This is a genomic window from Sphingomonas sp. AOB5 (assembly GCF_029433115.1).
In the GTDB taxonomy this organism is placed as follows: domain Bacteria; phylum Pseudomonadota; class Alphaproteobacteria; order Sphingomonadales; family Sphingomonadaceae; genus Sphingomonas.
Genome location: NZ_JARNTV010000025.1, coordinates 1 through 55,819, shown reverse-complemented (window position 1 = coordinate 55,819; position 55,819 = coordinate 1). Strand labels below are relative to the sequence as shown.

Annotated in this window: 52 protein-coding genes and 1 pseudogene; 23 read left to right on the top strand and 30 right to left on the bottom strand. The window is 64.4% G+C overall.

What is annotated here, in order from left to right; translation table 11 throughout:
* Positions 1–154: 154 nt before the first annotated feature.
* On the bottom strand, positions 155–1,561 hold the full coding sequence (locus P1X14_RS12520) for a glycosyl transferase family protein (protein WP_277315706.1): 1,407 nt from the start codon (positions 1,559–1,561) through the stop codon (positions 155–157).
* Positions 1,562–1,785: 224 nt separating this feature from the next.
* On the opposite strand from P1X14_RS12520, the gene P1X14_RS12515 reads away from it, so the two are divergent.
* Both P1X14_RS12515 and pbpC read left to right on the top strand, forming a co-directional pair.
* Complete coding sequence (locus P1X14_RS12515; protein ID WP_277315705.1) at positions 1,786–7,554, top strand: MG2 domain-containing protein; 5,769 nt, start codon at positions 1,786–1,788, stop codon at positions 7,552–7,554.
* 226 nt (positions 7,555–7,780) lie between these two features.
* Entirely contained in the window at positions 7,781–9,874 is a 2,094-nt protein-coding gene (gene pbpC / locus P1X14_RS12510; RefSeq protein WP_277315708.1) for a penicillin-binding protein 1C, read from the top strand.
* A 177-nt stretch (positions 9,875–10,051) separates the two neighbouring features.
* Here the strand turns inward: pbpC and P1X14_RS12505 are convergent, their stop codons facing one another.
* Both P1X14_RS12505 and bamE read right to left on the bottom strand, forming a co-directional pair.
* Positions 10,052–10,546, bottom strand: coding sequence for an RcnB family protein (locus tag P1X14_RS12505; protein WP_277315704.1), 495 nt, complete (start codon positions 10,544–10,546; stop codon positions 10,052–10,054).
* 120 nt (positions 10,547–10,666) lie between these two features.
* Complete coding sequence (bamE, locus tag P1X14_RS12500) at positions 10,667–11,143, bottom strand: outer membrane protein assembly factor BamE (RefSeq protein ID WP_277315703.1); 477 nt, start codon at positions 11,141–11,143, stop codon at positions 10,667–10,669.
* Between the two features lie 140 nt (positions 11,144–11,283).
* Here bamE and P1X14_RS12495 point away from each other — a divergent pair, with 140 nt between their 5' ends.
* Both P1X14_RS12495 and P1X14_RS12490 read left to right on the top strand, forming a co-directional pair.
* Entirely contained in the window at positions 11,284–11,796 is a 513-nt protein-coding gene (locus P1X14_RS12495) for a ubiquinol-cytochrome C chaperone family protein (RefSeq protein WP_277315702.1), read from the top strand.
* Positions 11,793–12,344, top strand: a complete 552-nt coding sequence (locus tag P1X14_RS12490; protein ID WP_277315701.1) for a DUF177 domain-containing protein — start codon at positions 11,793–11,795, stop codon at positions 12,342–12,344. Before P1X14_RS12495 ends, P1X14_RS12490 begins: the two co-directional genes overlap by 4 nt.
* Before the next feature lie 3 nt (positions 12,345–12,347).
* Here the strand turns inward: P1X14_RS12490 and P1X14_RS12485 are convergent, their stop codons facing one another.
* The gene (locus tag P1X14_RS12485) at positions 12,348–13,043 is read right to left on the bottom strand and encodes a TetR/AcrR family transcriptional regulator (RefSeq protein ID WP_277315700.1); all 696 of its coding nucleotides are present in this window, start codon (positions 13,041–13,043) and stop codon (positions 12,348–12,350) included.
* 115 nt (positions 13,044–13,158) lie between these two features.
* On the opposite strand from P1X14_RS12485, the gene P1X14_RS12480 reads away from it, so the two are divergent.
* The 3 genes from P1X14_RS12480 to P1X14_RS12470 all read left to right on the top strand — a co-directional run bounded on the left by P1X14_RS12480 (position 13,159) and on the right by P1X14_RS12470 (position 17,499).
* Positions 13,159–15,495 carry a TonB-dependent receptor gene (locus P1X14_RS12480; RefSeq protein WP_277315699.1) on the top strand — a complete coding sequence of 779 codons (2,337 nt, stop codon included), beginning with the start codon at positions 13,159–13,161 and terminating at the stop codon, positions 15,493–15,495.
* Between the two features lie 94 nt (positions 15,496–15,589).
* Positions 15,590–16,855 (top strand): MFS transporter, encoded by a 1,266-nt coding sequence (locus P1X14_RS12475; protein ID WP_277315698.1) that lies wholly within the window; start codon positions 15,590–15,592, stop codon positions 16,853–16,855.
* Positions 16,856–16,911: 56 nt separating this feature from the next.
* A complete protein-coding gene (locus P1X14_RS12470) occupies positions 16,912–17,499 on the top strand; it encodes a hypothetical protein (protein ID WP_277315697.1) in 588 nt (195 codons plus the stop codon).
* Here P1X14_RS12470 and P1X14_RS12465 read toward each other — a convergent pair.
* The 3 genes from P1X14_RS12465 to P1X14_RS12455 are packed head-to-tail and all read right to left on the bottom strand — an operon-like array spanning position 17,460 to position 21,255.
* On the bottom strand, positions 17,460–19,031 hold the full coding sequence (locus P1X14_RS12465) for a peptide chain release factor 3 (RefSeq protein WP_277315696.1): 1,572 nt from the start codon (positions 19,029–19,031) through the stop codon (positions 17,460–17,462). The two genes, P1X14_RS12470 and P1X14_RS12465, sit on opposite strands and share 40 nt — an antisense overlap.
* A 39-nt stretch (positions 19,032–19,070) precedes the next feature.
* The gene (locus P1X14_RS12460) at positions 19,071–20,453 is read right to left on the bottom strand and encodes a pyridoxal-dependent decarboxylase (RefSeq protein ID WP_277315695.1); all 1,383 of its coding nucleotides are present in this window, start codon (positions 20,451–20,453) and stop codon (positions 19,071–19,073) included.
* 55 nt (positions 20,454–20,508) lie between these two features.
* The gene (locus tag P1X14_RS12455) at positions 20,509–21,255 is read right to left on the bottom strand and encodes an SDR family NAD(P)-dependent oxidoreductase (protein ID WP_277315694.1); all 747 of its coding nucleotides are present in this window, start codon (positions 21,253–21,255) and stop codon (positions 20,509–20,511) included.
* Positions 21,256–21,449: 194 nt separating this feature from the next.
* Between P1X14_RS12455 and P1X14_RS12450 the strand changes: the two genes are divergently transcribed.
* Positions 21,450–21,797 (top strand): endonuclease domain-containing protein, encoded by a 348-nt coding sequence (locus P1X14_RS12450; protein WP_277315693.1) that lies wholly within the window; start codon positions 21,450–21,452, stop codon positions 21,795–21,797.
* Positions 21,798–21,800: 3 nt separating this feature from the next.
* On the opposite strand, the gene pheT is transcribed toward P1X14_RS12450, so the two are convergent.
* The 7 genes from pheT to hisN form a co-directional block, all read right to left on the bottom strand.
* Positions 21,801–24,224 (bottom strand): phenylalanine--tRNA ligase subunit beta, encoded by a 2,424-nt coding sequence (gene pheT, locus P1X14_RS12445; RefSeq protein ID WP_277315692.1) that lies wholly within the window; start codon positions 24,222–24,224, stop codon positions 21,801–21,803.
* On the bottom strand, positions 24,221–25,309 hold the full coding sequence (pheS, locus tag P1X14_RS12440; RefSeq protein WP_277315691.1) for a phenylalanine--tRNA ligase subunit alpha: 1,089 nt from the start codon (positions 25,307–25,309) through the stop codon (positions 24,221–24,223). The genes pheT and pheS overlap by 4 nt, the downstream gene beginning before the upstream one ends.
* Positions 25,310–25,368: 59 nt before the next feature.
* Entirely contained in the window at positions 25,369–25,992 is a 624-nt protein-coding gene (locus P1X14_RS12435; RefSeq protein ID WP_277315690.1) for a LysE family translocator, read from the bottom strand.
* Positions 25,993–26,076: 84 nt separating this feature from the next.
* Positions 26,077–26,442, bottom strand: a complete 366-nt coding sequence (gene rplT, locus P1X14_RS12430; RefSeq protein ID WP_277315689.1) for a 50S ribosomal protein L20 — start codon at positions 26,440–26,442, stop codon at positions 26,077–26,079.
* Between the two features lie 15 nt (positions 26,443–26,457).
* The gene (gene rpmI, locus P1X14_RS12425; protein ID WP_044334398.1) at positions 26,458–26,661 is read right to left on the bottom strand and encodes a 50S ribosomal protein L35; all 204 of its coding nucleotides are present in this window, start codon (positions 26,659–26,661) and stop codon (positions 26,458–26,460) included.
* An 89-nt stretch (positions 26,662–26,750) separates the two neighbouring features.
* Positions 26,751–27,155: a DUF2809 domain-containing protein gene (locus P1X14_RS12420; protein WP_277315688.1), complete on the bottom strand. Its 405-nt coding sequence runs from the start codon at positions 27,153–27,155 to the stop codon at positions 26,751–26,753.
* Complete coding sequence (gene hisN / locus P1X14_RS12415; RefSeq protein ID WP_277315687.1) at positions 27,140–27,922, bottom strand: histidinol-phosphatase; 783 nt, start codon at positions 27,920–27,922, stop codon at positions 27,140–27,142. Before hisN ends, P1X14_RS12420 begins: the two co-directional genes overlap by 16 nt.
* An 87-nt stretch (positions 27,923–28,009) precedes the next feature.
* Between hisN and P1X14_RS12410 the strand changes: the two genes are divergently transcribed.
* The 7 genes from P1X14_RS12410 to P1X14_RS12380 all read left to right on the top strand — a co-directional run bounded on the left by P1X14_RS12410 (position 28,010) and on the right by P1X14_RS12380 (position 35,919).
* Complete coding sequence (locus tag P1X14_RS12410) at positions 28,010–29,080, top strand: phospholipase A (protein ID WP_277315686.1); 1,071 nt, start codon at positions 28,010–28,012, stop codon at positions 29,078–29,080.
* Between the two features lie 116 nt (positions 29,081–29,196).
* Positions 29,197–29,745 (top strand): redoxin domain-containing protein, encoded by a 549-nt coding sequence (locus tag P1X14_RS12405; protein ID WP_277315685.1) that lies wholly within the window; start codon positions 29,197–29,199, stop codon positions 29,743–29,745.
* A 133-nt stretch (positions 29,746–29,878) separates the two neighbouring features.
* Positions 29,879–30,907 (top strand): sensor domain-containing diguanylate cyclase, encoded by a 1,029-nt coding sequence (locus tag P1X14_RS12400; RefSeq protein ID WP_277315684.1) that lies wholly within the window; start codon positions 29,879–29,881, stop codon positions 30,905–30,907.
* Positions 30,908–31,447: 540 nt separating this feature from the next.
* On the top strand, positions 31,448–32,299 hold the full coding sequence (locus P1X14_RS12395) for an SDR family oxidoreductase (protein WP_277315683.1): 852 nt from the start codon (positions 31,448–31,450) through the stop codon (positions 32,297–32,299).
* A 168-nt stretch (positions 32,300–32,467) separates the two neighbouring features.
* Entirely contained in the window at positions 32,468–33,823 is a 1,356-nt protein-coding gene (locus P1X14_RS12390; RefSeq protein ID WP_277315682.1) for a site-specific integrase, read from the top strand.
* Positions 33,824–34,200: 377 nt separating this feature from the next.
* Entirely contained in the window at positions 34,201–34,422 is a 222-nt protein-coding gene (locus P1X14_RS12385) for a hypothetical protein (RefSeq protein WP_277315681.1), read from the top strand.
* Between the two features lie 528 nt (positions 34,423–34,950).
* Positions 34,951–35,919 (top strand): hypothetical protein, encoded by a 969-nt coding sequence (locus P1X14_RS12380; protein WP_277315680.1) that lies wholly within the window; start codon positions 34,951–34,953, stop codon positions 35,917–35,919.
* Here the strand turns inward: P1X14_RS12380 and P1X14_RS12375 are convergent.
* Entirely contained in the window at positions 35,916–36,419 is a 504-nt protein-coding gene (locus P1X14_RS12375; protein ID WP_277315679.1) for a hypothetical protein, read from the bottom strand. The genes P1X14_RS12380 and P1X14_RS12375 overlap by 4 nt on opposite strands.
* Positions 36,420–36,751: 332 nt before the next feature.
* Positions 36,752–37,051 (bottom strand): hypothetical protein, encoded by a 300-nt coding sequence (locus P1X14_RS12370; RefSeq protein ID WP_277315678.1) that lies wholly within the window; start codon positions 37,049–37,051, stop codon positions 36,752–36,754.
* A gap of 177 nt (positions 37,052–37,228) precedes the next feature.
* Here P1X14_RS12370 and P1X14_RS12365 point away from each other — a divergent pair, with 177 nt between their 5' ends.
* From P1X14_RS12365 to P1X14_RS12355, 3 genes are all read left to right on the top strand, one after another.
* Positions 37,229–37,948: a Crp/Fnr family transcriptional regulator gene (locus tag P1X14_RS12365; protein WP_277315677.1), complete on the top strand. Its 720-nt coding sequence runs from the start codon at positions 37,229–37,231 to the stop codon at positions 37,946–37,948.
* A gap of 129 nt (positions 37,949–38,077) precedes the next feature.
* The gene (locus P1X14_RS12360; protein ID WP_277315676.1) at positions 38,078–38,248 is read left to right on the top strand and encodes a hypothetical protein; all 171 of its coding nucleotides are present in this window, start codon (positions 38,078–38,080) and stop codon (positions 38,246–38,248) included.
* Between the two features lie 62 nt (positions 38,249–38,310).
* The gene (locus tag P1X14_RS12355) at positions 38,311–38,508 is read left to right on the top strand and encodes a hypothetical protein (RefSeq protein WP_277315675.1); all 198 of its coding nucleotides are present in this window, start codon (positions 38,311–38,313) and stop codon (positions 38,506–38,508) included.
* Positions 38,509–38,568: 60 nt separating this feature from the next.
* Here the strand turns inward: P1X14_RS12355 and P1X14_RS12350 are convergent, their stop codons facing one another.
* Positions 38,569–39,075 (bottom strand): hemerythrin domain-containing protein, encoded by a 507-nt coding sequence (locus P1X14_RS12350; RefSeq protein ID WP_277315674.1) that lies wholly within the window; start codon positions 39,073–39,075, stop codon positions 38,569–38,571.
* A 221-nt stretch (positions 39,076–39,296) separates the two neighbouring features.
* On the opposite strand from P1X14_RS12350, the gene gntA reads away from it, so the two are divergent.
* The gene (gene gntA / locus P1X14_RS12345) at positions 39,297–40,001 is read left to right on the top strand and encodes a guanitoxin biosynthesis heme-dependent pre-guanitoxin N-hydroxylase GntA (RefSeq protein ID WP_277315673.1); all 705 of its coding nucleotides are present in this window, start codon (positions 39,297–39,299) and stop codon (positions 39,999–40,001) included.
* Complete coding sequence (locus P1X14_RS12340; protein WP_277315672.1) at positions 39,998–40,606, top strand: urea carboxylase-associated family protein; 609 nt, start codon at positions 39,998–40,000, stop codon at positions 40,604–40,606. Before gntA ends, P1X14_RS12340 begins: the two co-directional genes overlap by 4 nt.
* Positions 40,607–41,295: 689 nt before the next feature.
* Here the strand turns inward: P1X14_RS12340 and P1X14_RS12335 are convergent.
* From P1X14_RS12335 to P1X14_RS12295, 9 genes are all read right to left on the bottom strand, one after another.
* On the bottom strand, positions 41,296–41,808 hold the full coding sequence (locus P1X14_RS12335) for a hypothetical protein (RefSeq protein WP_277315671.1): 513 nt from the start codon (positions 41,806–41,808) through the stop codon (positions 41,296–41,298).
* Position 41,809: 1 nt separating this feature from the next.
* The gene (mobQ, locus tag P1X14_RS12330) at positions 41,810–42,766 is read right to left on the bottom strand and encodes a MobQ family relaxase (RefSeq protein WP_277315707.1); all 957 of its coding nucleotides are present in this window, start codon (positions 42,764–42,766) and stop codon (positions 41,810–41,812) included.
* A gap of 327 nt (positions 42,767–43,093) precedes the next feature.
* The gene (locus P1X14_RS12325; protein ID WP_277315670.1) at positions 43,094–43,633 is read right to left on the bottom strand and encodes a hypothetical protein; all 540 of its coding nucleotides are present in this window, start codon (positions 43,631–43,633) and stop codon (positions 43,094–43,096) included.
* Positions 43,630–45,222: a TraM recognition domain-containing protein gene (locus P1X14_RS12320; protein ID WP_277315669.1), complete on the bottom strand. Its 1,593-nt coding sequence runs from the start codon at positions 45,220–45,222 to the stop codon at positions 43,630–43,632. Before P1X14_RS12320 ends, P1X14_RS12325 begins: the two co-directional genes overlap by 4 nt.
* Positions 45,223–45,231: 9 nt before the next feature.
* Positions 45,232–45,441 carry a hypothetical protein gene (locus P1X14_RS12315; protein ID WP_277315668.1) on the bottom strand — a complete coding sequence of 70 codons (210 nt, stop codon included), beginning with the start codon at positions 45,439–45,441 and terminating at the stop codon, positions 45,232–45,234.
* Positions 45,434–45,649, bottom strand: a complete 216-nt coding sequence (locus P1X14_RS12310) for a hypothetical protein (RefSeq protein WP_277315667.1) — start codon at positions 45,647–45,649, stop codon at positions 45,434–45,436. Before P1X14_RS12310 ends, P1X14_RS12315 begins: the two co-directional genes overlap by 8 nt.
* A 99-nt stretch (positions 45,650–45,748) precedes the next feature.
* Positions 45,749–45,985: a hypothetical protein gene (locus tag P1X14_RS12305; RefSeq protein ID WP_277315666.1), complete on the bottom strand. Its 237-nt coding sequence runs from the start codon at positions 45,983–45,985 to the stop codon at positions 45,749–45,751.
* Between the two features lie 103 nt (positions 45,986–46,088).
* Positions 46,089–46,238: a hypothetical protein gene (locus P1X14_RS12300; RefSeq protein ID WP_277315665.1), complete on the bottom strand. Its 150-nt coding sequence runs from the start codon at positions 46,236–46,238 to the stop codon at positions 46,089–46,091.
* Positions 46,239–46,383: 145 nt separating this feature from the next.
* Complete coding sequence (locus tag P1X14_RS12295; RefSeq protein ID WP_277315664.1) at positions 46,384–46,692, bottom strand: hypothetical protein; 309 nt, start codon at positions 46,690–46,692, stop codon at positions 46,384–46,386.
* A 142-nt stretch (positions 46,693–46,834) separates the two neighbouring features.
* Here P1X14_RS12295 and P1X14_RS12290 point away from each other — a divergent pair, with 142 nt between their 5' ends.
* Together P1X14_RS12290 and P1X14_RS12285 are read left to right on the top strand one after the other, a co-directional pair.
* Entirely contained in the window at positions 46,835–51,010 is a 4,176-nt protein-coding gene (locus P1X14_RS12290) for an AAA family ATPase (RefSeq protein WP_277315663.1), read from the top strand.
* Between the two features lie 509 nt (positions 51,011–51,519).
* Positions 51,520–52,539: a DUF2971 domain-containing protein gene (locus tag P1X14_RS12285; RefSeq protein WP_277315662.1), complete on the top strand. Its 1,020-nt coding sequence runs from the start codon at positions 51,520–51,522 to the stop codon at positions 52,537–52,539.
* A 220-nt stretch (positions 52,540–52,759) separates the two neighbouring features.
* Here the strand turns inward: P1X14_RS12285 and P1X14_RS12280 are convergent, their stop codons facing one another.
* A complete protein-coding gene (locus P1X14_RS12280) occupies positions 52,760–53,374 on the bottom strand; it encodes a YbhB/YbcL family Raf kinase inhibitor-like protein (RefSeq protein WP_277315661.1) in 615 nt (204 codons plus the stop codon).
* A 4-nt stretch (positions 53,375–53,378) separates the two neighbouring features.
* Positions 53,379–54,050 (bottom strand): glutathione S-transferase family protein, encoded by a 672-nt coding sequence (locus P1X14_RS12275; protein WP_277315660.1) that lies wholly within the window; start codon positions 54,048–54,050, stop codon positions 53,379–53,381.
* A 93-nt stretch (positions 54,051–54,143) separates the two neighbouring features.
* Here P1X14_RS12275 and P1X14_RS12270 point away from each other — a divergent pair, with 93 nt between their 5' ends.
* Positions 54,144–54,536, top strand: coding sequence for a hypothetical protein (locus P1X14_RS12270; RefSeq protein ID WP_277315659.1), 393 nt, complete (start codon positions 54,144–54,146; stop codon positions 54,534–54,536).
* Positions 54,537–54,540: 4 nt separating this feature from the next.
* Here the strand turns inward: P1X14_RS12270 and P1X14_RS12265 are convergent, their stop codons facing one another.
* On the bottom strand, positions 54,541–55,491 hold the full coding sequence (locus P1X14_RS12265; RefSeq protein WP_277315658.1) for a zinc transporter ZntB: 951 nt from the start codon (positions 55,489–55,491) through the stop codon (positions 54,541–54,543).
* A pseudogene (locus tag P1X14_RS12260) lies at positions 55,488–55,819 on the bottom strand (siroheme synthase); the annotation flags it as partial. The pseudogene P1X14_RS12260 and the gene P1X14_RS12265, both read right to left, overlap by 4 nt.

Sequence of the window (55,819 nt, the reverse complement as noted above, 5' to 3'; positions counted from 1 at the left end):
GGCAGCGAGGGCAGGGTGCCCGGCGCGAAGCTGCGGATCGCCTCGGGCAGCGATCCGGTCTGGAGCCAGAGGAACGCGATCCGCCCGCCGATCCATGCGAGCAGGACCAGCGCGAGGAAACGCAGCGGCCGCCCGCGCCCGGTGGCCAGCGCCGTCATCCGGCTGCCAGCTCGGCATCTTCGGGGAAATCATGCTCGGTCTTGTCCCATTGCGGGACAGCGCCGGCCAGCATGGCCAGATAGCGCAGCATCGCCAGCCGCGCCGCGGCCAGCGCCACCATGTTGCCGACCATGAGCCGCAACGGCGACCAGCGTGCCTCGCGCCAGCCATAGGCGCGGGTCACGAACAGGGTGCGGATTGCCACCCGCCAGCCCAGCAGCGCGAAATTGAACCCCAGCAGCCAGCCGATCCATGCGGGATAGGCGGGCAGCGGCGATTGCATGGCGATATGCCCTGCCAGCGAGAGCGCCCATGTCGCCAGCGCCAGATAGGCCAGCGCCAGCACCGGAATCTCGAGGATCGCACGCCGGTCGCGCATCCGCATCCAGTGATCGCCGATCGCGCCTGCGCGGCTCCATCCGGTGCGGTCCCAGCCCGCCAGTGCGATTCCGGTCATCCATCGCGCCTTCTGCTTCGCGGCGGCATCGAACCGGTCAGGGAAATAGGCGCGAACCGCCACCGGCGGACCGCCCGGCGCTTCCGGCGTGCGCGTAAATACCGTCCGTCCGCCCATCGCGGCGATGGTCAGGCCCAGCTCATAATCCTCGGTCAGGCTTTCGGCATCGAACGGCGCCCCGCCGCGTACATCGGCGATCCGTCCGATCATCTCGCGACGGATCGCGCAGCCGGTCCCCGCAAAGGGCAGCCCGGCGCGCAGGGTCTGACGCACCGGCATTTGCTTGGCGTGTGCCTCGGCGAACTCGTCGCAATAGTGACCCGAGACCAATGGCGACCCCGCCTTGCGCAGCGGCATGACGGGCAGCTGGACCGCATCGTACCCGTTCAGCTCGTGCGCGAAGACCCGCAGCTCGAGCCGATGAACCATATCCTCGGCATCGTGGAGCGCGATCGCCATCACCCGCTCGCCGTCGCGGGCCTCGTCGCGCAGCAGCGCGCGCCACAGGGCGTTCAGGCAATCGGCCTTGGTGGTTGGGCCGGGATTCGGACCGATCACCAGCCGCACCCGCGAGTCGTGCTCGGCAATGGCCGCAACCGCATCGATCGTCGCGGGGTCGTTGGGATAAGTACCGACGAAGATACGATAATCGGGATAGTCGAACCGCGCGAGCGCTGTGCCCAGCATCGCTCCGATCACCCGCGATTCATCCCAGGCAGGCACGAAGATCGCGATCCGGCCGGGCGCTGTCGCCGGAGGCAGGACCGGTTCGGGGACAGGGCCGCGCCACCACAGCTGCAGCCGCCGCCAGCCATAGACCAGATCGACCATCAGGTCGTCGATCCCGCCGGCCAGGAACCAGATCGCCGCGAACAGCGTCGCCTCGCGCGCAATCGCGTCGATCCCGGCGATGATGCCGGCAGCAATGAACGTCGCTGCCCCCAACGCGACCCCTCCGATTCGGAGCGATGACTATCCGGGCCGTGGCGAGCGCGCTCAAGGACTTGGCGCGACTATTCAGTCCATTATGGCGGCTATCGTAGATGCCGACCGCCAAGCGCGCGGTCGCGATGCCCGCTCACGTCGCGCCGCGTTCGTCCAGCCAAATGTTCGCTGGACACGCCATGACGTCGCACTATCGTCGCGCCCGGCCTTAGGGGAAAGATGCCATGAAGCTCGGTGCTCGCTTTGCGTTGCTGGCTCTGGCGCTCGCGCCAATCGGTGCGGTCGCTGCATTCGGGGACAATAGTCCCCAGGTCGAAATGGCCACCCCCGGCATCGGCGACGGCGCGATCGAGCGCTTCACCGTGCGCTTCACCCATCCGATGGTGCCTCTGGGCGATCCCCGCGCGGCTTCGCCGTTCAAGGTCGAATGCCCGGTCGCGGGCGAGGGGCGCTGGGTCGATCAGCAGACCTTCGTCTATGAATTTGCCAATCCGCTGCCCGGCGGCGTGACCTGCAAATTCGCCTTCCGCGACAAGCTGAAGACCCTGTCCGGCTATGATCTGGTCGGCCAACGCGAATTCACCGTCGATTCGGGCGGCCCCATCGCCCGCGCCGTGCTGCCCAGCCGCTATTCGAGCGAGATCGAGGAAGACCAGGTCTTCATCGTCGCCGCGAACATGGGCGTGGATCGCGCCTCGGTCGCCACCGGCGCCTATTGCGCGGTCGACGGCATTGGCGAGAAGATCCCGGTCGAGGTGCTGGGCGGCGACGTGCCCGCCAAGCTGCTGACCGATCTCGGCACCGATCGCTGGGAAGTGCGCAGCTTCCTGACCGATGCCGGCCTGCCCCAGACGCTGCCCGCAAAGGCCGAGGATCGCGCCAAGGCGACCGAGAGCCTTGTCGCATTGCGCTGCAAGCGTGCCCTGCCCGCGGGCAAGGACATGGCGCTGATGTGGGGCAAGGACATCAAGAGCCCCACCGGCCGCGTCGCGGGCGCCGACCAGCGTTTCGACTTCACCGTGCGCAAGCCGTTCACGGCGCGCTTCGAATGTTCGCGGGTCAATCCGCAGGCCGGGTGCAGCCCGGTGCAGGAAGCATGGGTCCGCTTCTCCGCGCCGATCCCCAAGGCGCAGGCCGAGGCGATCCGCATCACCCTGCCCGACGGCAAGGAACTCACCCCGATCCTGAGCGACAGCGACAAGAACAAGGCGTTCGTCGGCGACGTGAAGTTCAAGGCGCCGCTGCCAGCCGATATGACCGCCAAGCTGGTGCTGCCCGCGGGCATCGCCGACGAAAGCGGCCGCAAGCTCAGCAATGGCGAGCGCTTCCCGCTCGAAGTGCGTTTCGACCAGCCGCCGCCGCTGGTGAAGTTTGCCGCGACCTTCGGCATTCTCGAGCTGAAGGAAGGCGGCACGCTTCCCGTCACCGTCCGCAATGTCGAGCCGCAGCTGGCCAGCAGCCGCCTGATGCTGTCGGGCCAGACGCTGAAGGTCGACAGCGACGGCGAAGTCGCCAAGTGGCTGCGCACCATCGACGATGCCGACGATTACAAGTCGGACGAAGTGAAGCGCGGCAAGGAAACCGTGCGGATCAACCAGACCGGCGCCAAGTCGATCCTGGCGGGCGTCGCGGGCGCCTCCAATTATCAGTTCGGCCTGCCCAGCGCGGGCAAGGAATTCGAAGTCGTCGGCATCAATCTGGGCAAGCCCGGATTCTATGTCGTCGAGATCGCCAGCCCGCGGCTGGGCGAGGCGCTGCTCGGCCGCAAGGCGACGCGCTATGTCGCTGCCGGCGCGCTGGTCACCAACATGACGGTCCATTTCAAATGGGGCCGCGAAGGCTCGCTGGTCTGGGTGACCGCGCTCGATAGCGGCGCGGGCGTGGGCGAAGCGAATGTCCAGATCACCGACAGCTGCACCGGTCAGCTGCTGGCAAAGGGCACCACCGATGCCTCGGGCCGTCTCGGCGTGCCCGCGGGCCTGCCCGAGCCGGAAAGCTGGTCGAGCTGCGACGATGGCGGCGCGCATCCGCTGATGATCTCGGCGCGCAAGGGCGACGATTTCAGCTTCAACCTGTCGAGCTGGGGCGAGGGCATCCGCCCGAGCGATTTCGACCTGCCCTATGGCTGGGATCCGGCCGGCGACATCTTCCACACCGTATTCGACCGCTCGCTCGTCCGTCAGGGCGAGGCGATCCACATGAAGCACATCGTCCGCAAGCCGGTCGCCAAGGGCTTCGGCCCGGGCACCGCGCTCACCGGCACGCTGCGCCTGTCGCATCGCGGGTCGGACACCAAGTTCGAACTGCCGATCGCGATCGACGCCAACGGAAACGGCGAGACCGACTGGACCGCGCCGCAGGGCGCGCCGATGGGCGATTACGATCTGCAGGTGGTCTACAAGGACGCAGCAGGCACCGAGCAGACGATCTGGACCGACCAGTCGTTCAAGATCGACGAATATCGCCTGCCGACGATGCGCGCGAGCGTGACCGGGCCCAAGGACGCGCTGGTCCGCCCGACCACCGTGCCGCTCGATCTGTTCGCGGGCTACCTCTCGGGTGGCGGGGCGTCGAACCTGCCGGTCGAGCTGCGCGTCGGCTATTTCCCCGGCTTCCGCACCCCTGCGGGCTATGAAGGCTACAGCTTTGGCGGCCAGCCGCTGACCGAGGGGGTCAAGCCGATCGACGGCAATGACGAGGAATATGAGTCCGGCCCGGCGCTGCCGCCGACCCAGACGCTGCCCTCGACGCTGAACGGCGAAGGATCGGCGCGCACCAGCGTCGATGTGCCGCAGACGCTGACCGACACCACCTCGATGGTGGTCGAGATGGATTATCAGGATGCCAATGGCGAGATCCTGACCGCCTCGCGCCGCATCCCGATCTACACCTCGGCGGTGCAGCTGGGCGTGAAGACCGATGGCTGGCTGATGAAGCAGGACGATCTGCGCCTGCGCTTCGTCGCGCTCGATACCTCGGGCAAGCCGATTGCGGGGCAGGCGATCTCGGTCGAGCTGTTCAGCCGCGAGATACTGACCGCGCGGCGCCGCCTGATCGGCGGCTTCTATGCCTATGACAATCAGATGCGCACCACGCGCATCGCCGCGACCTGCTCGGCGACCACCGATGCGCAGGGGCTTGCCACCTGTCAGGTCAATCCCGGCGTGTCGGGCGAAATCTATGCCGTCGCCAGCGCCAAGGACGCCAACGGAAACGTCGCACGCGCGGTCCAGTCGGTGTGGCTGGCAGGCGAGGACGAATGGTGGTTCGGCGGCGACAATGGCGACCGCATGGACGTCATCCCCGAGAAGCAGGAATATAAGGCAGGCGAGACTGCCAAATTCCAGGTGCGCATGCCGTTCCGCGAAGCGACCGCGCTCGTCACGGTCGAGCGCGAAGGCGTGCTCAGCAGCTTCGTTGTCGGCCTGACCGGCACCGATCCGGTGATCGAAGTGCCGATGCCGGGCGATTATGCGCCCGACGTCTATGTCTCGGTCATGGCCGTGCGCGGCCGTGTCGACGGCTGGCAGGCATGGCGCGCCGATACCGCGCGCGACTGGGGCACCAACATCTTCTCCAAGGATGGCGGCAAGCCGACCGCGACGGTCGATCTCGCCAAGCCGAGCTACCGCGTCGGCATCGCCCGGGTGAAGGTGGGCTGGGATTCGCATCGCCTCGGCGTCGCGGTGAAGGCCGACAAGGAGAAGTACGCCGCGCGCGACACCGCGACCGTCGAGGTCGAGGTGAAGACGCCCGACGGCAAGCCCGCCGCACAGGCCGATGTCGCCTTCGCCGCGGTGGACGAAGCGCTGCTGATCCTCTCGCCCAACGAAAGCTGGGACGTGCTGACCGCGATGATGGGTAGCCGCCCGCTCTCGGTGCTGACCTCGACCGCGCAGATGCAGGTCGTCGGCAAGCGGCATTACGGCAAGAAGGCGGTCGAGGCTGGCGGTGGCGGCGGCGGCGATCTCTCGGGGCTGAACCGCGAAAATTTCCAGCCGGTGCTGCTGTGGAAGGGCAAGGTCGATCTCGACGCCAATGGCCGCGCCAAGGTCCAGGTGCCGCTGTCCGACGCGCTGACCAGCTTCCGCCTGGTCGCAATCGCCACCAACGGCACCGCCCAGTTCGGCACCGGCGAAGCGGTGATCCGATCGGCGCAGGATCTCAGCATCTTCTCCGGCATCCCGCCGCTGGTGCGCACCGGCGACCGCTACAGCTCGGTCTTCACCCTGCGCAACGGCTCGGACAAGCCGATGAAGGTCACCGCCACGGTGAAGCTCGATCCGGCAGTTGCCACCGGCAATCCGCTGACGGTCGATATCCCCGCGGGCGGCGCCGTGCCGGTCGCGTGGAACCTCACCGCGCCTGCCAATGAGGGCAATCTCAACTGGACCGTCGAAGCGAAGAGTGCCGACGGAAAGGCAGTCGACAAGGTTTCGGTGACGCAGCAGGTGGTGCCTGCCGTGCCGGTCGAAACCTGGGCGGCGACGCTGGCGCGGGTCGGCAGCGGCACCAGCTTCAACATCGCGCCGCCTGCAGGGGCGCTGCCGGGCCGCGGCTCGGTCGATGTGCTGCTGGCCGATACGCTCGCCCCGCCGCTTACTGGCGTGCGCGATTACATGCTGCGCTATCCCTATAATTGCCTCGAGCAGCGCACCTCGCGTGCGATCGCGACGGGCGATTCGGGGGCGTGGAACCTGATCGCCGCCGAGCTGCCCGCCTATATCGATGGTGACGGGCTGGCGCGCTACTTCGTCAACGACAAGCTGGCGGGATCGGAAGCGCTGACCGCCTATCTCCTCTCGATCACCGCCGAAGCGGGCCTGCCGCTGCCGGATGGGCCGAAGGCGAAGATGATCGATGCGCTGAAGGCGGTGCTCGATGGCCGCCTGCGCCGCGAGGATTATGGCGATGTCCGGCTCCAGCGGGTCGCTGCCTTCGCGGCGCTCGCCCGCAATGGCGCCGCGACTCCGGCGATGCTCGGCCAGCTTGGCATCCCGGCGACGGAAATGCCGACCGCCACGCTCGCCGACTATATCTCGGCGCTGCAGCGCGTTCCGGGCCTTGCCAATGGCAACGCCCTGCGCGCCGAGGCCGAGAAGGTGCTGCGTACCCGCCTCGTCTATGAAGGCACGCGCGTCGATCTGTCAGACAAGGGCAACAGCCCATGGTGGCTGATGTCGTCGGACGACGAAGCGGCGCTCAAGGCCGTGCTGGTCACGCTCGGCCGCCCCGGCTGGGAGAATGACTCGGGCAAGATGATGGTCGGCGTGGCGATGCGCCAGACGCGCGGCCATTGGGACACGACCACGGCCAATGCCTGGGGCACGGTCGCGGCGCGGCGCTTCATGGCGCTCTATCCGGCCGAAGCGATCACCGGGATCACCACCGGCACGCTGGGCGGCCAGACGATCAGCCGCCCCTGGCCGCTGATGGAACCGCAGCGCAGCTTCAGCTTCGCGCTGCCCGCCGCCAGCACGCCGCTGGTGATGACCCAGTCGGGCGGCACCGGTCCCTGGGCTTTCGTCTCGGTCAAGGCGGCGGTGCCGCTCACCCAGACGCTGAACGCCGGGTACAAGATGACCAAGACCACCGAAGTGATCCAGGCGTTCAAGCCCGGCACACTTTCGCGCGGCGACGTGGTCAAGGTGACGATCACGGTCGAAGCCAGTGCCGAGCGCAACTGGGTGGTGGTCAGCGATCCGGTGCCAGCGGGTGCGACCGTCGTCAGCAATCTGGGCGGCCAGTCGGCGATGCTGGGCGATGCGGCCGGATCGGGCGAGGGAATCCAGCCCAGCTATATCGAGCGCGGGCGCGACAATTGGCGCGCCTATTTCGGCTGGGTCCCGCGCGGCAGCTTCACCGTCACCTATGTGATGCGCCTGAATGCCGCCGGTACCTTCAACCTGCCCGCGACCCGGGTCGAGGCGATGTATTCGCCCGCGATCCGCTCGCAGGTGCCCAACCAGCCGGTGACCGTGGCACAAAGGTGACGTGAGCGACGCGGAAGGTAGCCAGGGTTCGTCGCCGTCCCCGCGAAAGCGGGGACCCACCTTTGGCGATCTCCGCAATCGGATTGCCGACAGCTGGGGCCGGCTGCGGGGTCGCACCTCCGCCTTCGCCGGGAGCGCGATCCGGTGGCTGCGCGAACGGACCGCGCTGCTCGAGCAGGATTGGGACGAACGCGGCTGGCGCGGCATCCTCACCCCGCCGCGGATCGTGGCGAGCGTCGCGGCGCTGCTGGTCGGCGGCTATGCCACACTCGACTGGATCACCTTCCCGCCGCTGCTGCCCGATTATGCCCAGCAACGCGCGCGCTATACCCCGTCCGAAGCCTGGCTGTACGATCGCAATGGCGTGCTGCTCGACAGTTCGCGCATCGATTATCAGGTCCGCCGCCTTGGCTGGACGAAGCTGGGCGATATCTCGCCCGATGCACGCGAGACGATTCTCGCGGCCGAGGACCGGCGTTTCCGCGAGCATGGCGGGGTCGACTGGCTGTCGCTCGGCGGCTCGATCCGCGACCGGTTCGAGGGCAAGCGCTCGCGTGGCGCTTCCACTTTGTCGATGCAGGTCGCGGGCTTCCTCGCGCCCGATCTCGCCGCGCCGGGCCAGCGCGGCACCTGGGACAAATTGCGCCAGATGCGCGCTGCCTGGGCGCTGGAGGCGCGTTGGAACAAGGACGAGATCCTCGAAGCCTATCTCAACCTTGCCGGGTTCCGCGGCGAAGCGCAGGGGATCGGCGCGGCGGCGCTCGGCCTGTTCGGCAAGACCCCGGCGGCGCTGACCCGCGACGATGCGCTGTTGCTCGCAGCACTGCTGCCCGAACCGGGTGCGCCCGCGCCCAAGGTCGCCCAGCGCGCCTGTGCCTTGTCGAAGGAAAGGGACTGCAGCCGCTTCCTGCCCGCGGCCGTCGCGATGCTCGGCCCGGCGCGCAGCCTTGCGCTCGATCCGGGGCTTGCGCCGCATCTGGCGGACATGCTGCTGCGCAAGCCGGGTCTGAAGATCACCACCACGATCGATGCCCGCATCCAGCGTGCGGCGATCGAGGCATTGCGGCGGCAGCTGCAGGGCCTTGGCGGCACCCGCGCGCGCGATGGCGCGGTGGTGGTGGTCGATAATGCCAGTGGCGACGTGCTGGCGCTGGTCGGCGGCATCGGCGGCGCCTCGACTGCGCCCGCGGTCAATGGCGCGACCGCCTATCGTCAGGCCGGGTCGACGCTGAAGCCGTTCCTTTACGCGCAGGCGATCGAGAAGGGCTATCTGACCGCCGCGTCGATCCTCGACGATTCGCCGGTGCAGCTCGACACCGCTTCGGGCCTCTATGTGCCCCAGAATTACGACAAGGGCTTCAAGGGGCCGGTCTCGGCCCGCGTCGCCTTGGCCGGATCGCTCAACGTCCCCGCGGTGCGGACCCTGTTGTTGGTCGGGGTCGAGGCGTTTCGCGACCGGCTGTTCGACACCGGCTATGCGGGCCTTGTCGAGGATGGCCAATATTATGGCTTCAGCCTTGCGCTGGGATCGGCCGAAGTGACTTTGGTCGAGCAGGCCGCGGCCTATCGCAGCCTCGCGCTGGGCGGGCGCTGGACCCCGCTGCGGATGGTGAAGGGCGAGAAGATCGAGCGCCAGCGCCGCACGACCACGCCCGAGGCGGCATGGATCGTCGGCGATATCCTGTCCGATCCCAATGCCCGCGCCGCGACCTTCGGTCTCGATTCGGCGCTGCGCCTGCCTTTCTGGGCCGCGGTGAAGACCGGCACGTCCAAGGCGATGCGCGACAATTGGTGCGTCGGCTTCTCCGACCGTTTCACCGTCGCGGTTTGGGTCGGCAACATGGAAGGCGATCCGATGCGCGCCGTCTCGGGCACCAGCGGCGCGGCGCCGGTGTGGCGCGACGTGATGATCGCGCTGCATCAGGGCAATCCCGGCAAGGCACTGCCCCGCCCGGGCGATGTCGAGGAGCGTGCGATCCGCTTTGCCGGCGGACTGGAGCAGCCGCGCCGCGAATATTTCCTGAAAGGAACCGGGCTGACGCTGGTCGCCAGCGCCCCGCCCGAATCGCGCCGCCCGCGCATCGTCAATCCGGCCTCGGGCAGCGTCTATGCGATCGATCCCGATATTCCCGCCGACCGGCAGAAGCTGTCGATCGCGGTGTCGGGGGACGTGCTGGGCCACCGGCTGATCCTCGACAAGACCGATCTGGGGCTTGCCAGCGCTGGTCCGATGATCGCCGCGGGGCGGGGCCAGCACAGGCTGCGGCTTGTCGATTTGTCAGGCAAAGTCGTCGACCAGATCGTGTTTACGATCCGTTGAGCGGTTCAGCACCGAAACTGCTTCAAAAACGCTGAACCAAAACGACTCTCCCGCGTTTCGCGAATTGGTCCCTCCCCCCTTTCGGGACCCGCGTCTTGGCCAATCATCATGGTTGCCAGACGTGACGAGGCCCCGGAGCGGCTTCGCGCCGCTCCGGGGCCAGTTCGTCTTGTCCGCTTACCAGTAGAAGTTGCGGATCACCCGGATGACGCGGCCACGGCGGGTGTCGACCAGCAGCAGATCGTCATAGTGACGCACCCAGGCCTGGTTGTAGCCCGGCTGCGGCAGGCGATAGCGCCACGGATCCGAGATGCGATAGCGCGGGCCATAGAAGCTCACGCCGATGCTCACGCCCGGACGGAAGCTGTTGTAGCGGAACGGGGCCCGCCAGCTGCCGCGCGAATAGAGGCTGCGGTTCGAATTGCGCCAGCCGCGCCAGTCGTCATTGCCCCAGCGGCGGTTGCGATCGGCGCGATCGTCGCGGCGGTCGTCACGCCGGTCATCGCGATAGTCCCGGCGATCGTCGCGACGCTGGTCCCGATAATCGCGGCGGTCGTCGCGACGGTCATCGCGGTAATCGCGGCGCTGTTCGCGCGACTGGGCCTGAGCGGCCGGAATGACCACCGGCATCGTTATGGCTGCGAGAACCGCAGCACCGATAAACTTCTTCATTGTCCGTCCTCCTGACATTTCCCGACCGGAGGACGCCTGGACGTCCGCCGGTTGAGACTGTTCTAGAAGGGCGACACTGAACCGCGCGGGAACGCGCGCTTCATGCGCCAGACAGGAAGGTTACTGGCCCTGGCCGCCGCCCGGACCGCCAGCGCCCGGCGCGCCGACCGTGCCGATATTGCCGAACAGATCGTCGAAGAAGCTGCGGCTGCGGCCCAGCGTCGGGGTCTTCTTGCCGGTCGGATCGATGTTCGATGCCAGCTCGATGCCGGTACGATCGACCGAAGCGACATTGCCCGCCGAATCGAAGCGGATGCGCAGCGTCAGCTGTTCCTTCGCGGTCGGCGAGTTGAAGCCGTAATTGCGGCTGTCGCGCGAGATATAATACCACTCGCCTTCGTTGAACTGGCTGGTCAGCGTCGGACGGCCGAGCGTCTTGAGCACCGAATCGCGATTGTCGACGCCGGGCTGGATCGAATCGACCAGCTCCTTGTCGACGATATAGCCCTGATGCGTGCGCACCGGCGCGCAGGCGGACGTGCCCAGAAGCGCGAGGACCGCGGCCGAAGCCAGCACGCGGACGGGAAAGATCGACATCAACTTCTCCAGGCAATAACGCCGCATACGCGCGTTGCATCGCGTATCGAACGCCTCAATATGCGTGGAATTGCGGCCAAACAAGGTCGATGCGCGCCAGAACGGGGCGCGGCATGGCTGATTCAGGGAATGAAATCGGGATGAGCATCTTTCAGCGACTGTTCGGCAAGCCCGATCGCGGCACCGCGCCGCTGCTGTACGACGCCGTCGTCAAGCGGGCGCGCCAGCCGCACTGGTATGTCGAAGGCGCGGTGCCCGACACGGTCGACGGCCGGTTCGACATGATCGCGGCGGTCATGTCGTTCGTATTGCTCCGGCTCGAAGGCGAACCCGCGGCCACGCTGCCCAGCACCCAGCTCGCCGAAGTCTTCATCGAGGATATGGACGGCCAGCTTCGCGAGTGGGGCGTGGGCGACATCATCGTCGGCAAGCGCATCGGCAAGATGATGGGCATGATCGGCGGCCGGCTCGGCGCCTATCGCACTGCTCTGGAATCGGGCGATCTCAAGCCCGCACTGGTGCGCAACGTCTATCGCGGCAATGCGCCCGCCCCTGAAGCGCTGGCACATGTCGAGGCGAAGCTGATGGCGCTGCATCATTGCCTGGTATCGACGCCGGTCACGACCCTGCTCGACGGAGAGCTGCCCGAGTGACTGTGCCCGAATTCCACAGGCCGCACCGGCTGGACCAGATCGGCGCGGGCGAGAGCAGCCTGACCGTGACCGCCGATGCGGCCGAACGTGCCGCGCTGGCCGAACGGTTCGATCTGCAGGCGATCGATTCGCTTCAGGCAAGTTACAAGCTGCGCAGCGAAGCGGGCGGCGTGCGCGCGACCGGCCATCTCTCGGCCAAGGTCGTGCAAAGCTGCGTCGTAACCGGCGATCCTGTGCCCGCCGCGGTCGATGAGGATTTCGACATTCGCTTCCTGCCTGAAGGCAGCAGCAGCGACAGCGATGAAGTCGAGCTGTCCGAGGACGAATGCGACACGGTATTCTTCACCGGCGGCGCGATCGATCTGGGCGAGGCCGCGGCGGAAACGCTCGCGCTGGCGCTCGATCCCTTTCCGCGCAGCCCCGCGGCTGGCGAGACGCTCAAGACTGCGGGCGTGATCAGCGAGGATGAGGCCGAAGCGCTGAAGGCGAAGGAATCCAGCCCGTTCGGCGCGCTGGCGGGGCTGAAGGATCAATTGTCGAAGGACTGACGCTCACTCCTTCGCTGCGATTCCCCGTGCCAGCATCGATGCGACGGTATCGGCGATCGCCTCGGGATCGGCATCGTCGGCCCACACGCTGTAGCGCAGGCCCAGGAACACGTTCATCCCCATGATCGCCCAGGCATGGACCTCGGAAATATCGTCGCGCACCTCGCCGCGTTCGGCCGCGGCGCGAAGGCGCGCGGCGATACGATCGGCGGTGGTCGCATAGTGCATGCGGAAGCTTTCGGGATCGACGAATTCGGCTTCGTCGATGATCCGGTAGATTTCCTTGTGCGAGCGGGCGAACTTCATGAATTCGAGCAGGCCGGCGCGCTCGGCGTCGATCTGGCCGGATGCGGCGCGAATCGCCGGGCCGACATGTTCCTTCACCTGTTCGGACATGTCGCGCACCAGCGCGCGGAACACATCGTCCTTCGAATCGAAATAGGTGTAGAAGCTGCCCAGCGCGACGCCGGCGCGGCGCGTGATCCCCGCGATCGATCCTTCGTGGAAGCCCTTCTCGCCGAATTCCACCGCTGCCGCATCGAGGATGGCGCGCAGCGTCTTGCGGCCGCGCGCGGTGCGCGGCTCCTTGCCTGCGCTCGCTTCGCTGGTGCCGATGATCGCTTCGCCGGGCTGCGTGCCCGCGATCTCGTCCGCCCCAGGTGCCGGTGATGTGGCCGTGATGCCACGCCCTTCGGCCATTTTCGCTCTCCCCTCAATTTCCCAAGTTGAAACCTGGTTCATGTTTCAGTATGTCATCCGGCAACGACCTGCAACCCGTCCAGTAGAACGGGTCATAATTGGGGAGGACTACCTGATGTCACGCATGATTCCGTCCATTCGCACGATTCTCTACGCCGGCGCCGCCTTCACTGCGCTGTCCGCCGTTCCCGCCTATGCGCAGGACGCCGCCGACGAAACCACCGCCGCCGAAGATACCGGCGAGATCGTCGTCACCGCCCGCCGCCGCGAGGAATCGCTGCTCAACGTGCCGATCGCGGTCACCGCGTTCAGCAGCGAGCAGCTCGAAAAGAGCGGCGCGATGGACATCACCGATATCGGTACGACGACCCCGAACGTGACCGTCGAAGTTTCGCGCGGCACCAACTCGACCCTGTCGGCGTTCATCCGCGGCGTTGGCCAGCAGGATCCGGTCGCCGGCTTCGAAGCGGGCGTCGGCCTCTATCTCGACGACGTGTATCTGAACCGCCCGCAGGCCGCGGTGCTCGACATCTATGACGTCGAGCGCATCGAAGTGCTGCGCGGCCCGCAGGGCACGCTCTATGGCCGCAACACCATCGGCGGCGCGGTGAAATATGTCACCGCGCGCATCGGCAACGATCCGACGGTCAAGGTCCGCGGCACCTATGGCACCTACAACCAGGCCGATGTGGTCGTCAGTGCGTCGACCCCGGTCGGCGATACCGGCTTCAAGGTCGGCGGCGCCTTCGCCCGCCTGTCGCGCGGCGGCTTCGGCAAGAACCTGACCACCGGTCAGGACAATTATAACAAGGACATCTGGGCCGGCCGCGCCACGCTCGAGTTCGAACCGGCGACCACCGCCTATTTCCGCGTCACCGGCGATTATACCAAGGACAAGAGCAACACCCGCGGCGGCCACCGCCTGATCCCGGGCATCGCCAGCGGCACCCCGGTGCTCGCGGACGTCTATGACTCGCGTGGCGGCCTGCTGCTCCCGACCCAGGACGTTGTGAGCTGGGGCATCACCGGTCTCGCCGAGCTGAAGCCGACCGACTGGCTGACCTTCCGTTCGATCACCGGCTATCGCAAGGACGACAGCGCCTCGCCGATCGACTTCGACGCGCTCGCCGCGGTGCAGGTCGACGTGCCGGCCTATTACAACAACAAGCAGTTCAGCCAGGAAGCGCAGTTCCTGATCGATACCGGTGCCTTCTCGGGCCTGGCCGGCATCTATTATCTCGACGCCAAGTCGCGCACCGTGTTCGACGTGCGCCTGCCCGGCGGCGTGACCGCGCTGACCTTCGGCAACGTCTCGACCAACACTGTCGCGGTGTTCGGCGACTTCACCTACGACTTCGGCGACATGTTCAGCGTGTCGGCCGGCGGCCGCTACACCTGGGATACCCGTCGCGCCACGGTGATCCGCAACACCTATCTGGGTGGCGGCTCGCCCTATTTCGGCGGCACCGGCACGCTGTTCGCGCAGACCTCGAACTTCTCGGGCGTCGGCAGCTTCGAGGAATTCACCCCGCGCGCCTCGCTCAGCTTCAAGCCGAGCTCGGATCACCAGCTCTATGCAAGCTGGTCGAAGGGCTTCAAGGGCGGCGGCTTCGATCCGCGTGGCCAGTCGAGCGCGTGCCGCACGCCCGGCGGCGGCACCTGCAACGACCAGCAGGTCTATGACTTCATGTCGTTCGATCCGGAAAAGGTGACCACCTACGAAATCGGCTGGAAGGCATCGATGTTCGATCGCCGCCTCAGCTGGGCGCTGGCGGTGTTCAACTCGGATTATATCGATGTGCAGGTTCCGGGCTCGATCGGCACCACCACGATCATCGGCGGCGTGCCGACCCAGACCTTCATCGGCGTGACCACCAATGCCGGCAAGGCGCGCATCCGTGGCATCGAGTTCGAAGGCAATGCCGTGCTCGCCCGCGATCTGGGCGCCACCGGCGGCCGCCTGAACCTCAGCTGGTCGCTGGGTTATATGGACGCCAAGTATCTGCGCTTCATCGATGCCCGCGGCATCGACGTCGCCAGCAAGCGCAAGATCCAGAACACCCCGGACCTGACCGCCAGCGCGACTTTGGGCTATTCGGTCCCGGTCGGCGACGGCTCGATCTCGCTCAGCGGCACCTGGTCGTACCGCAGCGACTCGCAGCAGTTCGAACTGCGCACGCCGATGCTCGATCAGCCGGCCTATTCGCTGTTCGACGCCAACTTCGTGTGGGACATCAACGACAACTTCTCGATCGGCGTCCACGGCAAGAACCTGTTCGACAAGCGCTACATCGTCGCCGGCTACAACTTCCTCAGCCAGAACCCGGACACCGGCAATTTCAACCTGACCGGCACCGGCGCCTATATCCCGACGCTGGGCACCGAAGGCGTGCTGACCGCCTATTACGGCAATCCGCGCCAGGTGTTCGTGACCGGCACGATCAAGTTCTGATCCGGCAAGTTCTGACGCGGCTCCCACAAAACGCGTAACCTCCCTGGGCCGGGCGTCTCACGACTCCCGGCCCTTTTCCTGTCAAGGAAGCCCGATGGCCGATTCTACCGCTCCCGCTGCTGCCCCCGCCACGCCCGCCTATCGCGGCGTCGTGCTGGCGATGCTGCTGCTCGTCTACACCTTCAATTTCGTCGACCGGCAGATCCTCAGCATCCTGGCGCCCGGCATCATGGCCGAGCTCCAGCTGAGCAAGAGCCAGATGGGGTTGCTCGGCGGCATCGCCTTCGCTTCGGTCTATTCCACACTGGCCATCCCGCTTTCGATGCTGGCCGATCGCACCAGCCGTACCTGGGTGATCACCGGCAGCCTTGCGGTGTGGAGCGGCTTCACCGCGCTGTGCGGCATGGCGAACAGCTTCACCCAGCTTTTCCTCTACCGACTCGGCGTCGGCGTGGGCGAGGCAGGTGGTGTCGCGCCATCCTATGCGGTGATCGCCGACTATTTCCCCGCCGGATCGCGCGCCCGCGCGCTGGCGATCTACTCGCTCGGCATCCCGATCGGATCGGCGGCGGGCGTGATGCTGGGCGGGCATATCGCCAAGTCGATCGACTGGCGCACCGCGTTCATCGTCGTCGGTGTTCTGGGCGTGGCGATCGCTCCGCTGTTCCGCCTGATCGTCCGCGAAGCGCCGCGCGACCGCAATGCCGTGAAGGCGACGCCGTTCGGCGATGTCTTCTCGATCCTCGCGAAGAAGAAGAGCTTCTGGCTGCTCGCCTTCGGTGCGTCGGCCAGCTCGATGCTGGGCTATGGCCTCGCCTTCTGGTTGCCGACGCTGATGAAGGAGAGCTTCGGCCTCGATCCCGCGCAGACCGGCAATTTCTACGGCGCGATCCTGTTGCTCGGCGGTATCGCCGGCGTGCTGGCGGGCGGGTTCATCGGCGACCGGCTCGGTGTGCGCGACCGGGCGGCCTATGCGAAGCTGCCCGCGATTGCCTTCGTTCTGGCCGTGCCGTTGTTCGCGGGCGGCATCCTGTCGTCCACCGTCACCGCCGCTTTCCTGTTCTTCGTCGTGCCGCAGGCTTTGGCCTATATCTGGCTCGGCCCGGTGATCTCGGCGGTCCAGCATCTCGTGCCCGCGCATATGCGCGCGACCGCTTCGGCCAGCTTCCTGCTGATCAACAATCTGATCGGGCTGGGCGTCGGTATCTTCGTGCTGGGCGGACTGGCCGATATGCTCGAGCCGAGCTTCGGCACCGAATCGCTGCGCTATGCGATGCTGCTCAGCCTCGTCTGCTATCTGGTCGCGGCGCTGCTGATGTGGCTGGCGGCCAAGCCGCTGCGCGAGGAATGGGTGGACTGATGGACGCTGCCCCGCGGCTGTGACAGCATCCGGCCGGACATTCTTGGAGTCGGCCGGTGAGCGGGATCAGGGCAGGTGTGACGTCTCTGGCGGCGGTTGCCCTGCTGGCCGGGCCGAGCGACGGCCATGCGCCGCAGATCGAGGAGGCGGGCGCGCTGTGCCCCACCGTCCGCAGCGCGATCGACCTTGCGCGGATCGATCCCGATTTCGTCCGGATCCAGGCCCGCCCCGTGACCTTTCAGGACAATGAGGTGCCCGCCACGTTGCGTATCGATGGGTTCGATTGCGAGGTCTATGTGCCCGTGGTCGGCATCGAGGACGCGGACGTTGCGACGATGAACGGCATGGACGATGGCACCCGATATCCGCGCGCCATCTATGCCTGCAGCCGCTACGATCTGCCGGACGGCAAGGGCGGGGCCGAGGCCGAGCGGCTGGCGCTGCAGCTCTCGCAATGCCTCGATATCGTGCCCGAGCGATCGGCATATCCCGGCAGCAGCGCGTACAGCTTCACCCTGCCGGGTACGCCGGAGACCGGCGTGTTCGTGAGCGGCAACGGCCTGAAGAACGAAGGCGTGCTGGTGAACGTGATCCGTTATCTGGATCAGCGCTCGCGCGTGGCGGCGAACTTCACCTTGGAATAGCGGTCGGCGATATAGCCGACTTCCCAGGCCGATTTCGCCATGAACACCGGGTTGCCGTCGCGATCCTTGGCCATGGCGCCGCGGTTGATCTCGACGAATTCCTTCATCGCCGCCGGATCGTCCGACGAGATCCAGCGCGCGGTCTCGAACGGCGCCATCTCGAGGCCAGCCGCGACCTTGTACTCGGCATCGAGGCGGCTCAGCAGCACGTCGAGCTGGAGCTGCCCCACCACGCCGATCACCCAGTTCGATCCGATGTCGGGATAGAAGACCTGCGTCACCCCTTCCTCGGCCATATCGTCCAGCGCCTTGCGCAGCTGCTTGGTCTTGGTCGGGTCCTTCAGCACCACGCGGCGCAGGATTTCCGGCGCGAAATTGGGCAGACCGGTGAAGCGCACGTCCGCACGTTCGGAGAGCGTATCGCCCACGCGCAGCACGCCATGGTTGGGGATGCCGATGATGTCGCCGGGAAAGGCTTCGTCGGCCAGCTCGCGCTGCTGGGCGAAGAACAGGATCGGTGAATGGATCGCGATCGGCTTGCCATGGCCGGTCGGCGTCAGCTTCATGCCGCGCTTGAAGGTACCCGAGACGAGCCGCATGAACGCGATGCGGTCGCGGTGATTGGGATCCATGTTCGCCTGCACCTTGAACACGAAACCGGTGACCTGCGCCGCATCGGGCGAAACCGGTGCGGGTTCGGCGGGCAGGGCATGCGGCGGCGGGGCATGTTCGGCCAGGGCGTTGATCAGCGAATCCACGCCGAACTCCTTCAGCGCCGATCCGAAATAGACCGGCGTCAGGTCGCCGTTGCGATAGGCTTCGCCGTCGAACGGGACATAGCCGACCCCGGCCAGCTCGATCTCCTCGCGCAGCTTCGCGGCGTTCTCCGGCGAGACCAGCTCGTCGAGCTGCGGATCGTCGAGACCGCTGAGCTGCACCACCTTGCCCTGAAACTCGCGGCTGTCGCCCTCGGGCAGCAGCAGGCGATTGTTGGCGAGGTCGTAAATGCCCTGGAAGGTGCCGCCCATGCCGACCGGCCAGGTCATCGGCGTCACGTCGAGCGCGAGCAGGTTGGCGATCTCGTCGAGCGTCTCGAACACCTCGCGGCCTTCGCGATCCACCTTGTTGACGAAAGTGATGATCGGCACGTTGCGCAGGCGGCAGACCTCGAACAATTTCCGGGTTTGACTCTCGATACCCTTGGCGACGTCGATCACCATCACCGCCGAATCGACTGCGGTCAGCGTGCGATAGGTATCCTCGGAAAAGTCTTCATGGCCCGGTGTGTCGAGCAGGTTGAAGGTGATCCCGCCGCGCTCGAACGTCATCACCGAGCTGGTGACCGAGATGCCGCGCTGCTGCTCGATCTTCATCCAGTCCGAACGCGCGCGCCGCGCCTGTCCCCGCGCCTTCACTTCGCCGGCAAGATGAATCGCGCCGCCGAACAGCAACAGCTTTTCGGTCAGCGTGGTCTTGCCCGCGTCGGGGTGCGAGATGATGGCGAAGGTACGGCGATCGGAAACGGAAGGCATGGCGCGCGTCCCTAGCGGGTTACGCGGTGGGCGTCACCCTCAACCGCGAACCCGCCGCCACGCGTCGATCACCGCGTCCACCGTCACGTCCGCTTCGGCCATGGTCGTCGCGATCGAAGTGACCGACACGCGCATCACCCATTGCCCGCGCCATTGCGCCGATCCGATAAAGGCGACGGCATCGTCCTGCACCTGCCGCACGGTGGCCAGCGTCAGATCGTCGCTGTTGCCGAAGCGGACCATGAACTGGTTGAGTTCGACCGGCGCGACCAGTTCGATTCCGGCTTCGTCGGCCAGCCGCTCGCCCATGTGCCGCGCGATCTCGCTATGGCATTCGACCATATGTGCGATGCCTTCGCGGCCCAGCTGGCGGATCATCGCCCAGGTCGCGAAGCCACGCGCGCGTCGCGACAGCTCTGGCACATAGGCGGAAGGATCGCGTTCGGCGCCCTCGGCGGGCGGCAGATAGCTGGCCGAGATCGCCATCGCCCGCCGGTGCGCCTCGGCATCGCGGACGATGGCGAAGCCGCAATCATAGGGCGTCTGCAGCCATTTATGCCCGTCGGTCGCCCAGCTGTCCGCCGCTTCGACGCCCGCAGTCAGATGGGCTTTCTCCGGCGAAGCCTGCGCCCATAGCCCGAAAGCACCATCGACATGCAGCCACGCGCCTGCCTGCTTCGCGATGGGCGCGATTTCGGCAAAGCGGTCGCAGGCGCCCGTGTTGATCTGCCCCGCCTGCGCGATGGCGATCACCGGTCCGGTGCAGGCTTTCAAGACGCGCTCGAAATCGCCGGCGATCATCCGGCCCGAAGCATTGCTCTCGACGATCTTCACCCGTTTCGCACCAAGGCCGAGATATTTCAGGCCCGAATAGACCGTCGCATGCGCATCGGCGCCGATCACCACCTCGACCGGCGGCGCGCCGAACATGCCGTCGGCCTCCACGTCCCAGCCGGCCCGCGCCAGCATCTCGCTGCGCGCCGCGGCCAGGCAGACGAAATTGGCGACCGTCGCCCCGGTCACGAACCCGACCGAGCTGGCGGCGGGCAGGTGCAGCAGGTCGAGCAGCCAGTCGGCCGCGACCTTCTCCACCGCCGAAGCCGCGGGCGCCGCGATCAGGTTTCCGCCATTCTGCCCCCAGGCCGAAGTCAGCCAGTCCGCGGCAACGCCGGTCGGGTGTGAATTGCCGATCACCCAGCCGAAGAAACGCGGACCGGTCGAGGCGCGGATGCCGGGCGTGGCCTTGTCGATCAGCTCGGCGATGATCGCGTCGGGATCGCCGCCCGACTCGGGCACCGGACCCGCGAATGCCGTCAGCATCGCCGCATAATCGGCAACCGGCGTGGTCTGCGCGGACGCGATGTCGCGGCGATAAGCGATGGCGGCATCGGCCGCACGGCGCATGGCTGGATGGTCGCTCATGCCGCCATATTAGCCGGAGCGGTAACGAGACGCGCCCCGAAACTTGCGGCCGATCTCAGCCCTCGCGATGCACCAGGAAGGGCGAGAAGGCCTGATTGACCGGCATCAGCTCGATCGTGTTGATGTTCATGTGCGGCGGCAGCGTTGCGACCCACAGCATCGTCTCGGCAATATCCTCGCCGGTCATCGGCGTGACGCCGCCATAGAGCTTGTCCGACGCCGCCTGATCGCCCCCGGTGCGCACCACGGTGAACTCGGTCTCGACCATGCCCGGTTCGATCGAGGTGACGCGCACGCCGGTGCCGATCAGGTCGGACCGCAGGTTCAGGCTGAACTGGCGCACGAACGACTTGGTCGCGCCATAGGCGTTGCCGCCCGGATAGGGATAGCTGGCCGCCACCGAGGAGAGGTTGATGATCGCTCCCTTGCGCGCGATCAGGCCGGGCAGCAGCTTGTGGGTGACCGAGACCAAAGCCGTGATGTTGGTGTCGATCATCGTCTTCCACTGATCGAGCGAGGCCTCCTGCGCAGGCTTCAGGCCCAGCGCGAGACCGGCATTGTTGATCAGCAGATCGATGTCACGGAACGCCGCGGGCAGGGCGTCGAGCGCCGCATCGCGCGCGGCTTCGTCGCGCACGTCGAACACCGCGCCGTGGAACCGCTCGCCCAGCTCGGCCTTCAGCGCCTCGAGCCGCTCGGTCCGTCGTCCGGTGCCGATCACATGCCAGCCGGCTTCGACGAACGCGCGCGCTGCCGCTTCGCCGATCCCCGCGGTTGCGCCGGTGATGAGTGCCGTGGCCATGGGATCCATCCTTGTAGTTACAATCAGGCGGCTATGGTCAATCGATACGGCGGCTGCAATTGTCGCCGTATGGAATCAGCCGAATTCCTCCCCCGGAGGGGGAGGGGGACCGGCGAAGCCGGTGGAGGGGTAGTCGCCGTATGCTGCACGGCCCGAGATCGACGCAGATACTCGCCAAACGGCAACGGAGGGTCATGAGCCTGCCGGAAGTCCTGTTGTGGGAGGAGCTTCGCAAGCGCGGTGACGGCCTGCGGTTTCGACGTCAGCATCCAGCCGGGCGCTATATACTCGACTTCTATTGTCCTTCGGTCGGTCTTGCAGTTGAAGTCGATGGCGAAATCCATTCGCGTGGGAGCCAGCCGCACCATGATGCCGACCGCGACAAATGGCTAAAGACTCACGGCGTACGAGTTCTACGGATCAGCGCCGTGGATATCCTCCGCGACCTTGATGCCGTTGTTCGCCACATCGGCGATGTCGCTCGCGGAGATTACCCCTCCACCGCCTGCGGCGGTCCCCCTCCCCCTCCGGGGGAGGAGTAAGAGTTAGCCCCGCAACACCGCGCCCAGCTTCGCCGCGGCGGCAACCACCTTGTCAGCCACCGCCTTCAACTCCTCGTCGGTGAAGCTCTTCTCGCCGGGCTGGAGCGTGACTTCGATGGCCAGCGACTTCTGGCCCTCGGGCACGCCGGTGCCGGTGAAGATATCGAACAGCCGCGCATCGACGATCGCCACCTTGTCCGCACCCTTGGCCGCGCGCACCAGATCGCCCGCAGCCATGGCTTCAGGGACCAGGAACGCGAAGTCGCGGGTCACGGCCTGCAGCGCCGGCGGCGTGTAGGCCGCGCGCATGAAGCCGGTTCCGCCGCGCTTCGCGGGCAGGGCGTCGAGATAGAGTTCGACCGCGGCGACATCGCCGTCGAGGTCGAACGCCTTCAGCACGGTCGGATGGACCATGCCGAACGCCGCCAGCACGGTCTTCGGCCCCAGCCGCAGCGTGGCCGACTGGCCGGGGTGATACACGTCGCCGGCCTCGCCCATCACCTGCAGGTTCGCGGTCGGCGCCCCTGCGGCTTCGAGCAGCGCCAGCGCCTCGGCCTTGCCATCGAACGCGCCGAAGCCCTGTGCCTTGCCGCCCTGCCAGCCGCGCGGCGACTTCGCGCCTGCCAGCACCACGCTCAGCGTCAGCCGCTCGCGATCCGCCAGATAGCGGCGGCCCAGTTCGAACAGGCGGACGGCCGGAGCGCCGCGCTTCAGGTTGCGCTCGGCGGCTGCCAGCAGGCCGGGCAGCAGCGAGGGACGCATCACCTTCATGTCCTCGCTGATCGGGTTGGCGAGGGTCCATGCCCCGCCGCCAAAGGGTGCGGCTTCGCTTTCGGAGATGAAGCTCCATGTCACTGCTTCGTTCAGCCCGCGCGAGGCGGCGGTGCGGCGCAGCTTGCGCTCCAGCTTCTGTTCGGGCGTCGCGGTGGGGCGTGCCACGCCCGGCGCGCGATCCAGCGGAGTCGACGGCACCTTGTCGATGCCTTCGATGCGGATCACTTCCTCGACCAGATCGGCGGCGCCGCCCACGTCCGAACGCCAGGTCGGGATCGCGACGGTCCAATCGTCACGGACGGTGAAGCCCAAGCTTTCCAGGATCTCCTGCTGCCGTGCCGAATCGATGTCGAGGCCGCCCAGCGTGCCCGCCATCGCCGGATCATAGGCGATCACCCGCTTCTCCAGCCCCGGAATCTCGCCGGAATGCGTAATCTCGCTGCGCACGCCGCCGCAGATATCGGCGATCAGCTTGGTCGCGATGAACAGCCCGTCGTGCATCATCCACGGATCGAGTCCGCGCTCGAACCGGGTGCGCGCATCGCTGGTCAGCATCAGCTTCTGACCCGTACGGGCGATATTCTCGGGATCGAACCAGGCGCATTCGACCAGCACGTCGCTGGTCGTGTCGCTGGCACCCGAATGCTCGCCGCCCATGATGCCGCCGATATCATGGACCGATTCATCGTCGGCGATCACGGTCATGGTCGCATCGAGCGTGTAGGTCTTACCGTTCAGCGCCAGCACCTGCTCGCCGGGCTTCGCCTTGCGGGCGACCAAAGTGCCCTTCAGCGTCGCGCGATCATAGACGTGGAGCGGGCGGCCCAGATCGAACATGATGTAGTTGGTGATGTCGACCAAAGCCGAGATCGGCTTCTGCCCGATCGCCTTCAGCCGCTGCTGCATCCATTCGGGCGCAGGCTTGTTGGTCACGCCGCTGACCGCCTGACCCATGAACGCCGGGCATCCCTGAAGATCGTCGGTGCGCACGTCCGGCGCGGGACCGGCTGGCGCAGGCGCGCGCGGTGCTTCGTTCGCTGCCAGTGTCGGGCGGCTATGCGCCAGCGGATGGTTCTCGATATCCAGCTCGCGCAGCGTGCCGAGGCCTGCCGCGGCCAGATCGCGGGCGATGCCGCGCACGCCCATGCAATCCTGCCGGTTGGGCGTGACCGAGATGTCGATCACCGGATCGTTGAGGCCCGCATAGTCCGGGAAGACGGTGCCGACCGGCGCATCCTCGGGCAGCTCGATGATGCCGTCATGATCGTCGCCCAGCTCCAGCTCGCGCGACGAGCACATCATGCCGTTCGATTCGACGCCGCGAACGGCTGCCACCTTCAGCACCATGCCGTTCGCCGGAACGACGGCACCGGGCGTTCCCAGTACGCCGACCAGCCCCGCACGGGCGTTCGGCGCACCGCACACCACCTGCAGCACTTCGCTGCCGGTATCCACGGTCAGCACCTGCAGCTTGTCCGCCTGCGGGTGACGCTCGGCGGTCAGCACTTTCGCCACGCGAAACGCCGCCAGCTTCTCGCCGGGATTCTCTACGCCCTCGACTTCGAGACCTATACGGGTCAGCGCGTCCACCACTTCGTCGAGTGTGGCGGTGGTTTCCAGATGCTCCTTGAGCCAGCTCAGGGTGAACTTCATGCGCCGACTCCTCCGCTGAGTGTGGGCACATCCAGCGCCGAGAATCCGTAATGCTTCAGCCAGCGGATATCGCCGTCGAAAAAGGCGCGCAGGTCGTCCATCCCGTATTTCAGCATGGCGAGCCGATCGATGCCGCAGCCGAACGCGAAGCCCTGCCACTCGCCGGGATCATAGCCGCCGGCTTCCATCACGCTGCTGTGGACCATGCCGCTGCCCAGCACTTCCATCCAGCCTTCGGACCCGCCGATCACGCGCTTGCCGTTGACGATCGAGTAGCCGACATCGACCTCGGCACCCGGTTCGGTGAAGGGGAAATAGCTGGGGCGCAGGCGCAGAACGATATCGTCGCGCTCGAAAAAGGCCTTGAGGAAGGTCTCCAGCGTCCATTTCAGGTGGCCGAGGGTGATTCCCTTGTCGATGACGAGTCCCTCGACCTGATGGAACATCGGCGTGTGGGTCGCGTCCGAGTCCGAACGATAGGTGCGGCCCGGCGCGATGATGCGGATCGGCTGATTGCCGCCCGCGGCCTTCATCGCGCGGATCTGTACCGGGCTGGTGTGAGTACGCAGCAGCATCCGGTGCTCGGCGCCCTCTTCTTCCGGGAAGTAGAAGGTGTCGTGCATCGCCCGCGCCGGGTGGCTCTCGGGAATGTTGAGCGCGGTGAAATTGTGCCAGTCGTCCTCGATCTCCGGCCCCGTCGCGACCGCGAAGCCCAGATCGGCGAAGATCTCGGCCAGCTCGTCCATCACCTGGCTGACCGGATGGACACTGCCCGCGGGCACGCCGTCGACTGGCAGGGTCATGTCGAGCGTCTCGCTGGCCAGTTTCGCGTTCAGCGCGCCGGCTTCCAGCACCGCCTTGCGCGCCGCCAGCGCCTCGGTGACCGCTTCGCGCAGGCCATGGATGCGCGGGCCCTGAACCTGACGCTCCTCGGGCGACATGCCGCCCAGCGTCTTGAGCAGCCCGGTGATCGCGCCTGCCTTGCCCAGCGCATGGACACGCAGCGATTCGACGGCGTCGAGTCCGCCCGCGGCGTCGATCGAGCCGAGCAGGTCGGTGCGGAGCTGGTCGAGATCGGTGGTCATGGATTTCCGTTCACTGATGTGCGTTGGTGCCGAACCCCAGACGGGGCGTCAGGTCAAGCTTAGACCTTGCTGCCGAGCAGAGCCGCGCCGAAACCGAAGAACAGCGTGCCCGAGATGCGGTTGAACAGCCGCTTGCGGTTGGCCGGGGCCAGCCATCCGGCCAGCGATCGCCCGCCCAGCGCATAGACGCTGAACCAGAACAGCTCGATCACCATGAAGCTGCCGGTCAGGATCGCCAGCTGCGGCCCGAACGGGCGGCCGGTGTCGATGAACTGCGGCAGCAGCGCGGTGGCGAACAGGATCAGCTTGGGATTGGACAGGCCGGTGCCGAGCCCGGTGAGGTACAGCGCACGGACCGACCGGCGCAGGTGCGATTCGACCGCGCCGTCGCTCCCGCTCACCGGCGCGCGCCACGCCTTGATCCCCAGCCACACCAGATAGCCGACGCCGGCATAGCGCAGAACCTCGAACAGCATCGGGGATGCCTTGAGCAGGGTGCCGAGACCCGCGGCGGACGCGACCAGGCAGATCAGGTTCGCGGTCATCAGCCCGGCCATCGAAGCGGTGGCGCGCCGCGCGCCCTGCTGGATGCTCTGCACCATCACGTGCGGCATGTTCGGGCCGGGCGTGGCCGAGATCAGGAACACGGCGGTGACGTAGAGCCACCAGGTCTTCATCGCCATTGGAGTCGTCCGCGGTGTGAGGGAAAAGAAAAGGGCGCCGGTGTTGCCACCGACGCCCCTTTGTCTCGTGCGCTACAGGCCGCCTCAGGCGGCCTGGGGCAGAGCCGCCTTCGCCTGAGCGATGATGGCGGTAAACGCCTCGCTTTCGTTCATGGCGATGTCGGCAAGGACCTTCCGGTCCAGCTCGATGCCGGCCAGCTTCAGGCCATGCATGAACTGCGAATAGGTCAGGCCTTCGGCGCGAACGCCGGCGTTGATGCGCTGGATCCACAGACCACGGAAGGTCCGCTTCTTAACCTTGCGGTCGCGATACGCGTACTGGCCGGCCTTTTCGACGGCCTGCCGCGCGATGCGGATCGTGTTCTTGCGACGGCCGCGATAGCCCTTCGCCTGTTCGAGGATGTTCTTGTGCTTTGCGCGGGTGGTAACACCCCGTTTGACGCGTGCCATGTGTCCTGGCCCTCCTTACTTCAGGCCGTACGGCGCCCACTGGCGCACGTGGGCAACATCGGCATCGGCGAGCACAGAGGTGCCGCGATTCTGGCGGATATACTTCGCGTTGTGCGAAATCAGGCGGTGGCGCTTGCCGGCGACTCCATGCTTCACCTTGCCAGTGGCGGTGAACTTGAAGCGCTTCTTCACGCCGCTCTTCGTCTTGAGCTTGGGCATTTTGGTCTCCTTATAATCTCGAACAGACAGATTGCCGCGGCAGCCCTTGATGGCCGGGCAATCCCAGATGTTCGAGGAAAGCGGGGCGCTTAGCGGAAGCGCTGGTGCAATGCAACCTGAGTCGGGCGCAGTCTCTCGACGGTGATCACCGCCAGCGCACCAAGGGCATAGGCAAGGAAGTCCTGCCATTCGAACGCGCCGCCCAGCACCACGCTGGCGATTCGATTACCGCGCAGGCCCAGCAGATCGAGCAGGCCGATCAATTGCCCCAGCTCGACCAGCACTGCAATGCCCAGCGCAACCGCCACCGCGGGACCCACACCCAGCCGGGTCACCGCGCGCAGCCCGCAATAGACCAGGGCCTCCGCCAGCACGTCGCCGCCATAGGGCCGCACCCATGCGTCACGCACGAACAGGGCGATGCAGACCTCGACCGCGAACAGCAGCAACGTCGCGAGCGCATAGCCCGGGCGGAAGGTCAGTGCCCGCGGCATTCCAGCGCTTCGAGGATATCGTCGATTCGTGCCGGATCGCCGGCCGCCACCACTTCGCCGATGCTGCCAGCGTGCAGCGGATCGCCCGCCCAGTCGCACATCCGCCCGCCCGCGCCCTCGACCACCGGCACCAGAGCCGCGAAGTCGTGCAGCTTCAGCCCGTCCTCGACCACGATATCGAGCCAGCCGCTCGCCACCGCGCCATAATTATAGCAGTCGCCGCCCAGCACGGTGCTGCGCACCTGCGCGTCTAGATGCTCGAAGGCGTGGAGCTGTCCGTCGCCGAACAAAGCAGGCGAGGTGGTGGCGAGCAGCGCGTCGCCCAGTTCCCGGCAGCGGCGCGTGCTGGCGGGTGCGCCGTTGAAGGTGGTGCCCATGCCGACCACGCCCAGCCAGCGTTCCTTCAGGATCGGCTGGTCGATGATGCCCAGCACCGGCCAGCCATCCTCGATCAGCGCGATCAGCGTGCCGAAGATCGGGCGCCCGGCGATGAAGGCGCGCGTCCCGTCGATCGGATCGAGCACCCATTGCCGCCCGCTGGTCCCCTCGCGCACGCCATATTCCTCGCCCTGGATGCCATCCATCGGCCGTTCTGCGATGATCAGGCGGCGCATCGCGTCTTCGGCCTCGCGGTCGGCGAGCGTGACCGGGGACTGGTCGCCCTTGGTCTCCAGCCCATATTCGGCGCGGAAACGCGGGCGGATCGCGGCGCCCGCGGCGTCGGCGAGGCGCTGGGCAAGGGCGATATCGGTCTCGGATACGGGCATGGTCCGCACCTAGCGGGGTGGTGCCGGGTCCGCCAGCACCCAGTTTTTACTCGCAAACGTCACAATGCCCTGCCAATCCGGCCCGACATGCGCCTGAAGCTCGCTCTCCTCGCACTAGGATTCGTCGTCGCGACCCCCGCGGCGGCGCAATTGCGTGCGGTGCCCGAGCAGGTCGCCGACGAGCGCGAGGCGCTGAACGGGGTCGAGGTGTTCCTCGTCAACGAAGGGACCGAGCCGGTCGACGCCGAGGGTCCACGCGAGATCGAGCTGACCGCGACCGACGGCACCCGCCTCGTCCTGCAGCGCATGCCCGCGCCGAAGCGCAGTGTCGCGCCCGGCGGCTTCGTCAAGGCGCGCTATGTGCCGGTCGGCCTGGCCGGGGTCGCGATCCCGCCCAATCAGGCGCATCCGCCCGCCAGCATGCCGGGCCCGGGCGAGACCGTCGCCAGCAGCTCGACCGGATCCTCCTCGGCGTTCCTCGACCGGTTCGAGCCGCACGAGCCGATCTATGGCGTGGCGGGCCTCAACGATTCGGGCGCCAAGCTGCAGGTCAGCTTCGCCTTCCGCCCCTTTGCGGCGGATGCGCCGCTCAAGCTCGGCAATCTGCGCTTCGCCTATACCCAGACGATGTTCTGGGCGCTGGACGAGCCGTCGGGCCCGTTCCGCTCGACCGTCTACAGCCCCGAAGTCTATGCCGATATCCCGATGGGCGAGCACACCGTGTTCTCGCTCGGCTATCGCCACGACAGCAACGGGCGCGGCCTGCCCGGTTCGATCGACGTCAACCGGCTGTTCGTCCGTGCGCAGGGCACGATCGATCTGGGCAATGAGTGGCGGCTCGATATCGCGCCGATGGGCTGGCTTTATGTCGGCCGCGAAGGCGGGCCGAACAATCTGCGCGGGACCTGGGGGCACAGTGCGATCACCGCGGCGATCCAGCAGGAGAACGGCCTGAAGGTCTCCGCCACCGCGCGCGGCAGCTTCGAGACCGGGCGTTATTCGGGCGAGATGTCCGTCTCCTATCCGATCGGGCGGCTCACCGGGGGTGGCCTCGGCATCTATCTCTTCGGCCAGGGCTTTACCGGCTGGGGCGAGACGCTCGACGATATCGATGTGCGCGACACCCACTTCCGCATCGGCATCTCGCTGACGCGTTAGGTTGTTGGATGCGCCTATCGGCGCATGCGGTGCCAGCCCGCTCTGGTTTCGAACAACTCTTAGACTTCGCCGTCCGGCGCGCGTAAAACTCGGACAAACCCTCGGGAGAGACTCTGATGCGCCCCTATGCCTTCGCCGCGATCGCCCTGACCCTTTCCATTCCGGCTTCGGCTGCGCTGGCGCCCGGGGCGACCGCGCCGGTCTTCACCGCCAATGGCGCGATGGCGGGCAAGCCGTTCCAGGTGAAGCTGGCCGACGCCCTGAAAAAGGGGCCGGTGGTGCTCTATTTCTTCCCCGCGGCATTCACCGGCGGCTGCAACATCGAGGCACAGGCCTTCGCCAAGGCGATCCCCGATTTCAAGGCGGCCGGCGCTACGGTGATCGGCATGACCGGCGGCAATGTCGATCAGCTCTCCAAATTCTCGGCCGAGCATTGCGCGGGCCAGTTTCCGGTGGCGGTGGCCGATGCGAAGATCGTGAAGGATTATGACGTGGCGCTGCCCAATGCCTCGGGCCGCACCGCAGGCTGGACCACCCGCACCAGCTACGTCATCGCACCGAACGGCAAGGTCGTGTTCGCGCATAACGATATGAATCCAAACGATCATATCCGCCTGACGCTGGAGGAAGTGCGCAAGCTTCGCGCGAAGCGGATGCGCCGCTGACCGTGGACGAATCTGCCCTTTCCTGAAGGTAAATTCGCCGCTCACCGGATATTAGCAGTTGGCCCTTAACCCTGTTGGCCGACATTGAAACGGCGCCTGATCGCGCCGCTGATATCTGAGGGTGTGTGGGGCTATGGCCGCTGTGAGGGCCGTTCGGACTGCAGGTGAGGGCGATACGCCCCGGCGGCTGTTCGACCGAATCGGAAATTTCCTGTTCGACCAGCGGCTCGAAGTCGATCCGGCCAATTTCGCGTTCGCCTATCATCTGCTCAGCGATCCGGACGGGGCGCTTGCCCGCGCCGTAGAGTCGCTCACCGATGGCGGCGTGCGGCTGACCAAGCGCGACATCGAGACCTTGGGCTGCGACATCAAGCCCGTGTCGGGCGCCGCGGCCGCCAAGGAAAAGGCCGACGGCCTCGTCGCCAAGACCCAGATGCAGGTCGAAGGGTTCGAGGACATGGTCCACGCCATGCGCGCCGAGACCGAAGGCTTTGGCCGGGATCTGGCCGCCAGCGCGGAAGCGATCACCCGTTCGGCCGGCGACAATGCGATGGCGCTGGGCGAAGTCGCGCGGCTCACCGCCGAAATGCTCGAGCGCATCCGCACCGCCGAAAGCCGGCTGGAAAGTGCGACTCGCGAAGCCAGCGACCTGCGCACCAAGCTGGAGGAGGCGCGCGACAATGCCCGCCGCGATCCGCTGACCGATCTGCCGAATCGCCGCGCGTTCGAGGAAGCCTTTGCCGCCCAGTCGAACGCGGGCCAGCCGGTCTGCCTGGCGGTGTGCGACGTCGATCACTTCAAGTCGGTCAACGACCGGTTCGGCCATGCCGTGGGCGACCGCGTGCTGAAAGCCATCGCCGAGGCGCTGACCAAGTCCTGCGGCGCGCATCTGGTCGCCCGCTATGGCGGCGAGGAATTCGCGGTGCTGTTCACCGGCGTCGACGTCAACGAAGCGCGCGCCACGCTCGACGCGGCCCGCGCCAGCGTCTCGACCCGCAACTACCGGCTGCGTGAAAGCGATGCGCCGCTGGGCGAGATCACCTTCTCGGCCGGGATTTCGGCATCGCCGGGCGGCGAAATGTGCTCGTCGGTGTTCCAGCGCGCCGATCGCCTGCTTTATGCGGCGAAGGAATCGGGCCGAAATCGAGTTTTGGTGGGATAATTCACCGCATAGTGGTGAATTTCACAACGTGATTTCCATTAAATTCCCAACCCTGTATTTGTCCGTAGGGACGGGTTGTGGTTTTTCAATGACTTAGAAAATTGGCACGCTCCCTGCAATCCAGTCTGGCATCGGCAGCCGGATGGTCCGGCAAGCCGAATAACAGACCAGGGAGTTACCAATGACCGTCACCAACACCGCTCAGCAGACCGTTGCCGTTCTGGGTTCGCTGCTGCTCACCGCCGTCCTCGTGATCGCTTCCACCCCGCTGCTGCCGATCGCCTGATCCGCAGCACCGAAACAAGGAGACAGATCATGGTTCGTCAGATCGCCTTCGGCGTCATGTCCTTCGCGATGACCGCGTTCGTCATCGTCATCACCAGCGCGCACGGTTCGAGCCTCGTCGCTTGAACCGTCGCCCTGGGGCGAGAGTAAGTCGCCCCCAACAAGCAAGCGCGGCAACAAGCCGCCTCTGACAAGATGCGGAACCCATCGGGTTCCGCGGCGGTTACCGAACCAAGCCTTTTCAGGAGCTTGGCAATGGTCGACACCGCCGAAATGATCCACGAGGACGCGCTGCCGGGAGAGGAGCGCACCCTGGACCCCAAACCCGAATATGAGCCGCGCTACCCCGGTTCCGGCCGCCTCAAGGGCAAGGTCGCTTTGGTGACCGGTGCCGACAGCGGCATCGGCCGTGCCGTCGCTGCGCTCTATGCCCGCGAAGGCGCGGACATCGGCATCCTCTATCTGCTCGAGGACGCGGATGCCGAGGAGACCCGGCGCATCGTCGAAGCCGAGGGCCGCCGCGCGCTGCTGATCAAGGCCGATGTGGGCTCGAAGAAGATGTGCGATCGCGCAATCGAACAGTTGCTGTCCGAATTCGGACAGATCGACATCCTCGTGAACAATGCCGGCGAGCAGCATCCCGACAAGGATATCACTGACATCACCGAGGAGCAGCTGGTCCGCACCTTCCAGACCAACATCTTCGGCATGTTCTACCTGACCCAGGCCGCGCGGCCGCACCTGAAGACGGGGGCGGCGATCATCAACTGCACCTCGATCACCGCCTATGCCGGATCGAAGGAGCTGCTCGACTATAGCTCGACCAAGGGCGCCATCGTCGCCTTCACCCGCAGCCTCTCGGAAAATCTGGTGGGCGAGGGTATCCGCGTCAACGCAGTCGCCCCCGGCCCGATCTGGACCCCGCTCAACCCCTGCGGCGGCGCGTCGCCCGAGAAGCTGGAAACCTTCGGCGAAAACACCCCGATGGGCCGTCCCGGTCAGCCCAACGAAGTCGCGCCGAGCTTCCTGTTCCTGGCGTGCGAAGACGCCAGCTACATGAGCGGGCAGGTGTTGCACCCGAATGGCGGGACGGTTGTGAACGGATGATCCCAACCACCGTCACCCCGGCCTTGTGCCGGGGTCCAGGTATTATCTTAAATAGCTAGAAATAAACAAGAAATTTGTATATAATTGCCTACACAGAGACTGCGCAGATACGGCAAATCAAGCACTTACGCCGTCGATCTGCACAGAACCTGCACAGTGTGAGGCGATATGGCATCCCCCGACGGCAAAAAGGCATTCATTACCGATAAGGAAGAGTTGAAGCCGGGGCTCATCATTTTCCGTCGAACCGACGTGCAGCATCGTAACTGGTACTGCCGCGTCAAGCTTCCCAAGGCGGATCGCTACAAGACTGTGTCGCTCAAGACATCGGACGTGAACGTTGCTCGCGACAAGGCATTCGATCACGACGCCGATGTACGGTTTCGTCTCAAGCATGACGTGCCGGTATTCAACCGGCCATTCAGTCAGGTCGCAGACGAGTACATCGTGAAGCAGGAGCAGCGCGAGCGGGGCGGCGAGATAACGGCGGAACGGCTGCGCAAGGTCAAGTCCGTCATCAGCAACCATCTCAACAACTATGTCGGAACGACGCAGGTTCACCTGATCGGTCAGGATCGATGGGACGGCTATCCGTCGTGGCGGCGTGCCAACGCTACCAAGAGCCTGCGGGACTACGTGAGCGATGCGACGATCAGCTTCGAGATGGCGATTTTCGGCGGCATCATGAATTTCGCCGCTGACAAGCGTTACATCGGAGATGCGCAACGCTTCCGCAGTCGCCCGGCATTGAAGAAGATGCGGCGCGATGAGTTCACGCCCGAGGAATACAAGAAGCTCCACGAGTACGCGCGCGATGAGTGGATCGGTGCGCCGCAGGAGAATGGCAGCGCGGCGAAGCTATCGAGCATCTGGTATCGCACCGTCGCCTACAATTTCATTCTCATCATGTGCAACACGGGCATGCGGCCCACGGAGGCGAAGAACCTTCGTTGGCGCGACATCACGCCCGCGAAGGATCGCGACGGCCGCGAGATCGTCGTGCTGTTCGTTCAGGGCAAAGGCAAGTCGCGCAAGCTAGTGGCACCGGCGAGCGTCAGCAAATACCTTGATCGTATCCGCAAGCTTTCAAAGGCGACCAAGCCGGACGATCCGGTGTTCACCACCATCACCGGTAAGCTCAATAAGTCGCTCTACGATGAAACCATCACCCACCTTCTCAAGAAGGTCGGGCTGCTGGAAGGGTCCTCCGGGACGCCCCGCTCCATTTATTGTTTCCGCCATACCTATGCGACGTTCCGCCTCAGCGAAGGCGTCGATGTGTATTTTCTGGCCGAGCAGATGGGCACGTCGGTCAAGATGATCGAGGAGCATTATGGGCACGTGAACACGATCAAGCACGCGGATCGTGTGTTGCAAGGCATCGGCGGATGGAATCCGGTAGAGCCGGAGGATGAAGCGGCTGAAGCCAAAGCCTCCAAAGCCGCCGCTACGCGCGACAAGGCGGCGCAGCCTGCGCCACCTCGCCGCGGTCGTGCGAAAGGTAAGCGCCCAAGCCAGCGCTGACCCCGATCCCGCGCCCGGCCCGGGCTTCCCGGCGGGATCAAAAGCCGTTTGCTGATGCGCCGCTGGCGCTCCCCGATCAGCGAACGGCCAAGCAGGCATCGGAATGAGGCGCGCCCGGCTTGTAGCGCCCCTATGCCTGCGCCCTTCTGCTTCGTCTGTTCCTGCTCCGGTCCACCACCGGCCATCCCACTGCTTCTTATGGGCATGCATGGGGCGGGCCCGCCTCGGGTAAACCCGGCTCGCTTCCGCGCTGCGCTTGTGCAGCTGCGCCCCCTTCGGGCGCTGGCGCGGGGTGTGACCCGTGGCTCGATGGCCCGCCCCCGTTGCTCCCCATGAAGCCGCCGGATGGCCGGTGGCGAACACCGAAGGAGCAGAACATGGCTAAGCAGATCAATTTTCCCGGCACCAAGCCGACCCACCGCCTCTACCGCGTCGAAGGCGACGGCAAGAACGCCCGCTGGATTGAAATCGGGGCCGCTTGGCGACACGGCGACGAGATGGGCTTTTCGCTCCACTGCGGCGCGATGCCCCTGCATGGCCGCATCGTGATGCGCGCCATCACCGAGCGTGCCGCACGCCCGGCCCGCGAGGCCGCTTGAACCTCGCGCGCGGTGCGGCAGCCGCCGCACCGCGCCGGCGCCGTCAGCGCCGCCTCACTCGGAGCAAATCGCAAATTGCGCTGGTCAAGCTTGCGATCGCGTGGATGAGCAGGATGATCTCGGTGGTCGTCATGGGTTCCTCCCTGTTCTGCCTCGCACGGGATGCGCGATGGACGAGGAAGCACCGGCCAACCGAACAAGCCCGCCCGGCCAGGCCGCAGGATGCGCCGCGCTAGCGGGACGAAGCTGCACGTAGGAAGCGAGTAGCCTTGCCGGGCGGGCGCGGTTGGCCACAACGCCCGAGACCCTGAGCGCATGCCGGGAGAGGCTGGAGGGACCCGTGACCACCACCGAACCCGCCGGACACAACCGTTAGAAGAAAATTAACCATATCTTAGCAATTATGAAGGTATCCTGCAGGAAGGTTCACGCGCCGCACCAGGCAGGTACTCCATCGTCGCCCACATCGCAGTTTCTGAGACGGATCAGCCGCCTGCGGCTGATCCGCTGGCTAGCCAGCGCACCGAGTTGCTCGGCCAGCTCGTCGCCGCGCAATTTTCGCTGGAAGCCGTGATCGCCGAACTCGCGTCCGGCGGCGCGAGCGCGGCACTTGCCGATAGCCAGGCGCAGCTTATGGCGCTCAGCGCGTTGCAACGGCAGGTAGGCACAGCCCAGCCGATGGCACTTGCTGCGCTTTGGGCGGAAGTGTCGGCGGTCGTCGCCCAAACCAACGCCATTGCGCAGGAAGGCCGTTTGGCGGCCGCGCGCGCCGAGACCGAACGCGCCGAGGGTGCATCGCTCACCACGCTGGCCGCCGCTGCCCGCACGCAGGTTGCCGCCACGATGCAGGGCATGGCCGACTTCGATGGCGAGCTGGAATTTTCCTCGCCCGACGACGAGGAAGCCTATCGCAAACGCGAGGCCGAGCGCCGCGCCTATATCGAAGCCGAACTGGCGAAGGGCACACCGCAAGGCGACCTCAACGCGTCCGCTGGCGCCCTCGGCCAGATGGCGGATGCCAAGGCCCACGGCGCGGGCGACAGCCCCGAGTTCCGCCAGCGCTGGAACGAGCTGGTCACCACCACCGAGCGCCTGCGCGCCGAAGTGGTCCGCAACGGCGGCTCGACCACCGAGTTCGACGATCGCCTGCGCGCGGATCTGCGCCGCATCCTCAAGGCTAAAGGCCTCACGGATGCGCAGATCGACGCGCAGTTCGCTGCCCACCCCGATCCGCTTGAGGCGGCGAAGGCGTTCGTGGCGGGCGACGACGTGTCCACGCTCGGGCGCGCGGTCGAGGGAACGGCAAAGCGTCTCGTCACGCACTCGCCGGAGATCGTCGCTGATAGCGGCGCTTCTCCGGCAATCAGTGAGGAGGATGCCCTGGCAGAGTTTCGCGCGGCGGGCATCACGACCGCTGAACAGACGCCGGACGCGGAGTTCGCGCATGGCATTGCCGAGGCGCACGCCAAGCCTGCCAGCCGCAGCGTTTCGGTTTAAGGTACGCGGACCCGCTCGCCTTGCGCGGCGCGCACGCCGAATGCGTAGCCCGTTGCCCGGCAAAGCCCGATTTGCTCGCGTTGCGCGAGGCAGCGCTCCGCGACGGTGCGAAGCGCTGCAAAGCTCGGCATGCCAGCAGGGACCGGCCCGCCTTTGGCGTAGCCCACGACAAACCCGCTATCGAGCGCCACCGCCGGAGTAGGAGTGTCGCTTCGAGTGTCCCGGATGGGTTGCAGACGGCCCGCCAAACCCAGCCGGATCAGCACCGTAACGCAATGATCCGCCGCATCGGGCAAACTGTTTGCGCCGCCCTGGCGCAATCTGGGGAGCGCCTGCGCGCCACGCCCGCTGGCGCAGGCCGCACGATCCTCCGTAGCAGCGGATAGCGGCACGGTCGTCAGCAGATCGTCCAAGAACGCCTGCTTCTGAGCTTGGTAATCCTGCGCGAACGCGGCGGCTTGTCCAACGAACAACGCCGCGACCATGAGCAGCATTTTCATCAGCGCCGGCCACGATAGACGTACCGCCGTAATATTAATTCCGAAGCGACACGTCCCGCAGTGCGAGCCGCAGCGATCAGAATTATGCGTTCGAACTCCGCGCGACTTATATGATCGTGATGCTGATCGACCGCGACATCATGCGTGCCGTGATTGGTTTCCACACTGTAGAGATGAGACATAGCATTTGCCCTCGCTCAGCCGGGATCGACGAAGGCTAAAATGCCTCAGTGCAACAAAATGGGCAATTTTGTCGCAGTAGTGTTTATTTAAATTCAGATACTTAGAACGATGAACCGCACGCCAGTTCGTACCCAAGGTCTACATTGTGATCACGGCGCACCCGAATCCCGCGCGAGATCGATTTCGAGGCTGGCGCGAATTCCGCCGAGGATTACGAGCGTCTCCTCGATGTTTGTGGGCGCAACGCTCATGTCTGCCCTGATCTCTTCCTCTACCTCGATCGCCGCGCTTACGATCTCGACGGCGTCGCTGACGCTGATAACGGAACGTTCGATCAATCCGTGAATGAGGCTCTCCACCAATAGCATTGCAGCCTGCCCGCGCGCATCGGTTGTCGAAGGCGACTCAGGAAGCTCGACGCCATGTTCGGTTGGGGTCGGATCGACCATTGATGCAACTCCGGACCAGGCGAGAGCAGCATTCGTCTCTCAGCCGCCGGAGCCTGAATCGCGGGCCGACGATGGCAAGGTTTTACAGTAGGCACATCAAAAGAACATCATTCACATCAACTTCCGACTATAACTTTGGACAATGTCAAAACGAGCGGGCTCGTGGGAAGGTGGCGGATGGCAAACCGCTTCATCGAAAAACTCAAGCGGCTTGCGACGCTTAGCGACGATGATGTGGATGCGCTTGCGGTCGCCACCGCCACGCCGAAAACGGTCGCCGCGAGGCGGGATCTCATCCGCGAGGGTGACCGGCCCGGACCCGTGTTCGTGATCCTCGAAGGGTGGGCTTGCCGCTACAAGATCCTGCCAAATGGCACCCGACAAGTCTTGGCGTTCATGATGCCGGGAGACTGCTGCGATCTCCATATCGGTCTACTGGCCGAAATGGATCACAGCATCCAGACCGTCACCTCCGCGCTGGTTGCGACGATCGACCGGGTCGAGATGGATGCGATACTCGATCAACGCCGCGCGGTCGCCAAGGCGATGTACATGTCCCAGCTGATCGACGAGGGGACAATGCGCGCTTGGATCACCAGCATGGGGCGGCGGGCCAGCATCGAGCGCGTAGCGCATCTGATGTGTGAGCTCTATTTGCGGGCGCGTAACATCGGCCTCACGTCCGAGCCGCAATTCGCCTTGCCGCTATCGCAACTGCTGCTCGCCGACGCGCTGGGAATGACCCCTGTGCATCTCAATAGGGTGCTCAAAAATCTTCGCCTCAGCGGCGCAATGACTCTACAGCGCGGCAGCCTGCTTATCATCGATCCGGGCAAGCTCGTGCAGATCGCAGGGTTTGACGAGAATTATCTCCACCGGCGGCTACGCGCAGCCTAGTCCAGCGCGGGCGCCTCCGTCCGTAGCAGTAGGAAGACGAACCTTGGGAGAATCTTCAAAACACTGACCTAGGTTGCACAACTTGCAGAGTTGCGGGCCTAGAATTTCCCTTCGAGGAAGGGGCGTCGAATGAATATGCTTGCAGACCAAGCCTATTATGCCAGACGTGCGGCCAAGGCCCGCACGCTCGCGACGGCTGCGGCTGATCCCGGCGTGAAGAAAATCCACCTGCAGATGGCTGCGCGCTATGATGATTTGGCTGGCCAGAGCGCGCTGCACTTGGTGTCCCAAACCGTATAGCGCCGTCGTCGACCCAGACTTAGTTGGAGCCGGTGAATGCTGCGGCAATCAGGAGCAAGGACATGCCTGACGCTGTAGATTCGGTGTACTATGCGAAGCGTGCCGCCGCTGAATGGCAGGCTGCCGAGGATGCGAGAGACCCTGCATCGTCAGTGATTCACGCGAAGTTGGCACGCGAATACGAGGCGCGCGCCGCCGCCGCGATCACAGATGAGCAAATTCATCGAGCGACAGAGGCATCGGCGGCGCGCCACGATTAGAGGATGCTGCTGCCCGCGCTCTGCGACAAGCGCGGGCGGTATATTTATCGGTGTAATCCGTCAGGCGGGCTGCAGATTGACCGCCGTCGGCTTGGCTGGCGGCAGGCCGCCGGCGTCCTCCTGCGCCATCAACTCTTCCTTGCGGGCAAGCATGGCGTCGCGCATCGAGACCAGATCGACATCGGTCGCGCGGGCCTGCGCGAACATGCCTTCGGAGGGCATTTCCTCCTCGTGGACGTGGTGCTTGATCTCCTCGGAGAGCACCGTGACCTTGGCATCGTAGAAGCCGTCGCCGGGGTCGCCAGCCTCGATGTCGTTGATCAGCACCTTCGCGCCGTCATGCTCGACATAGGCTTCGTCGAGCAGATCGTCGTCGATCTTGCCGCGCAGGCCGGGATAGAAGATTTCCTCTTCGATGAGGGTGTGGACCTTGAGCTCGACACAGATCTGGTGGGCGATGCCCTTCTTTGTCGAAGCGCCCGCCTTCTCGAACTTCTCGAACAATGCTTCCACCTTCCGGTGGTCCGCCTTCAGCAGCGCGATTGCGTCCGTATATTCCTCGGCCATGTCGTCCTCCTCATGTCACGCTGCATAGACATGTGGCGCAAGCCGAGGTTCCAGACGCGAATCATTCTCAGACCTGAAATAGCTAGCATTTCTATGAATTTAGGAGGGAGCATGACGAGCAAGCCCGCGAGCTGCCGATCAGCGACAAATTTGTGGGCGCGCGGCCTTTTGTTCCGTAATTCGCGCCGGAACGACCAGCTATCACGACGCGTTCGACCGCCATGTTTCTGAAAACCAGCGCGCTTTTCCCATGGCAACCTCCGGCCCAGGAAGACTTAACCCGCCTTCTCTATGAGCATGTCGCCGAAGCGGCATTTCCATGCGTGGGGGCAAAGGCCGCGTTGGCGCGAGGGGCGCTCGAAGTCCTCGCGGCCCGCGACCTCACGAGCGCATGGGACGATGTCCGTATTCACGACCGGCTTCTAAATTTCGCCGACGAGTATCGCCGCGAACCTGCGCTGTTTCGCAGTCTCGCGGTCGTCTTCGAAGGCCCCGAAGTCCTGTCCGAAGGCCAGTTCGAGCGGCACCTCTGGACCCGCGTCCAGTCGCTGTCGGACAAGGATGTCTGGCGCGGCCAAGAATATGACGGCACCGTCAGCAACGATCCGACCAATCCGCATTTCTCGCTCTCGTACGGCGGTGAAGCCTTTTTCGTCGTCGGATTGCATCCCAACGCGAGCCGACCGGCGCGACGCTTTCCGCACCCCGTCATGGTCTTCAATCTTCACGCGCAGTTCGAGACGCTCCGCGCGCAAGGCAAATATGACGGGATGCGAGAAAAGATCATGGTGCGCGACGAGGCCCTCGCGGGCTCGCGCAACCCCATGCTCGCGCCGCACGGTACGTCCAGCGAAGCGCGCCAATATTCCGGGCGTGTCGTCGGGCCAGAATGGCAATGCCCGTTCCAGTATAAGGGTGGCAGATGAGTGAGGCGGAGATCATTCCCGCGCGCAGCGGCACCGCCTTCCGGCTAGCGAAGGGAGATGTGCTGATTGTCATCGATCCGCAAGGCGAACAAGTCGCCGATCTTCTCGCCTTCGATGCCGAAGATATTGACGAGGTCATTTCCTCCGGCCGCACGCTGGACTATGCAGAGACGATCTATCTCACGACCGGTCACAAGCTTTATTCCAATCGCTCCAGAGTGATGCTGGAGATCGTCGAAGACACGGTCGGACGGCACGACTTCCTGCTGACGCCGTGTTCAGTCGACACGTTCCTTCACTTCTATCCCGAGCTTCCCGTGCATCGCGGCTGCTTCGGCAACTTGGCGGCTGCGCTTGAGCGGTTCGGCGTGACGCCCGATCGTATCCCGACCGCATTCAATTGCTTCATGAACGTTCCGGTGGATGGGGAGACGGGCAAGCTGAAGGTCTTGCCGCCGATCAGCAAGGCAGGCGACCATATCGCGCTACGCGCCGAGCGCGACCTGATCATAGGATTGACCGCTTGCTCCGCACCCGATTCAAATGGCGGGACGTTCAAGCCAATCCATTATCGTATCGAACCTGCGGCGGAAGCACTTACCTGAGCCGCCGTTCTCCTCAGTCCCAAACCCATCACTGCACCGCTCCTGATCGAAAATTTATCCCTGCAACCCTATTGCCCATTTTGTTGCATAGGGGCCGACCGTGGAATTCACGCCACACCAAAACTGGCAAATCTTCGATGGCGCTGGACGGCGCAAGTATCTCAATGCCGCCGAGCGCGCCCGCTTGCTCGCAGCTGCGTTGCGCGCAAACCCGGCCGTTCGGTCACTCTGCATGGTCCTCGTGCACACTGGATGCCGGATTAGCGAAGCTCTGGCGCTGACGCCGGATCAGCATGACCTGCAAACGGGCACACTGACCATCAAGACCCTGAAACGTCGTCGAACGGTGTTTCGCGTCGTACCGATACCCCGAGAGCTGTCGGACCTGCTGATATGCCAGGCACACGCTCCGAGTGCCCCATTCTGGCCGATCCATCGCGTGACCGCTTGGCGGCAGATCAAAAGACTATTGGAGGAAAGCGACATTCGCGGGCCAATGGCTTGTTGCCGTGGCCTTCGCCACGGCTTCGGCATTCACGCGTTGGCAAGCAACGTGTCTATGAACCTAATTCAGCGCTGGATGGGCCACGCCACGCCGCGCACAACCGCCATCTACCTCGATGCGGTGGGTGCCGAGGAGCGCGGCTTTGCGGAACGCATGTGGAGAAGCGAGGGGAAAGTTGCGTCGGTCATGTGCCTCCCGGCGCAGCGACCGGTTCACCATCTGGCGTGCCCAACCGCCGAATGGTTGCGATACACGCGCCCGCAGGGCGCTCGGGCCAGACCGTGCGGTTGTATTCATGCAATGCGAGCACGAGTCCTTGCTGCAACGGTCTCAACAGTTCATCGAGGCCATCACCCTCCACCATAAATATCCGTGAACCGAAATCCAGCGACAGCATCCCGTCACCGACATACTCGATTGCTTGGAGGCTTGCGTAGGGCATCGCCCAGCCTTGCCAGAAACCGGAGCGGGGATCGTAGCGCCGGAGGTCGAGCATCATCGTAGAGCGCGAACGCCCGCGTTGCAGTAGCCAGGGCTTGTAGGTGGCAAGATCGTCGGCGTCCGCCTCGTCCTCTACCGGCGGCTCCGCCTGCTGTACGGCGGGTTTCGGTCCGGTTCCGCGCGGGCCTTCAAACATCGCCCGCCAGTTGCCCATGCTGCGCGGATCGGGTTCCCACGGTTTGTTATGGCTGCTCATATCAGCGCTCCCATTCCGGCGTTGGGGAACCGGGCGACGCGGGTTCCGGTCCATCGCGCGCAGGGGCCAGCGCGTCCGCCTGACGTTCGATCCAGTCGAAGTAGCGTCGCGCCGTGCGCATCGTCTCGGCCACCGAGACCTGGCCTTGCCCGAGCTTGGCCAGCGCGGCCTTGGCCCGTTCTTCGACGGCGCGGTAATGCCGCGCCACCTGGAACTGCCCGAAGCGCTCGCGCATGATCCCGTGCAGTTCCTTCAAATGGATCGCGAGGCCGAGATACGGCTCGGGCAGCCGCGAAAGACCGCGCTCGAGATACGAGCGCCGGTCGATCCGCTGGTCCGATCCGGCGCGTGCGAGCGCGTCGTTGGCGGTATGCTCCCACGCCTCGCGGATGCGGCCATAGAATGCGGCACTGTTCCAGCTCTGCGCGTTGGATTCGACCATGACCGGCCTGCCGTCCGGGTGGGTGCGGCCCGTCGGGTCCGGCACCCAGTCATGGCGCGATTTCTGCCCGAAGCCTTCTTCGGTCAGCTCGCGCATCGTCAGAAGGACATGGGCGTGCGGCTGGTCCTTGCCATCCGCTGCCTTGGGGCAATGAATCGCGAGGTCGGCGATCATGCCCCGATCGACAAACTCCCGTTTGACGAACGCACGCGCGAGCGAGATCCGGGTTGCCGGATCGAGCTCGCGCGGCAGCATGATACGGATCTCGCGCGCGACCTGGGCGTCCTTCCGACGCTCGCGCGCATCGACCATGTTCCACAGCGATTCCCGGCTGAGCTTGCGCGCCCAGCCAGGGGCATTGTCCGGCACGAGGATTTCCTTGTGCACCACGCCGCCTTTGCGGGTGTAATCATGGGTGATGTCCTGCCGCGCATCGTGCAGGCGCTCCGCCGCCCGATAGGCCGCCGCCGCCACCGGGCTTTGCCCGGCCGAGCGGCGTATCTGTTTCACGTTCATGCTAAACTGTGCCACTGCCCCCTCCGTGGTGGTTGCCGTGGCGTGCCAAGAATATTGTCCCCGGCCTCTGCGGGCCGGGTGAGGTCCAAAAGAAGAATTCCGCGGAATAGTTCACTGCTACGTTGCCCGCATAAGTTGCAGTCAACGTGAACCCCGGCGGGAGGCTTTTGGACCTCAATATCGTCACGAACGTGGTTAACGATCCCCTAATGCGCCGTTGAAACAGACTGTTTCCACAGGGCAATTTCGGAGTGGCGCAGGCGCTGATGCCGGGCACCCGGCAGGCCCATCGTGGGCGCAATTCAGGGTTGTGCTTCGGCCGGGACATCATCGACCCATGACCTGCCAGCAATGATCCGGCAGCGCGCGATAGGCATCGTTGAGGGTCGGCACCGGCATGAGCGGCCGGGCAGCGCAGAGCGTCACGACATCCGTTTTGGTCGCACGCTTCGTCGATGCCTGGGGCTGGCGTAGCTTATTCCCGAGCGCCCGGAGGGCGATCAGCAGCAAGGCGAACGCCACCAGCACGATGCCAAGGCGCGTCGACACTGAGTCCGGATTGGCGACGCCATAGGCCGTGAGCGCGACCATCCCCACGATACCCAGCGCCTTGCGCAGGTCCGCTTGCGGTCGCCGCACCGGCCGATCCGCCATGCCGTCCCACGCGCGTTTCCACGCAAGGTACGATGATCGCGCCTTCACCGCAGTGCCGGTCTTGGTCATGATCGCAAAGGCGAGCAGCCCCGGCAGCAGCAGGTTGGTGTCGCTCTGCCAGCATCCGGCGAGCATGCCGAAGCAACCGAGCGTCAGCGCTCCGGCCACCAGCGGGTGCCCGAGCAGCTTCGTCGTGGCGGTAGGCTCCCTCATTGCTGGAACTCCACCACCAGGAAGTTCTCGCCCGATGCGGCGAAACGCCTTCCGGCCTGGAACCACAATGCCGAGACCCGATTGCCGTGCGCCGGTCCGCCCGTCTTGAGTCCCCATGCGAAGAACCCGGCAGGCACCATGTCGTCGACGGTCTCGCTGTAGCCCCGGCTCGTGCCGTGATTGCTGCCGGTCCCCCGGTTGCGGCCCCAGTTATCGTTGCCGCCGTCGGACGAGCCATACCCGGTCGAGCCGTTGTAGGAGCCGCCTTGGGGCGAGCTTGAATAGCCGCTGCTCGAACTGCGATTATGGCCCCAGTTGGTGCCTTCGCCCATGTTCATGCCGATACTGGTGTTGGTGCCCTCGCTCTCGTTGAACGACGCCCGGCGATGCACCGCCTTGCCGATCTTGCGGCTCATCCATTCGTTAGTCTCGGCGCACGCCGACGAATGCAGCACCACGGTGCCGAACTGGCTGGCAAGATGATGGGCGCGATCATGCGGGTGATCCCCGCCGATCTTGGCGTACAGCGTCGGTAGGCTCTGCGTCGCCATCAGTACTGCCACGCGCGACGAGCGGCATTGCGCCATGAACTCGGCATCGTGGTGCAGGAAGTTCTGCGCTTCGTCGGCGACGATCGCCACCGGCCGCTCGCGCAGGTGCGGCGCCATGCCATTGCGTGCCAGCAGCACCCGCTGCGTCATGAACTTGAACAGCTTGGCCGCGATGGCCGCGTCCTCGCCGTCCGTCTGCACCGGAAAGTTCATGAGGATGATCGCGCCCGACAGCAGCAATTCAGGGCACAGTGTCGTCTCGCCGCAAAAGGCGTCCTTCAACCAGCCTCCTTCAAACCGAGACAGCGCGGTGGTGACGCTGATGCGGATATTCGAAGCAGTCTTTGGGTCCAGCCTAGCCGCATCTAGCCGCCAATAGTTCATGCAACGCTCCGCCGCCGCATCATCGAAGCCCGGCACCGGCACCGGCCCCGCCGCCAGCCGCTGGGCAGCGGCATGGAAGAAGCGGAAGAACGCCGCTTCGTGCTGCCATGCCGGATCTTGCATCTGCTCCGGCGAGCTAGGCGCACTGCGGATGAAGGCGAGTATATCCGTGATCCGCACGCTGCCGGTCGCGGCATAGATGACGGGTATCGTCGCCCGAAGCTGCTGCTGCACCGAGTCCGTCCAGAACTGCTCGCTGGCGCGCCCCGGCGACGGGCTGGAACTGCGGATCATCTCTAGCACTGCCATCAGCACGTCGATGACGTTGTTGATATTCCCGCTGCGTGCCAGCTCGTGCGCTAGGAAGTTGTAACCGCCGTTGCGGCCGTTCCAATCGAGCAGCGAACCGAGACGGCCCGTCTCGCGGCACCAGCCAATGATTGCTTCCGCATCTTCCGGTTTGGCGACGCAGAAGAGCACACCAAACCATTGATATAAAAGTGACTTTGTGCCAGACTTGATGGTTCCGCTGGTCTTGCCGGACCCAGTGGTCCCGAACACCAGCGTGTGGGTAAGTGCGGTACGCACGTCCCAGCAATCTTGTGGCGTGAGATGCAGCAGCGCTGCATCCAACATACCTTGATGCATTGCCATGGTGGCCTCCTATCGGTCGATGCCGCGCTCCGGCTCCGTCGGATGCGCCCAGCCGAGATGCTCGCCGGGAGTTTTCTCTCCCGCCTGCGAGCCGAGCGTGATGGTCTGCGCGCGTGGCGAGACGATCTTGCCGAACCAGCCTTCCTCGAGAACGCGCTGCCGAGCATCCGCCAGCGCCACGCCGAAGCCGCGCAGAAAGGTCTCCGTGATGCTAGTCATCGAAGCGCGCCCCGCATTCGAGGCACCGCCAGCGCGGCCGGATTGAGTTTGTCAGTCGCACCAGGCCCAGCGCGCCCAGCACCCCGACCGCCACCGCGTTGTCGCCATAGCGCCGCAGCTGCGGCGCATACTGCGCCGCCGCCGCGAACGGCGCTTCTTCCAGCCAGTTCGAAACAAAATTCTCGGATGAGCAGGACGGACAGCACATCGCCGTTCTCCAGAAAATGGGCGCAGGAAACCCTTCGCGGTCGCCCGCGCCCGAGGTTCACGATGGTTGAAATGAGCGACTAGCGCCGCCCTCGGCATGTCAGCTGAAGACGTGCCCGCAGTCGCGACACTGCTTCTTCCCGCCGCCGGGCAGGCGCTTATACACCTCGTAGATCGCGCCAGTGGCGAGGACCGCCGCTTTGATGCCGGGGTGCGGATGGCCCGCAGCCGCCTGCTGCTGCAGCCATTGGTTCCACGAATGCTTCGCAGTGTAGGTGCTCGGCTCCGCCGAGGTGATGTTGCTGCTGCCGCAGCCGGGACATTTGCCGAAAAACATGATTCGTACTCCTAGAGAGTGGCACTGAAAGGCGCGCAGGTTTCCCTCGCGCGGGAAACCCGCGCGCCTCTTGGGTCGATAGGTTTGAGTTAGTTATTCAGGGCTAGGAGCCGCCGCCCTTGCTGCACGCCGTGACAGCACGCACCAATCCGGCAATGAACTTGCCGAGGAGTGTGCCCGCAGCCACGCCGAGCGCGGTCTTCACGACCTGCTTGCCGATGTCGTCGGGGTCCTTTTGCTTTTCGTCCGTCATGTTCTCACCTCCTTCCGTCAGCAGCCTTGCTGAGCGGTGAGATGAAGGTGCAGGGTTGGCAGAAACGATACGAGGGAATGAAAAGTAAAGAAAAGGAAATACCACTATATCAAATGCTTATGCAAATCCCGCGCTATACTCTTTGTCAGCGTGCGCGTGCGCGGGGAGCAAGCGACAAAGCATGATCGACGGCCTCTTCAACCTCACGCAGCGTGTCGAAACGGCGATGGCCACTGTCTTCCATACCCAGCAATGACCAAACCTTTTGAACTTTTTCCTGATCTTCAAGGGCCTCTGCGACGCCATCATTAGCCGCTAGGACATAATGGTAATCGCAGCTGTCTTCCGGCGAGAAGAGCGTTAGCGAGAAATCTGCGATAGTGGGACTAATGCCACATCTGCTTGCTAGCTCAGCAATTTTCGAAGAAACCCATATCTCACCACTACGCGTCATGCATCCATCTAGTTGGTTCTCACATATTTCCTCATATTGCTCGGCCGGTGTCTAGAAATTTTAGACGCCGACCAGCAATCTTCCCGAAACTGTCACAATTATCTACATGGCGATGCGCCGATCTGAAGGGCTTCGACAGGCAGTGACAACCGTATCGGATCTTTCAGAAAATCCGCCATCTTATCCGAGAAATGGCACCTATGCGGACCATCTTTGGTGGCATCTGCGCATTTGGGGAACTCGCAAAGGGGGAACTACGGCGAAGCCGGGACGAAAATGGGCATTGAAGGAGTTCTATTCCCGAATTTTAGGGAAAACTCACACGCCCGAGGATGCAGCTACGAATCTGAAGCATTGGATGGGTGGGGCGAATCCGCCGCTTTCACAGGATGTAGCAGACCGTATTGAGGACGCCCTCTTTGGGCAAACAGCCGCGCTGCAACGGTGGAAAATTGATTTGCGGTGGGCGCACGAAAAATCGCGCGGCACGGGTAAGAACAAAAGAACGCTTACAGCAAAAATGCTCGCGTCGGGCCCTGATGCGCTCTCGCATGATATTTTCGGCCCGGTTCATGCTCAGAAAAGTCACTTCGCGACCGCTGCACGAGAGAACGTTACGCTCGTCACAAACCGACTGACATATTTCTTTGTCGGCCGCTCTTCCGATCTCGCCGCCATCGACAAGTTCGTGAATGATCGCATGGCGGGTGATGAGCGAGGCCTAATGGTCATCACCGCGCCGCCGGGCTTTGGGAAGTCCGCGCTTGCAGCTCAATGGTGTACTCAGGCCGAAACGAAATCACACCGCCGGATTGCAAAACATTTCTGCGCGCTCGCGGCCGGAGAGCCTACAACCTCCTTGCCGAACATCTACGCTAATCTCAGTCAGCAATTGGCCGAGACACATGGTATGCCGCTGGCGGAACCCGGCACGTTCGATTTGCTCGTGGACCTGTTGAGCAGGTCAGCCCCTCCCGGGGTAGAACTGGTGCTGTGGCTGGATGGCGTCGATGAGGCAGCGGAAAAGATAAGTTGCTTTCTGCCACGCCTTTTGGGTGAACGCGTTTGCGTCATCATTTCGGCGCGTGCGACCGAGGATGCGGTACCCGACTACCTGGAACCCTGGCTTACTGAGGAAATGGCGCTCGCGCATCGTCGTACGAGGTATTCGCTCGCCAAACTATCACTTCATGATGTTCATGACCTTGTTGAAGGTCTGTTCGCTCGCAACGAACTCAAAGCACCGCCGACACTTGGGCGCGATATATTCTTTATCTCCGAGGGTTACGCGCTGCTTGCCCGAAACGTGGCGGAAACCGCTCTCGAAGCAGTTCGCGCCGGCGAGCCTATCGATTTGGGTGTGGCACCTCTTTCCCTGACAAGCTACGCCGACCGCGAGTTGCGTCGGCTTGAGGCTCTGGAAGAGTGGCCGCGACTCCATGCCCTTTTTGCTCTTTTAGCCATCGCTCGCGAGGCGGTTAGCATCGACGACCTGCCATTCTTGGTTGGCGAGCGCTTTTTTCTTGCGGCGTTCCCGAGGCAGCTTGCCCGCTGGCTGAGTATCGTCGCGTCGCCGCGCCGTGAACGTCCAACTCTCTTGAGCTTCGCGCACCCATTGCTGCGAGAGATGTTCTCCAGAGCGCTCGGGTATCAGATCCAGGAGGCATCAGCCCGCACGTGCCAATTCGCCGCGACGCTGCCTCCCGCACAATGGCCAGTATATGCACTGCGCCATCTCCCCACTCACCTTCTTGATGCCGGTGACCCCCGCAAAGCGGCTGAGCTCTTAGCAGACCAAACGTTTATCGCCGCCCGCTTCCACGACCTCGGTGCGCAACGCGCACCCGCACTTATGAAGTCCGATTGGATGAAGTGGTTGGCGTCTGGAGCAATCGCAGATAGTCAGGAAGCGCTGCGGCATCATCAGTTCTGGATTTACTATGGCGTCCGACTAGTTGGTGAAGGATCACAGAACAGTTGGCAACAACTGATGTGCGACGTCGGTCTAGTTGATTTGAGCGCGCCATCCAGATTGCATGCTCCGCTTCCGTTTCTTCAGCCGTTCTTCATCGCGGTGTGCGCACACAGCTATATTAGCCGGGTACAGGCGCTAAAGTGCGAGCCCGGTTTCATCTCTTGGAATCACAAAGGCACCGTAAAGATATGGAGTCGACTTGGTGTCGAACGCGCGGCGTTCCATTCTGGGTCTGGGATGTCCGAGGTAGTGGAACTCGCGCACGGAGCCGGGTTTGTGTCTTGGGGTCCCAATAACTGGGTAGATCTATGGGGTCCCAACGGCGAGGATCACGGCTCGTGGCAATCTCACGACGGCGAGATCAAAGGCGTGATCGCCTTGGAAAGCGGTGGCTTTGTCTTCTGGGCGGAGGGTGGCTCGTTACAACTGGCGATTTCCACGGAATCGCGCCCTCAGATGCTTCAAGATGCTTCAGGCGGATGCGTAGGGGCCATTCAACTTACTGGCACCGCTGGTTTTTTGTCATGGAGCCGCGACAAGACGATCCGATTTTGGAAGTCCAACGGCGAACTCGATCATTTACTCCTCGCCAGCGAGGGCGGAGGCCGAGTACTGCTGCCGTTGTCCGATGGCCCCGCGTTCCTCGCCCTCAGCGGAAATGGCCAAGCATTCTGCCTTTGGAATTCGGATGGAAAGCGGCAGGCTGAGTTCGCTGGTCATGAAGGGGGCACTCAGTCCGTGGTCCAACTGGACGATGGGTACTGCTTTTTGAGCTGGGGGCGTGACGAGAAGCTTCGGCTATGGTCGCGAGATGGTCGCGAGCTAGCCGAAATGCAATCCGATTCGCCCATCTATGGGGCGCTCGAACTGAAAGATCAGCGCGGATTTCTTTCATGGGGCGAGCATGACACCTTGCTCCGTTGGAGTAGAGACGGCGCGAGATTGCCGGAGCTACGAGGTCACCGCACGCCCGTCCGAGGCGCCCTAGAACTTCCAGACAATGTTGGCATCTTGTCGTGGGATGGTTTCGGCAAGGCACGGCATTGGGACCTAGTGCACGGCACCGCGAGCGTACCCAATCAATGCCTGGATTCCGTCTCGAGCGCTTTCACGACCGACGATGGACAACACGTCGTCACCCGAGATTGGGGTAGTTTCCAGATCTGGAGAGCGCCCAATATTGGCTTAGTGCCTTCTGATCGCGAGGCCTCGATTTCAGGCATGGTTCGATTGGCTAACGAGCGAGGCTTTCTGACGTGGGATGACGAAGGGTCGTTGGGACTTTGGAATGCCCTAGGAGAGCAGGTGGCTCTCTGGGAGGGGCATTTAGATAGAATTGTCGGTGTCGTCGAAGTCGCAACCACAGGCCAGTTTCTATCATGGAGCCACGACCGGACGCTTCGCCTCTGGGACGGTGCGGATCAGTTAAAGGCCGAACTTGTCGGACATACCGACCGCGTGAACGGAGCGCTGGAGCTATCGGGTGGAAGGGGCTTCATCTCTTGGAGCGACGATCGAACACTACGCCTTTGGTCATCGACCGGTGAGCAACAGCTGAAGTTTGTCGGCCATCACGGAGATGTCGGTGGCGGACGCGAGGTAAAAACCGCGGATCGGTATTTTTCTTGGGGGGAGAATACCGGTCCCCTTTTGACCGGACGCGAATTGCGGGACCGTAGCGGATTCATGTCGTGGGCAGACGACTATACCGTGCGTTTATGGAGCGCCGAAGGTCAGGAACTCGCTATGATGGCGCATAGGGAACCGGTCAATGGAGCCATCGCTCTCGCCAATGGTAGCGGATTTCTTTCTTGGGCTGACGAAGGGGAACTGCGCCTTTGGGATAAGTGGGGCCGCCTTTCCAAGATTATGGTCGGTCATCGCGACGATGTTCGCGGAGCTCGCCAGCTACGTGACGCAAAAGGCTTTATGTCTTGGAGTAAAGACGCTTCCGTTAAAATTTGGGACCCATCTGGTGAACACCAGAGAACGCTATACTGGGGAGACCACACCAGTGTCCGAGACGCTCGTGAACTGCGCGATTCCCAGGGTATCATATCGTGGACCGGCAGCGGGCTGATTCGCTTGTGGGGGCCCATGGGTGATCTAGTTTTCACGCTTGATCACCGCGGTGGAGTACGCGGCGTGATCGAGCTTTCTTCCAGCGGATTTTTGTCTTGGGGGCTTGGCGCACTCAGGCGCTGGAATTGGTCGGGTGATTTACTGAACGTCTGGCTGTCCCCTGCTAATCACATCCACGCTGTTGAACCATGCTCCCACCCAGATCATTTCATGGTTGCGTTTGGGTCCAGCGTAGGGAGGGTCTATCTGCCAGCAATTTAACCGAACTCGCGATAACGTGACCGCGAGATTTCCCCAGTTGAGATTCGAGCCGTGCTGAGCTGGCCCTGGTCAAGAAGGAGCCGGACTCAACCCTTGAATGGTAACAATCAGAGGAACACGTCACAGCCCGTGACCTATCCGGCGTATTAAGGAACGATCCCTAGTGCTATGGAACTGGGGCTCCACCCCCAGCGCGCTGCGAAGCGCCTTCCGCCCAGCTTCCGCCACTACGTTCCGTGCAGCCGGTTCCCCGCAAAGCCGCTTACTCTGCTTGCCCCCCGATGCTCGCCGCATAGGCAGGGTTTCAGTTCGCCCTGAAACCCAATCCCACGGAGGAATGCGCCTACGCGCCACTTTGAGGGCTGATCGCTATCTAAGCACCAGATCAGCAAAAGCGATCCTCAGCACGCGTCATCAATTTGGTCTAGCACAAGGCGGGCGCTGTTACTTGTCGATTGCTCCAGGGTGGGCCACGCTCCGAACCGGACGTACAAGCGCCCCGAGGTACCATGAACGTCAGCGAGAACACGCCCGAAGAGATCAACAAGTATTTGAGTGCCGTTGTGCAACCTCACGCGGTTCGTTCGGGCCAGCGGTTTGTGGAGTCAGGCTCTCGCTTCGTCCACTATTCTACCGCTGCTGGTGCGCTAGGCATTATCGAGAACAATTGCTTATGGCTTCGGAACGTCACGGTTCAGAACGATCTATCGGAAGTGCATCACGGCGCGAGCTGCCTTCGTAAGTACTGGGCCGACGCTGAAAGGCGTAAGCGCTTTGAAGAGGTCCTGTGCGCGATCGACCCAGAGGCGGCGACCACCGTCATCAACGCCATGGATGGCGACCTGTTCGAACTGATCCATGAAACCTACATCACTTGCCTCTCTGAACATGCCGGGCAGGGTGCAGAGCGGGAAGATGCTTACGGTCGCCTAAGCATGTGGAGAGCCTACAACGGTGGCACCACTGGCATTGCGCTGGTCTTTAACACAGAACCCTTCCTGTCGGAGAGCGAAGCCCATCCGATGCTTCGGTTTGCGCCGGTCCATTATGCCGACGAGACGGATTTTGCCGCGCATATTGATGAAGTCGTGGAAGCGATTGCGGCCAACTCGGAACTCATCAAGGAAGTTGAGGCGGCGCGCCCCGACGAGAACGTGGTCGCCGATATGATGTTCAATGTCCTTCGGATCGCCTTGGTCGCGACCAAGCATCCCGGCTTCCACGAAGAACGCGAGTGGCGCATCATTCATCATCCGCGTTCGGTTCCACCCGAAGCGACCAATCACATTTCAGCGCTGAATGTCGAGATCGGTGGAATTCCACAGACGATCTACAAGATACCGCTGATCAACTACCCCGATCAGGGCTTGGCCGGCGCGACATTGCCGGAGGCCCTCCACCGTGTAATTATTGGGCCAACAAACACACCGTACGTGATCTGGCGGCGGTTGTGGGATGCTCTCAGTTTATCTGGTGTGCCGATGGATGGCGGAAAGCTGTGGCGCTCTGACATTCCTCTTCGGGTCTGAGGTGTGGACAAGATGCGGCATTGATTGGACGTGCCGCGCCTGCAGTGGCATGAAAGCAACAAGCTTCACAAATCGCCCCTATCTTCCTGCACAAATCCTACACAGGTCAAAATGGCCTAATTTACCTGCATAATATCAAATACTTACTATCCGACCGGCCTTGTGCCGGGGTCCACTGTGCCTCATCCGTTGAATCCAAGCCTCTTGCTTCGCGCTCGCCTCACGCCGGCGCCACCGCCCCCACCAGACCCGTCGGCGCTTCCTCGCCCCGCGAATAGGTGCCGGTCAGCAGGCCCGCCGCCAGCACGCGTCCGGCCATCGCCTTGAGAATCGCATTCTTGCCCGGCGTTTCCTTCACATCGGGGCCCGGCCCCAGCGCGAACAGCTGGAATGCATAATGATGCACGCCATGCCCGGTCGGCGGATCGGGCGGCAGCCAGCCTTCGCCGAAGAAGCTGTGGCGGCCCACATCGCTGCCGTCGGCGCCGCCATCGCCATCGGCACGGATCGCGCCTTCCTTCAATTCGCCTTCCAGCGGCAGGCCCCACACCACCGCATGTACGGTCGGCGCGGGGGTCATCGCGTCGGGATCCTCGACGATCAGCACCAGCCGCTCGGTCCCTTCGGGAATCTGCGTCCAGAACAAGGGCGGGGAGACGCCGTTGCCATCGGCGGTGAACCGCTCGGGCAGCCGGTCGCCATTGCCGAAGGCCATGCTGGCGAGGTGGAGCGATTCGAAGGTGCCGAGCTCGGGCTGAACGATCGCCAGCTTGTCCTGCCCCGCGCGCACTCCTTTCAACGCCGCCCCAAGCCAGTGCGGGACGTGCTCGAGCATCGCCCTAGAGGTCCAGCTTCTCGTAATCGGCGGGCGGGGCGATCCCGTCCATCCGCTCGGTCAGCAGCATGCGGAAGCTAGGGCGGCTCTTCATGCCGACATACCAGCGCTTGGCCTGCTCATGGCTCTTCCAGTCGATCCCGCCCAGATAGTCGGCCACAGAGATCTGCGCCGCGGCGGCCAGATCGGCGAGGCTCATCATCGGACCCGCAAGCCAGGTGCGGTGATCGAGCAGGTAATCGATATAGTCGAGATACTCGACCGCGGCCTTCATCGCGGTGCGCAGCGCCGTGCCGTCGGGAGCCTGCTTGTACACCAGCCGCTTGAGCATCCGCTCCTGCAGCAGCGGGGCGGTGATGTCGCGATAGAAATAGGTGTCGAACCAGATCACCAGCCGGCGGATCTCGGCGCGGTCGGTCGCGGTGCCGTTGAGCATCGGCGACTTGGTGACGGTTTCCTCGAAGAATTCGCTGATCACGGTCGAATCGATCAGGGTCACGCCGCGCTCGCTATCGACCATCACCGGCACCTGACCGGTCGGGTTCAGATCGATGAACTCGTCGCGCCGCTCCCATGGCGATTCGCGCACCGGCTCATAGCCGACGCCCTTCTCGCCCAGCAGCAGGCGAACCTTGCGGGAGAAGGGGCAGAGGGGGAACTGGTAAAGCTGCCACATGACACCGCTTTAGGCTCGGGCGTGCGGGTGCGTAAAGCGGGGTCGCGGCGAAAGGTTCAAACGCGGTTCATGGTCCCCGGGCGATGGGGGGCCATGCACCTGCTGTTCGCCCTTGCGATCCTGCCCGGGGGATTTGCCCTGTCGCCCCTTCCGGCTGCCGCGCAGGTAGCCGTCCCCGCGCCCGCGCGGTCGTCGGTCGCTGTTTCCGCGCCACATATCGCCTCGATCGAGGGCCTGCGCCTGCGCATTATCAACGAAAGCGGCTCGCTTCCGGCAGAAGCCAGATATGGCGGGGCGACCATCGCGCTGCCGGAAATGCGTGGGGAGCGTGCGACGCCGGTCGAGCTCCGCATGCGTGATTCGGACCGGACCGTCCGTTTTACCGGGGGCAACGCGCTTAGCTTCGCCCCGTCCGACTTCCGCAACGGCGTCGCCTGTGTGCGCATCCCGCATGGCGGCGCGGCTATGAAGGTCCCCTGCCGCTAGGGCGTTATTTCGGAAACCAGTGGCGCTGGACGAAATAGCCGGTGATCGCCACGGCAATGGCGACGCAGAACCAGAACACGCCCCAGAAGGCCCAGGGCGAATGGGCGAAGGGGATGCCGGCCACGTTCATGCCCAGCAGCCCGGTGATGAAGGTCAGCGGCAGGAACACCATCGCCGCCACCGCGATAATGAGAGACCGCTGGTCGATCTGCTCGGCGCGCAGGTCGGTCAGCGTTTCATGGATCAGCGCGGATCGCTCGCGGATGCTCTCCAGCTCCTCGGCCATGCGTGCGGCACGGTCGGCGGCGGAATTGAGGTGGAGCCGGTCGTCGTCGCGCAGCCAGTCGCCGGGCAGGGCCGCCAGCTTTTCCAGCGCGATCCGCTGGGGATAGAGGAAGCGGCGATATCCGATCGCGGTGCTGCGCGTGGCGTTGACCTTGCGCCGCAGCTCAAACGCCTGATGCGCCGCGATCTGCTCCTCGCAATCGTCGAGCGAGTCGCCCAGCTCGGCGACCACCGGATCGAGTTCCTCGGTGATCTCCTGCGCCAGCGCGGCAATCAGGTCGCCGGGATCGAGGATCTGGCCCGATTCGACGCGTTTCTGTACCGGTGCCAGCGCGCTGAACGGTTTGCGGGTGACCGAGAAGACGCGCCCGCCCGCTGCGTACATGCGGATCGAGGCCAGCGGATCGGATGCGGTCATCTCGTCGGTGGAAAGCCCGCGCAGGTTGATCACCGCGCCATCCTCGACCGGATCGCAGCGCGGCCTTGTCTCGGCGGCGGTCAGCGCTTCGGTGACATAGGGCGACAGGCCCGCGCCGCCGAGCCACGCCTTGGCATGGTCGTCGCTGGTGGTGAGATGGATCCAGACCAGGCTGCCGGGCTGGCCGAGCGCCTGCTTGATCTCGGGCGACGAGACCTTCCCGTCGCGCACGACATAGGCAAAGCCGCTCATCGCGCCATCTCCAGATCGACCGACAGGCCGGGTCCGGCATCGGCGGGCGGTGCGGCGCAGGCGATGCGGGCGGCGTCGGCGCGGGCGCGGTCGAGGATGGCGGTCGGCACATCGGCACGATGATAGATGCGGTCGGCCCCGGCAAGCGCGCGTGCCTGCCGCAGGGTCAGATCGTCGGGATCGGCCGAGGTCAGGGTGAAGCGGAGCAGTTCCGGTTCGCGCGCCGCTTCGGGTGCGGCAAGCCAGATGCCAACCGCTTCGCCGTCATGCTCGGCCAGCGGATCGAGCATTCCGCCCTCGGCCAGCGCCGCGCCGATGGCGCGCCGCC

Excerpts from the sequence above, each read along its gene's own strand:
- P1X14_RS12360 (WP_277315676.1), top strand. The coding sequence starts at position 38,078 with ATGAATATGCTTGCAGACCAAGCCTATTATGCCAGACGTGCGGCCAAG.
- P1X14_RS12340 (WP_277315672.1), top strand. The coding sequence starts at position 39,998 with ATGAGTGAGGCGGAGATCATTCCCGCGCGCAGCGGCACCGCCTTCCGG.
- P1X14_RS12270 (WP_277315659.1), top strand. The coding sequence starts at position 54,144 with ATGCACCTGCTGTTCGCCCTTGCGATCCTGCCCGGGGGATTTGCCCTG.
- gntA (WP_277315673.1), top strand. The coding sequence starts at position 39,297 with ATGTTTCTGAAAACCAGCGCGCTTTTCCCATGGCAACCTCCGGCCCAG.
- P1X14_RS12390 (WP_277315682.1), top strand. The coding sequence starts at position 32,468 with ATGGCATCCCCCGACGGCAAAAAGGCATTCATTACCGATAAGGAAGAG.
- rplT (WP_277315689.1), bottom strand. The coding sequence starts at position 26,442 with ATGGCACGCGTCAAACGGGGTGTTACCACCCGCGCAAAGCACAAGAAC.
- hisN (WP_277315687.1), bottom strand. The coding sequence starts at position 27,922 with ATGCCCGTATCCGAGACCGATATCGCCCTTGCCCAGCGCCTCGCCGAC.
- P1X14_RS12315 (WP_277315668.1), bottom strand. The coding sequence starts at position 45,441 with ATGACTAGCATCACGGAGACCTTTCTGCGCGGCTTCGGCGTGGCGCTG.
- P1X14_RS12365 (WP_277315677.1), top strand. The coding sequence starts at position 37,229 with ATGGCAAACCGCTTCATCGAAAAACTCAAGCGGCTTGCGACGCTTAGC.
- P1X14_RS12370 (WP_277315678.1), bottom strand. The coding sequence starts at position 37,051 with ATGGTCGATCCGACCCCAACCGAACATGGCGTCGAGCTTCCTGAGTCG.
- P1X14_RS12420 (WP_277315688.1), bottom strand. The coding sequence starts at position 27,155 with ATGCCGCGGGCACTGACCTTCCGCCCGGGCTATGCGCTCGCGACGTTG.
- P1X14_RS12355 (WP_277315675.1), top strand. The coding sequence starts at position 38,311 with ATGCCTGACGCTGTAGATTCGGTGTACTATGCGAAGCGTGCCGCCGCT.
- bamE (WP_277315703.1), bottom strand. The coding sequence starts at position 11,143 with ATGTCGATCTTTCCCGTCCGCGTGCTGGCTTCGGCCGCGGTCCTCGCG.
- P1X14_RS12475 (WP_277315698.1), top strand. The coding sequence starts at position 15,590 with ATGGCCGATTCTACCGCTCCCGCTGCTGCCCCCGCCACGCCCGCCTAT.
- P1X14_RS12405 (WP_277315685.1), top strand. The coding sequence starts at position 29,197 with ATGCGCCCCTATGCCTTCGCCGCGATCGCCCTGACCCTTTCCATTCCG.
- P1X14_RS12305 (WP_277315666.1), bottom strand. The coding sequence starts at position 45,985 with ATGTTTTTCGGCAAATGTCCCGGCTGCGGCAGCAGCAACATCACCTCG.
- P1X14_RS12485 (WP_277315700.1), bottom strand. The coding sequence starts at position 13,043 with ATGGCCGAAGGGCGTGGCATCACGGCCACATCACCGGCACCTGGGGCG.
- P1X14_RS12350 (WP_277315674.1), bottom strand. The coding sequence starts at position 39,075 with ATGGCCGAGGAATATACGGACGCAATCGCGCTGCTGAAGGCGGACCAC.
- P1X14_RS12325 (WP_277315670.1), bottom strand. The coding sequence starts at position 43,633 with ATGAGGGAGCCTACCGCCACGACGAAGCTGCTCGGGCACCCGCTGGTG.
- P1X14_RS12320 (WP_277315669.1), bottom strand. The coding sequence starts at position 45,222 with ATGGCAATGCATCAAGGTATGTTGGATGCAGCGCTGCTGCATCTCACG.
- rpmI (WP_044334398.1), bottom strand. The coding sequence starts at position 26,661 with ATGCCCAAGCTCAAGACGAAGAGCGGCGTGAAGAAGCGCTTCAAGTTC.
- pheS (WP_277315691.1), bottom strand. The coding sequence starts at position 25,309 with ATGACCACCGATCTCGACCAGCTCCGCACCGACCTGCTCGGCTCGATC.
- P1X14_RS12275 (WP_277315660.1), bottom strand. The coding sequence starts at position 54,050 with ATGTGGCAGCTTTACCAGTTCCCCCTCTGCCCCTTCTCCCGCAAGGTT.
- P1X14_RS12385 (WP_277315681.1), top strand. The coding sequence starts at position 34,201 with ATGGCTAAGCAGATCAATTTTCCCGGCACCAAGCCGACCCACCGCCTC.
- P1X14_RS12410 (WP_277315686.1), top strand. The coding sequence starts at position 28,010 with ATGCGCCTGAAGCTCGCTCTCCTCGCACTAGGATTCGTCGTCGCGACC.
- P1X14_RS12300 (WP_277315665.1), bottom strand. The coding sequence starts at position 46,238 with ATGACGGACGAAAAGCAAAAGGACCCCGACGACATCGGCAAGCAGGTC.
- P1X14_RS12460 (WP_277315695.1), bottom strand. The coding sequence starts at position 20,453 with ATGAGCGACCATCCAGCCATGCGCCGTGCGGCCGATGCCGCCATCGCT.
- P1X14_RS12465 (WP_277315696.1), bottom strand. The coding sequence starts at position 19,031 with ATGCCTTCCGTTTCCGATCGCCGTACCTTCGCCATCATCTCGCACCCC.
- P1X14_RS12310 (WP_277315667.1), bottom strand. The coding sequence starts at position 45,649 with ATGTGCTGTCCGTCCTGCTCATCCGAGAATTTTGTTTCGAACTGGCTG.
- P1X14_RS12375 (WP_277315679.1), bottom strand. The coding sequence starts at position 36,419 with ATGAAAATGCTGCTCATGGTCGCGGCGTTGTTCGTTGGACAAGCCGCC.
- P1X14_RS12480 (WP_277315699.1), top strand. The coding sequence starts at position 13,159 with ATGTCACGCATGATTCCGTCCATTCGCACGATTCTCTACGCCGGCGCC.
- P1X14_RS12435 (WP_277315690.1), bottom strand. The coding sequence starts at position 25,992 with ATGGCGATGAAGACCTGGTGGCTCTACGTCACCGCCGTGTTCCTGATC.
- P1X14_RS12400 (WP_277315684.1), top strand. The coding sequence starts at position 29,879 with ATGGCCGCTGTGAGGGCCGTTCGGACTGCAGGTGAGGGCGATACGCCC.
- P1X14_RS12280 (WP_277315661.1), bottom strand. The coding sequence starts at position 53,374 with ATGCTCGAGCACGTCCCGCACTGGCTTGGGGCGGCGTTGAAAGGAGTG.
- P1X14_RS12395 (WP_277315683.1), top strand. The coding sequence starts at position 31,448 with ATGGTCGACACCGCCGAAATGATCCACGAGGACGCGCTGCCGGGAGAG.
- P1X14_RS12515 (WP_277315705.1), top strand. The coding sequence starts at position 1,786 with ATGAAGCTCGGTGCTCGCTTTGCGTTGCTGGCTCTGGCGCTCGCGCCA.
- mobQ (WP_277315707.1), bottom strand. The coding sequence starts at position 42,766 with ATGAACGTGAAACAGATACGCCGCTCGGCCGGGCAAAGCCCGGTGGCG.
- P1X14_RS12450 (WP_277315693.1), top strand. The coding sequence starts at position 21,450 with ATGAGCCTGCCGGAAGTCCTGTTGTGGGAGGAGCTTCGCAAGCGCGGT.
- P1X14_RS12295 (WP_277315664.1), bottom strand. The coding sequence starts at position 46,692 with ATGACGCGTAGTGGTGAGATATGGGTTTCTTCGAAAATTGCTGAGCTA.
- P1X14_RS12335 (WP_277315671.1), bottom strand. The coding sequence starts at position 41,808 with ATGAGCAGCCATAACAAACCGTGGGAACCCGATCCGCGCAGCATGGGC.
- pheT (WP_277315692.1), bottom strand. The coding sequence starts at position 24,224 with ATGAAGTTCACCCTGAGCTGGCTCAAGGAGCATCTGGAAACCACCGCC.
- P1X14_RS12505 (WP_277315704.1), bottom strand. The coding sequence starts at position 10,546 with ATGAAGAAGTTTATCGGTGCTGCGGTTCTCGCAGCCATAACGATGCCG.
- P1X14_RS12455 (WP_277315694.1), bottom strand. The coding sequence starts at position 21,255 with ATGGCCACGGCACTCATCACCGGCGCAACCGCGGGGATCGGCGAAGCG.
- P1X14_RS12495 (WP_277315702.1), top strand. The coding sequence starts at position 11,284 with ATGAGCATCTTTCAGCGACTGTTCGGCAAGCCCGATCGCGGCACCGCG.
- P1X14_RS12265 (WP_277315658.1), bottom strand. The coding sequence starts at position 55,491 with ATGAGCGGCTTTGCCTATGTCGTGCGCGACGGGAAGGTCTCGTCGCCC.
- P1X14_RS12285 (WP_277315662.1), top strand. The coding sequence starts at position 51,520 with ATGAACGTCAGCGAGAACACGCCCGAAGAGATCAACAAGTATTTGAGT.